Origin of the sequence: Nocardia sp. CA-120079 (genome assembly GCF_050955745.1) — a bacterium.
In the GTDB taxonomy this organism is placed as follows: domain Bacteria; phylum Actinomycetota; class Actinomycetes; order Mycobacteriales; family Mycobacteriaceae; genus Nocardia.
The window spans coordinates 573,159-629,254 of record NZ_CP192088.1; the positions used below are offsets into that span (position 1 = coordinate 573,159).

Consider the following 56,096-nt stretch of genomic DNA (forward strand, 5'->3'; position numbering starts at 1 on the left):
ACTAGTGGGCCGAGACGAGCAAACGATACAAGCAGGTGCGGAGACGCTCGTACAGATGATTCGGGCGTTGAAGAACTAGCCTTCGAATGTGCTACGACGGCAATCGAACTCGCGGTTCGGCGAGAATCCGCTTCCGCTCGGCGAGAAATAGGTCGGTAGCCGAATGCCCGCGCCCGGCACCTACCGGCACCGGGCGCGGGCACATCCGATGGATTCACGCCGAACCAGCGGCACCCGTTGATTGCGGTTTGACACCGTTCGTCGAACTCACCACGGCATCCACCTTCCCCTCGGATGGACTCGAGGTTTCGCCGCCCCCGGTCAACAACTCGGCGTGCTCGAGAACGTCGGATCCGTTCGCCACCGCGCCCTTGGCCGCCTCGATACCGCCGACCGTACGCAGCGGCACTTCCTTCCAGAACAGCACCAGGAGCAGCCCGAGCAGTGCCATGCCGGTCACCGACAGGAACACCGTGGACATCGATTCCGCGAAGCCGACCTTGAACGGCCGCGCCAGCTCCGGGCTGAGCTGCTGCACGATCGAGCTGTCCTTCAGCACCCCGCCGGCGGCCGAAGTATCCTGCGTGAGCAGACCTTTCGCGAGCGCGGCATCGGCCGGATTGCTGCTCTGCGCAGCCTCGACCACCGCATGCTGGAATGCCGGATCGGCGGCCGCGGACTTCATCTCGGTGGAGATATTCGGCGTCAACTGCGCGAAGAGGATCGAAAGGAATACCGCGACACCCATCGTGCCGCCGATCTGCCGGAAGAACGTCGCGGCGGCGGTGGAGACGCCCATATCCTTGGGCGGCAACGCATTCTGCACCGCTATGGTGAGCGGCTGCATGAGATTGCCGAGTCCGAATCCGGTGGCGGCCATGAAGATCATCGCGACCCACAGTGGGCTGTCGGCATTCACGAAGTGCAGCAGGAACAGGCCCAGCGTCAACGTGGTCGCGCCGATGAGCGGGAAGATCCGGTAACGACCGGTCCGCGAGATCAGCTGGCCGGATACGACCGAGCCGGTCATCATCCCGAGCACCATCGGCAGCATCTGCAGACCCGCCAGCGTCGGACTGGATCCGCGCACCACCTGCAGGTACTGCGGCAGCAGCGAAATACCGCCGAACATCGCCGAGCCGACCACGACCGAGATCACCACGCCGAGCGCGAAGGTCTTATTGGCGAACATCCGCAGCGGAATCAGCGCCTTATCCTTCATTGTCTTCTCGACCAGCACGAACCCGATGACACCGAGCACGCCGATCACATAGCAGAGGATGGATCGTCCACTGCCCCAACCCCATTCGCGCCCCTGCTCGGCAACGATCAGCAGCGGCACCAGTCCGATCGCCAGCACGAGCACACCCCACCAGTCGACCCGATCGGTGGAATGCGGGCGCTTCGGCAGCTTGAGCACCTTGGAGACGACGCCGAGCGCGATCAGGCCGATCGGCACGTTGACGAGGAAGACCCAGCGCCAGCCGCTGATCCCGAGGATGCTGTCCTGTCCGGCCAGCACACCGCCGAGCACCGGGCCGATCACGCTGGAGGTACCGAATACCGCGAGGAAGTAGCCCTGGTACTTGGCGCGTTCGCGCGGGCTGACGATATCGCCGAGGATGGTCAGCGCCAGCGACATCAGGCCGCCAGCGCCGAGTCCCTGGAATGCGCGGAATGCCGCGAGCTCGTACATCGACTGCGCCATCGTGCACAGCAGCGAACCGAGCACGAAGATCGAGATCGCCGCCATGAAGAAGGGCTTGCGGCCGAACATATCGGACAACTTGCCGTACAGCGGCGTCGCGAGCGTCGCGGTGATCAGGTAGGCGGTGGTCGCCCAGGCCTGCATCGAATAGCCGTCGAGATCGTCGGCGATGGTGCGGATCGCGGTGGAGACGATGGTCTGGTCCAGCGCCGCGAGCAGCATGCCGAGCAGCAGACCGCTCATGATGGTCAGGATCTGTCTGTGGGTGAAACCCGTGGGCTCCGCCACGGTGGCCGGTGCGGTCACGAATCTTTCTCCGTCCGAAGGTCGTCAAGGCTGTGGTCTTGGCGCATGGCCGCGATCATGGCGGGCTTGGCCTGCTCGTAGTCGTCGACGAACTTCCGCAGCAGCCCGGCGAAGGTGGCCCGGTCCTGCGGCGTCCAAGCCGCCATCACCCGGGCCAGGTTTTCGTGTCGACGCCTGCGGATCCGCTCGGCGACCTCCCGACCGTGCTCGGTGACGACCAGTACGGTGGCCCGGCCGTCATTTCGATCGGCCTGCCGCTCGACCAGCTTCCGTTCGACCAGATGGGCGATGTGCCGACTGACCGTCGACGCATCCGAATGCACCGCATCGGCGAGTGCACCCGACCGCATCGGCCCGTCACAGAGCAGCCGGAACAGAATCGCGAAGGCCGCGGGATCGACGCCGTCCCGGCTGCGCAGCTGCGCCGCGGTCCGATCGCGCATTCGCTGTAGCCGGGTGAGCTGCATCGCGATCGCCTCGACCGACAGCCCGTCCTCATCCACTCGACTCACCTTTACTTGCGTCAATCAATTAGTTGCGTGATACAAGTATGTGTGCGAGCCAACGGCTAGGGCAAGCGAATATGTGGCCTTTACCGGCCCTTGAACTCCGGAGCGCGCTTCTCGAACACCGACTGGATGGCCTCGGTCAGATCCTCGGACGGCAGGAATGCGGAGTTCCACGCGGAGACATAGCGCAACCCGGCGGCCACCTGATCCTTGGTGCGCTGCTCGAGCACATCTTTCGCACCCTGCACCACCAGCGGCGGATTCGCGGCGATCTCGCGCGCGATGGCGTGCGCCGCGTCCAGTACCGCCTCCTGATCGGCGAATACATCGTTGACCAGGCCGATCTTCTCGGCACGCGCCGCGTCGATGTCTTTACCGGTGTAGGCGAGTTCGCGCAGATGGCCCTCACCAATGATGCCGGGCAGCCGGTGCAGCGACCCGATATCGGCGACGATCGCGACCTTCGCCTCACGCAGGCTGAACTTCGCGTCCGCGCTCGCGTAGCGGATATCAGCGGCGGCGATCAGATCCAGCCCGCCGCCGATGCACCAGCCGGAAACCGCGGCGATGACCGGCTTGCGGCAATCGGCCACCGCGGTCACCGAGGCCTGCATGTTGCGCACCTCGTAGAGGAAGTCGGTGCGCGGGGCGGCCAGCGCCTTATCCGCCATCAGCGGACCGAATGTGCCTGCCATCGCGGGCAGGTCGAGTCCGTAGGAGAAATGCTTTCCGGAACCGGTGAGCACAATGGCGCGAACCTCGGGATCGGCGTCCAGCCCGCGGAAAATCTCCGGCAGTTCCCGCCAGAAGTCCGGACCCATGGCATTGCCCTTGCCGGGGCCGGTCAGCGTGACCTGCGCGATGTGGTCCTTGATTTCAACGGTGAAAGCCTGCCAATCAGTCATTCGTCCAGCGTAAAGCAGGTGCGAGCAAGCCAGCCGACCAGTCCGTGCCGCGCGCAAATGCTGCGCAAAGTTGGTGCGACGCATTGGTTCTCCGTCGAAACATCTCGACCACTGACCAGAACTCGACCCGCACACTGCCCGCAATCGCTCTACTCTGGATCCATGCGCAGGTCGCTTCCACCAGTCGCATGCCGGGTCGCGGATACCCTGATCGCGCGCGGCCACCATGGTGTCATCGTCACTCAGCCCGCTCCCACGCCCACCGCCGCCGATGCCGCACGGGCACTCGGCGTCGATGTGGGCGCCATCACGAAATCACTGGTGTTCCTCCTGGACGACGATCCGGTGCTGCTGCTGGTCTCCGGCGCACACCAGGTCGATCTCGGGCGCACCGGCGAACGGCTGGAAGGCAAGCTCACCCGCGCCCCCGCCGCGATGGTGCAGGAGGTGACCGGTCAGCCCATCGGCGGCATCGCGCCGGTCGGCCATCCCACCAACCTGCCGACCTGGGTGGACAACGTGCTGTCCACGCACCGGGAGGTCTGGGCCGCGGGCGGTCATCCGAATACCGTGTTCCGCACCTCATTTCGCGAACTGGTACGCATCACCGCCGGGCTCCCGATCGACGTGGACTGAGCGCCGTATAGACGCTCGGCGTAGTTTCGTGATGTGAGCGAGCGAACCATCAACACAGCACCAACGGTCGCAGCGGAGCCGAGCGCTAGCGAGGCGCAGACGTGAGCGAGCGAACCGTATACACAGCACCGGCGGTCGCAGCGGAGCCGAGCGCTAGTGAGGCGCAGACGTGAGCGAGCGAACCATATACACAGCACCAGCGGTCGCAGCGGAGCCGAGCGCTAGCGAGGCGAAGCTGTGACCGAGGCTCGACCTCCCGCCACGGACATCCAGATTCCCGATGATCTGAGCGGTATCACCGCCGAGTTGTACCGCGCCTCCATGCGGCACTATCCGGCGGGCGTAACCGTCGTCACCCTGGGCTCCGCGAACGGCCCGGTCGGCTTCACCGCGACATCCTTCGCATCGCTGTCCCTGGAGCCGCCGCTGGTCTCGTTCAATATCGCCCACACCTCGTCGAGCCTGACGGCATTGCAGGCGGCCGGCTCCGTGGTGGTCCATTTCCTCGGCGAACACCAGCATGATCTGGCCAAGCGATTCGCCCGCACCGCCGACCAACGCTTCAGCGACCGCTCCCTGTGGACCACCCTGGACACCGGTGAGCCCGTGCTGCACGGCACGCCCATCTGGATCCGCGCCACCATCCAGCAGTTGATCCCCATCGGCGACCACACCCTAGTCGTCGGCCTGGTCACCCGGGTCCACGACAACACCGACGAACAGCCGAGCGCCGCACCGCTGCTCTACTACCGCGGCCGCTACTACCGCCCGACCTCGCTCGAAGACTGAACGCCACTCGGCGGTGGTCACCGCCGATGTGACAGCGGGGCCGCCGCCGTGGCTGTTGGCTGGGTCGGGTTGCTGCCGGGCATCGATTCGCGTGCTGTGCATGTTTTCGGTTGGTGGTTTGGTGTGTGGCGTGAGAGTCGGTGTGTGGGGCTCACGGCCTTGTGCTCTGCGCGTGCTGTCTCGGTCGGGGTGGTGCCGCGTGCCGTGTTTGTTTGTTTGTTTGGGCTGCTGGTACGTGCCGATTGGCGTGCTGTGCATGTTTTCGGCTGGCGGTGCGGTGCGTGGCGTGCGAATCGCTGTGTGGGGGTGCGGTATTGGAGTGGAGGCCGCTGACCTGCAGGTTGATGCCGGATATTGTGATGGCGTCCTTGACTTTCCGGAAAACTGGCAAGGCCGTTGATGATCCGGAATTCAGGCACGAGCTACGCGAGGACTCGAGGATTGGTTCGCCCAGCATTGTTGGTGGGGTGACCGGGTGGGCACGGGTTCAGTGCTGGGTCGGGGTGTCGGGGTCGGCGCCGATCACCGGGGGGACGGTTTTGGGCGGCGAGTCCAGGCCGGTGAGCTGTTCGCCGTGCTCGGCGGTGATGAGGTAGTCGGGGACGCCCTTCTTGCGGTCGTCGTCGTTGCCCTTGCTCTGGCCGGGAGCACCCATACCCGACATGCCGGAGCGGCCCGATGTACCGGTGCTCTGGCGGGTGGTCGCGGCAGACGTGGTTGTCGCGGTCAGGGGCGTGCCTGCGATGCTGCGGCCGGGGCTGGGCTGCGTGGTGCCGGGGGTACCGGTGCCGGTGTTGGTCGGGCGGCCGATGGAGGTGCCGATGCCGGGGGTATTGAGGCTCGGGGTGGACGTGCTGGGTGTGGCGGTGGTGGGGGAAGCGGATTGCGTTGTCGCAGCCGTGCTTTGGGGGGTGGCGCCAGCGGCGGTGGTGGCATCCGATGATGTTGTCGACGGGGTCGTGTCAGTGCCCGTCGGCTGCCCCGAATCCTGGCCCTGGTTGCCCGAGCTGTCCGAACCGTCGCCACCGGAACCCGAGGAACCGTCATCGGAACCCGAAGGTCCGTGCGTGCCACCGGAATCGACCCCTGGTGTGACCGGGCCGGGGCTGTCGGTGATCGTCGGCGCGGTCGGCATATAGGGGACGCCGACATCGGTCTGCCCCGCGACCTGGCCGTAGACCGTGCGCAGGATTCTGCGCCCCTCCTGCTCGGCCTCGGTGCTGGAGTATTCGTCGGTCTTCATGACGCCGTCTTTGGGTAGCGTCTTTCCTCCGATATCCGGGCGTTCGGTCAGCCCCGGCATCAATGCCTGGGTTTGTTCCAGGCCGGTTTTCATCTCCGAGAGCTTGAGGCTGGTCAGGGTGGCTGCCTGCGCCAGCGGAACGGACTTGTCGTAGTAGTTGTTCACCGCGGTGGTGGCGGCCTGCGCTGCGGCACCGGTCCATCCGGCGTGGCCGTTCTGGCCGGTGATGGTGCGTTCGAATTCGCGCTTGAAGACCTCGAAGGTGCCGGTCAGGTCCGCGCCGATGTTTGCCCACATGGTGACCGCGTCATCAACGAGCTTCGGTTTCATCGCCGAGACGGCGGTCTGCATTTGTTCGAGGGTGAGATGGTCGTAGCTGTCCGGAGTTGCGATGTGCGGCGGTTGCGTTTCGCCGTCGAAACCGTTGTAGCCCGACTCGGTTTTGTAGATCCAGTCGCGATCTCGGTTCCACTGCTCCTGCGCCTCGATAACTCGGCGCTGGTAGTCCTCGTAAGTCATTCCGGAGTCACCTGCGCAAACTGACCGGCGTGGTACTGGTCTTGGGCGACGAAGTTCGCAATCGCTTTGGCCACAACCTGTTTCAGGTTCTTGACGGCATCGATATGCTGCTCGATCACTGTGCTCAGAGATCGATCGGTTCCGGAGGCGGTTTCGGAGAACTTCTTCTCCAGGATCTTGCCCGAGTTGAAGGTGCCGAACCCGGTTATGTTGCCAATTCTGTCGATTCTTTCGAGCACCGAGTTCAGCCTGTCGATCTGGTCGTCGCAGACCTTGTCCAAGCCGTTCCCAACCTCCGGATTCAGCGATAGCTCACCAGCATTCGCTCGGTCGAGCAATCGTGTCCATTCGCCGGGATCGATGCCGTCGATCATCCGTCCCCCTCAACGTCCAGGTAAATACTCGGCCAAGGCTTCGCTGAGACGATGCGCCTCGGCACATGGCTCGCCGGCCCCGTCGACTCCGTAGCGATTGATCACATTGAATTCGACAATCCCATGCGGCAGTTCAACGGCAAGCCAGCAGGTCAGGTCGTGCCTAGTCCCAGGCTGGCGGAACTGAAGTGCCGGACGGGAACCGACGGTCGTTGAAGTGTGTTCTACATAGTCGGTCCGTTGCCTGATCTCCTCGAGCGTGTGGTCCGACGACAGGACTCCGAAGTTGTAGGTCTTCGCCTGAGATAGCCAACTGCACACCTTCCAGCCCGTGGGGTCGACTCCGGCGACGGTGGTGTCCTTGCTGGCGGTGTTCAGCCCGAGTGCGGATATCGCGGAATCGGGTATGCCGCAGGGATTCCAGATCGCTGCTTCGGGGTCTTTCGACGTAGTGGCACCTGCCGTCGTTGCCGATGCTTTCGTGCTGCTCGGCGTCGGAGCGCTATCCCCTGAGTTGTCATTGCATCCGACAAGCGCCAGCGTTGCGCCGAGGATCAGGGCCGCAGCGCACGGCATCTTCGCTGTACCGACCATCCGCGAACCCCTTCGCTGCCCACCGTCCCAAGGGGCCCTCATGCAATCCCCCATTGCTCCGCAACCCTACCGTCTCGCGCGGAAGACCGGCAACGAGACGAGGCAATGATCAGGCATCGATAGCCTCCCGCACTCACATCGTGCGAGAGGCTTCGTATCGCTCACTCAGAACCGGTTGAACTTCCCATCGGCGACGGCGGTGGTGAAGGCATCCCACTGATCGGGGGTGAACACCAGTGCCGGTCCGCTTGGGTTCTTCGAATCCCGCACACCGACAAAGTCGCTGGACAGGAACGCGACCTCGACGCAATCCCTGCTGGCCGAGCTGCGATTGCTTTTGAACCAGCGGGCTCCGGAGAGATCGAGATCATGTTCGACGGTCACGTTGCGTACTCCCTAGCTAGCTGTCGAAGCAGACTCCTACTTGCCACCTCATCCAGTGCGGCGCGCTGAAGTGTTTCGTGCCCCTCATGGTAGCGCCGAATATCAGGCTGCGACTCCAAGTACAAACTGCCGGTGAAATTTTCGAGGTAGACGACCGACGGTTCGAGCGGCTCACCCTTCTTGTCCAGCGGGAAGTCGACGAGAGTAAAGAGTCCGATCGGGTCGCCTAACGGGATACCGGCCGAGTATGGGAGCACCCGCAGCGTGATATTCGGCAGTGTCGACATGTCGGCTAGATGTCGCATCTGCGCGCACATGACCCGGTTGCTACCGACCACCCGGCGCAGCGCGCTCTCGAGGAGTACGACATTCAATTCGACTGGCTGCCGCTTCCTCGTGAGGATCTTCTGACGGCGCTGTTTCATCTCGACCCGCCGCTCGATTTCCGCACTGGAACTCCCGGGAAATGCCGAACGCAGGAGTGCGCGGGTGTAGTCCGGCGCTTGCAGCAACCCCAGCACGACGTCGGGCGCATACGAAGTCAACCGCAGCGCCCCAGCCTCCAACCCCACGTAGACATCGAAGTCTTCAGGGATCAACTTCCCGTACTCATGCCACCAACACTTCCCAGACGCCTGCTGCGCCAACCCGAGCAACCCTTCCGTCACCATCTCTTCCGCGTCATACACCGCACACAACTCTCGAATATCCAGCAGCCGAATCCGATTCGTCTGCCCGGTCTCCAACCGCTGCAAGGTCGTCTGACCGCGTTCGATCAACCGTGCCGCCTCCGGCATCGTCATCCCCGCCTGTAAGCGCAGGTCACGCAGATGACGCCCCAGTTGTCGTCGCGGCACCGTACTTCCTGAATCCGTCATGGCCCCCTACCTCAGTTTTCGGAAACGAGTGTGATGTGTTCGCGGACGTACCGATCCGCGGACACGGAACTTGTCCTCGCCTTTCGGCGCGATTGGAATGCAGACCCCATGTAGACGCTGACTCCTCCGTCTGTCGCGTGCTGTGCTGTTGCCGCGCCCGGTCGGAGAGCCGTAGGAAACTCGAGAAACCTATTGGATCACAACGGATTGCCGCTTATCCGCAGTTTCGGCCGGGCGCACCGAATTCACTGACAAGAATCGAGGCAATCGGAATGGATCACCGGGGATGGCGGTGCGTGCCGAGGTTCGGCGGGACGCATCTGAAGGCACCGAGGCGAATCGAGAATCCCATGGACTACATCGCGGTTGCCGAGGCGACCCGGCCGCCCGCGCGAGCGTGCTGATCGAACCGTTGCCGACGAAGGGTGAGGTGCTGCGAGCCTGCCGTGGCGTCGAGCATGCCGCGCACCCGCTGCTACGCGCCGCGAATGAACTCGCTTGCCTGCACGAGCGTCGGCTCGCCGACGGCTGCCGAACCGCTGATATAGACAGCCGGAGAGCGAAATTGGTGCGCGAGATCAATCATTGGGCCCATGGGCACCTGCCGCCCGCACACGGCAGCGCCTCGGTGCACACCGAAACGCTGGGCGCGGTGCTCGACCGGCTCGCCCGATACACCGCCACCGCCTACGCTGCCCTGGCAAGCGCCACGGACTACGACCTCGGCGACGCCTGGGAGGCGCTGGCCGAATTGGCAATCGGCTACGAGGATTTGGTGCACGAGCTCGCCGCGGGCCGTCGCCGCCTCCCCGGCGGTCCCTGAACCAGCCCCGCTACTCCGGTCCCCGCGCCTTGAAAGACTTCGGCGGTCGACCAGCATGCCCCCCTCCCGAACGTCCTAATGGAGTCCGCCTGTCCAGGTTCGCATCCCGATCATCAGCTACCCGGTCATGCCCGATCTGCGGCTCCGCACGACCACGCGAACTCTTCAAGATCACCATGTGCTGGTGGCGGCAAAGGTCGAGAGTGGTTCTCCAAGAACACATTCTCGGCGATTTGGCTGTTGCTTTGGTGAGAGTTGTTCGGGCGCAGGGGGAATGGTCGGGGGGTGGGGTAGGTGGTGTTGCCCGAGGGGGTGGTTGTTCGAGCCCTAGGGGTGGGTGTTCGGGGCGCGAATCGTCCTTAACGTAAGTGGGGTAAGCAATCAACCTCGCTTTCAGGAGCAGTGAAATGCGAATCAAGTCCTTCATCGCGGCCGGTCTTCTCGCCACCGCCGCCGTCGCCGGGGTGTCGACGGCAGCGACCGCGTCGGCAGCCTCGGGCTACTACTACGGCACCTATGCCACGTCCGCGGCGTGTGCGGCGGATGGCGCATCGCCCGCCACCGGCGGCTACTACTACGAGTGCGTCGAAACCTACAGCGGCTGGGATCTTTACATCTACTACTGATCCGCAGTAGAAAAGCGGGAAGTCCGACCTGATCGGACTTCCCGCTTTTGTATTTGGGCCGACACCTCGAATCAGCCATCGGCCCAATGGAACTCAGCGGCAGAGCAGCCGAGTGCCGTGCTTCTGGCCAGCGTGAAAATCGGCGTGCTGCGGACCGACTCGTCACGGCAGAATGGAACGATGTCGGAGAGTCGGGGTGTGTGGGAGCTGCGAGTCGGTATTTTCGCGACCAGGCAACAGGCCGAAGAGGTCATGGCACGCATCACTATGCTGCTGTGCCCTGACCCCGAACACGCACCTCCGTGCCCGATTCCATGGTCGACCGGCGGCATCATCAACGTGTCGGAATCCGACGACCCCACCAGCTACCGCGAGCTGGTTGCGCAGGCCGAGATAGAGAAGCACCTCTGTCCAGGCGACACGTCGCGCACCTGACGATCGCTGGACCAGAGCCGAACTGCTCGACGGCGTTCCCATCTCGGCCAGCTGGTCTCTGATCCATATGCCGCACCCGGCTTTTCGATGCGCGGAAACCGTCAGTCCTCGACACGATCAGAATTTGATGCGCTCCAGCCAGCTCGTGAGTACGGGGCGGTCTCCGGATGCTTCCAGGCGTGGGCTGTCGGCGGGGATTCGGCGTACCAGCAGTAGGAACAGATCTACTGCGGTGCCCTGAACCGTCAACGATGCCGGTCCCTGACTGTCACTCCAGGTGATCGTGTCCCCGGATCGCAGAATGGTCCAGGTGTCCTCGGTGTCGATCGCGCGCAGTTGCAGACTGGTGCCTTCATCGAGCGGTGTCTCGAAGCGCGGTCCCCGCTCCACGATTTCGAGAAACTCCGACAGCCCATCGGCGCCGAGCTCGGGGGCGATGTTCACCTCGCGGTGGAGGGCGAGCAGGGCGTCGGCGCGGTGCACGGTCGCCTCGTAAAGGCGTCGGCGCACCCACCATTCGGCCGGGCGTGCGGAGCCGAACGGCGTCCAGACCGGGACGTCCGAACCCACCATGTCGATGTTGTCGATCACCGCTCGGGCACCGGCACGCAGCCACCGGTCGGCCTCATCGGGGTCACGTGGCCGACGGACATCGGGAACCCGCTGGAATTCGAGGAATTCGGTGGCCCGGTCGGCGATCATCGCCGCGGCCCAACGGTTTCCGCCGCCGACGTGCGCGATCAGGTTCGCCAGGGTCCAGTCCGGGCAAGTCGGTATCGGTGTCTTCGGATCGGCGGACCGGTACAGGTCAGCGAGCAGATCGGTCTCGCTCAGCAATGCTTTGCGCAACGCCGACGTGTCGAGAGTTATCACGAATTCGACGCTAACCGGAGTTGATCAGATGGGCATCGCAATTCAGGCCAACCATGATGGCGGTCACCGCCGCGGCCTCCCGAAGTCCCTCGAACGGTCATCCAGGATCGAGGGGAGTGGAAGTGGCCATGAATCGGCAGCCCGGCTCCCGAAGAAGTAGGCGCATTCCGTGGTTATTTGCTCGCGCTCTCTGAAAAGTGTGTGCGGTGGCGACAAGGAGTGCTAAGAAGTTCTGTCGCCGCAGGTTCGCAGGGTGGAGAAGGTGGAATTGCCCCAGGTGGCGGTTGTTCGAACCCTAAGGTGGGCTGTGCTGAAGGTTTGCTGTTCCTACCGTTGGTGGGGTAATCAATCAACCCTCGCTTCAGGAGCAGTGGAATGCGAATCAAATCTTTCATCGCGGCCGGTCTTCTCACCACCGCCGCCGTCGCCGGGGTGTCGGCGGCAGCAACCGCGTCGGCCTCTTCTGGCTACTACTACGGCACCTACGCGACATATGCCGGGTGTGCCGCCGACGGCAAGTCACCCAAGACGGGCGGCAACTACTGGAAGTGCGTCCAAACCTACAACGGCTGGGATCTCTACCTCTACAACTGATCCGCCGCGGCGGTGAGCAATAGAAAGCGGGAAGTCCGAACGCACCGGACTTCCCGCTTTCGTTGCGGGCAAGGCGAATCATCCACCGGCCCAGCAAGTCTCAGTGGCCGCCGTTCTCCTGCAGCCGCTTGATCGAGGCCTCCACCTCGGCCTCGGCCTCGGCGCGACCGACCCACTCCGAGCCCTTGACGAACTTGCCCGGCTCCAGATCCTTGTAGCGCTCGAAGAAGTGCTTGATCGCGGCCAGTTCGAACTCCGGCACATCGGCCAGGTCCTGGATGTGATCCCAGCGCTGGTCGCCCGCGGGCACGCACAGGACCTTGTCGTCGCCGCCCTTCTCGTCGACCATCTTGTACATCGCGACCGGACGCACCTCGATCAGACAGCCCGGAAACACCGGCTCCGGCAGCAGGACCAGCGCGTCCAGCGGGTCGCCGTCCTCGCCGAGGGTGTTCTCGATGTAGCCGTAGTCGGCCGGGTAGACCATGGACGTGTAGAGGAAGCGGTCGAGCCGGACCCGACCGGTCTCGTGATCGACCTCGTACTTGTTCCGAGAGCCCTTGGGGATCTCGATGGTGACGTCGAACTCCACGCCATCTCCTTACTGATGCTTCTGGGTGACTGTCGTCGGAACGCCGACTCGACAGGTGTTCGGGGGAACGGTGCCGGAACGAGGATAGTGTGGTCCGCGGGCACTTGGGTGCGGTAGGTGGGTGGACCCGGCGACGGTGCGACGGTCGGGCGATACGAGACGGAGAGACGGCGGGCACGTGGTGGGTGGCAGCAACAGGAATATCGGTGGCTTGGCCACCAAGCGACGCCGCAATATCTGGATCGGCGTCGCGTTCACGCTGGCCTTGCTGCTCGGTGCCGGGGCGGGCGTGGTGATCGCGGTCAAGCCGTGGACCGAGGAATTCCGGCACGGCGGGCTCACCATCGCCGCGCCGCCCGAACCGGTCAAACCGGTTCCGCAGGTCGCGCCCGCGCCCTCGAATGCGCCCGCGCCGACTGCGTCCGGTGTCGCCGCCGCGCTCGCGCAGGTGGTCGCCAATCCGGACCTCGGTGCGTTCGCCGGCGAGGTCACCGATGCCGACTCCGCGACAGTGCTGTGGAGCGGCGAATCCGATAAGCCGATGATTCCGTCGTCCACCGCCAAGGTCCTCACCACCGCGGCCGCCCTGCTCACCCTCCCGGCGGATCATCGGGTGACCACCCGTGTCGTCACCGGATCCGCGCCCAATGAACTTGTGCTCGTCGGTGGTGGCGATCCGACACTGACCGCGCAGCCCGACGGCAAAGGGTATTACCCGAACGGCCCGCGGCTGTCGGATCTGGTGTCGCAGATCAAAGATTCCGGCCATCCCGTCGACACCATCGTGGTCGACACCTCCGCGTATTCCGGCCCGCCCATGGCCCCCGGCTGGGATCCGGTCGATATCGGCGAGGGTTCGATCGCACCGATGGATCCAGTGATGCTCGACGGCGGCCGCCTCGACCCGCTGGTGGAGTATTCGCCGCGCACCCCGACTCCGGCCCTGGCCACCGGACAGCGTCTGGCCACCGAACTCGGACTCGATCCCGCCAAGGTGCGGATCGGCAACGCCGCCGCCGATGCGACCGAGGTGGCGAGCGTGCAATCCGCGCCGCTGCGGGACCGGCTGCGCGACACCATGGTCCATTCCGACAACGTGCTCGCCGAGGCCATCGGCCGCGAGATCGCGGTCGCGTCCGGTAACGAGGCATCGTTCACCGGGGCTGTCGCCGCCCTCGAAACCGCGCTCGGCAAGGGCGGATTCGATCTCAACGGACTTTCGATGCGCGATAGCAGCGGCCTGTCGACCGAGGACCGGGTGCCTCCCCGGCTGCTCGACAAGATCATCTCGACCGCCGCGAAGCCGAGCGGGGCCAATGCCGTGCAACCGAGCAATACCAAGGCCAGGCCGGAAACCGACCGCACCGCGACCACCCTGGCGCCGCTGCTCGACGATCTGCCCATCGCGGGTGCGACGGGGTCGCTGAGCAGCCGTTATGTCACGCAGAACCGGGGCGGCGCGGGCTGGGTGCGGGCCAAGACCGGAACTCTCTCGGTGGCGAGCACGTTGGTCGGGTATGTGCTGGACAGCGACGGGCGGGTACTGACCTTCGCGTTGATGTCGAACGATCGGCCACCGGAGCTGAGCCGGCCCGCATTGGACGCCATCGCCGGCACGCTGCGTAACTGTGGATGCTCGTGACGGGTGGTTGACCATGTTCGAAGGCACTGAAAAATCGGGCGCCGCGCCCGCCGTGAATTCGGGTGCGGACGCTCCGGCCGAGCGCAGACGCTCCGGATTTTCCGGTGCCGTCGATTGGCGTCTTGCCGCGCGCACCGGCGCCGCACTGGTGCCGTCCGGCCCGCGCACCTCGCGGTATTCGGCCGAGCAGGTAGTGAGCGAGCTGGCCGAGGCATCGGTGCGGGCAGAGGGGCCGGTTCGTGAGGTGAGCGGTCTGCTCGACGACCAGCCGGTGCCCTCGGCCCTGATCGTGGACCGACCCGGCTGGATCAATGCGGCCGCCGATTCGATGGCCCAGTTGACCGGCACCGGGCAGGCATCGGACAAGGGCCTGCTCGCAGGCAAACCCGCCGGTGTGCAGGCCGGCGCGATGCTGGCCTTCCTGTCGACCGCGATCCTCGGCCAGTACGACCCGTTCACCGGACCCGATGGGACGCTGCTGCTCGTCGCGCCGAACATCATGGCCGTCGAGCGTGCACTCGGCGTCTCGCCGACCGACTTCCGCTTCTGGGTCTGCCTGCACGAGGTGACCCACCGGGTGCAGTTCTCCTCCGCGCCATGGCTGGCCGATTACATGCGCGCCAATGTCGACATCCTCGGCGAAGTCGGCGAAGAACCGCTCGCCGATATGCTCGGTCGCCTCGTCGAAGAGGTGCGCGACCGTCGCCGCGGCACCGGGCCGGAAGACCCGAATTCCCGCGGTGTCGTCGGCCTGCTCCGCGCGACCCAGGCCCCGCCGCAGCGCGAAGCCCTGGACCGCCTGCTGATGCTCGGCACCCTGCTGGAAGGCCACGCCGACCACGTCATGGATGCCGTCGGCCCCGCCGTCATCCCCACCGTCGAGCAAATCCGCGCCGCCTTCGACAAGCGCCGCAAACGCCCCACCAACCCCCTCCAACGCCTCCTGCGCGCCCTGCTCGGCGTGGACGCCAAGGTCGCTCAATACGTCCGCGGTAAGAAATTCGTCGACGCGGTGGTGGCCCAAGTCGGCATGGCCCAGTTCAACGCCGTCTGGACCAACTCCGAAACCCTTCCGCTGGCAACGGAAATCGAGGCTCCTGAGCGCTGGGTGGCGCGCGTCCTCGGGTAGTTCTCTATTGCTTTGTGCCCGAACGTGTTTCGGTTCGTGACGGGAATCGACGATGCCTCAGCCGGGCGGCCCCGATGAGTCCGTCACGCAGAAAGCGACACCGATTCGCCCGCATGCCCTCCCATCTCGGGGCGCGGAGGGCGAGCGGTCGCATCACACGGCTGCGCCGGGGCCTGGCAGCGGGTCGATGTCGTTTGCGTGCATCGACTCGCCGCAGTGGGCGCAGCGCAGGTCGACGCTGCTGATCTCACCGCATGCGTGGTGGCGGTAGAGCACCGGCGGACCGGCGTCGCCCGCGAGCCATTTGTCTCCCCAGCCGGTCATGACCATGAGCAGATCGACCAGCTCGGTGCCCTTCTCGGTCAGGACGTACTCGTAGCGCGGTCGCTGGTCGTAGGGGCGTCGGTCGAGCACGCCCTGGTCGACCATTGGGCACTGATCATCGGTAGTCTCCGGATATGAGCCGGAGGGCGGGAGCGATGCCCGGGAATTCGCGGCGGCTGCCCGAGACCGAGGCGGTGCTCGAAGTGCGGCGGGCAGTGCGGGGGTGGCTGGCCGATTTTGCGACCGGTGATGTGGCCGTCGCGTTGTCCGGTGGTGCGGATTCGCTGGCGTTGACGGCGGCTGCGGTGATGGAGGCAGCGCAGGTCGACGCACTGGTTGTGGATCATCAGTTGCAGGCGGGATCGGAAAAGGTAGCGGCTGAGGCGGCGGCCGCGGCGTTGGCGCTGGGGTGTCGGTCGGCACATGTGCTGACGGTCGAGGTCGGTGCGGACGGGGGATTGGAGGCGGCGGCGCGGGCGGCTCGGTATGCGGCGCTCGACGGGGCGCGGGGTGGGTTGCCGGTGCTGCTCGGGCACACGCTCGATGATCAGGCCGAGACCGTATTGCTGGGGTTGGGGCGGGGATCGGGTGGGCGGTCGATTCAGGGGATGGCGGCATTCGTTGATCCGTGGGGGCGGCCGCTTTTGGCGGTCCGCCGGGCGGTGACCAGGCAGTTGTGTGTCGATATCGGACTGACGCCGTTCGAGGATCCGCACAATTCGGCGGCGGAGTTCACCAGGGTGCGGTTGCGGAATGAGGTTCTGCCGCTGCTGGAGGAGGTGCTCGGAGGTGGGGTCGCCGGGGCGTTGGCGCGGACGGCTGAGCAGTTGCGTGATGACGGTGCCGTATTGGATGCGCTAGCCGATGAGCTGTTGCGGGCCGCGAGTACCGGTTCGGCGAGTAATGGGCCGACTCTCTCGATCGAGACCCTCGCCACTGCCCCCGCGGCCTTGCGCCGACGCGCAATCCGTGCCTGGTTGCTGGCCGGTGGCGCTAAAGCCCTGACCAACAAGCATTTACAGGCGGTTGACGAATTGATTGCCGCATGGCGCGGGCAGGGCGGCGTCGCGGTGGGCGGCGGGCAGCCGGGACGCAGGTTGGTCGCGGCGCGCGAACATGGCAGGCTGACTTTGCGTCTGCAAGGAGCCGATGACACATAATGGATCGGCCGGGGAGGCACCCGCGGCGCGAGCGACCGGCCCGGAGGCGGTAGCGAAGCGTGACCACGAAGGGCCCCGGGAGCGCCGCAGATACAACACCGGAAGGGAAACCAACTGACGTGTACGAGGGCGATATCGCGTCGGTGCTGATCACCGAGGAACAGATCGCGGCCAAGACCCAGGAGTTGGCTGAGCTGATTGCCAAGCGTTATCCGGCCGACGCCCCCGAGGGGGATCTGTTGCTGGTCGGCGTGCTCAAGGGCGCCATCTTCTTCATGACCGATCTCGCCAAGGCGCTGCCGATTCCCACCCAGATGGAATTCATGGCCGTCTCCTCCTATGGCTCGTCCACCTCGTCCTCCGGTGTCGTGCGCATCATGAAGGACCTGGACAAGGACATCGCGGGCCGCAATGTGCTGATCGTCGAGGACATCATCGACTCCGGTCTCACGCTGTCCTGGCTCAAGCGTAATCTGTCCACCCGCAATCCGGCCTCGCTCGAGGTCGTCACTCTGCTACGCAAGCCGGACGCGTTACGCACCCACGTGGAAGTCGCGCACGTCGGCTTCGATATTCCGAACGAATTCGTCGTCGGCTACGGCCTCGACTATGCCGAGCGCTACCGCGACCTGCCGTATATCGGCACCCTCGACCCGAAGGTCTACGGCGGCGCGTAATCAGGGCATGAGCGAACGCGGTGAGTGAACAGAAAACACAGCCGCCCAGCGGTTATGCCGGAGCCGAGCGTTAGCGAGGCGCAGGCATAACCGCGAATATCGTTGCGGGCGAACCGGACCCGCCGCTGTAGAGCGCACCGCCGACCAATATCCAGGCACCGGTGATGGGTAGTTCGGCGAGATTCGCCAGACATTCCAAGCTGATCCGATGTTCGCGATACAGCAGCTTCGACACCGCATAGGTGTCGTCGGTCCCCAGATCGGGTCCGAACGTATCGATGCCGAGCGCGCCACGCCGCCCCAGCCGCCCGGTCCGCAATAGCCATTTGACCGTCTCGACCGCGAATCCCGGTTGGTGATCGGCACTTTCACCGGTTCCGATGAATTCCGGCGTCCCCCATTTCTCGTCCCACCCGGTCCAGGCCACCAACGCCGACCCGTCGGGTATCCGCCCGTGCCGACCCTCCCATTCCCGCAGATCAGCGATGTCGATCGCGTAATCCCGATCGTTCGCACATTGGTCCCGCACATCGATTTTCACCGCGGGCAACACGAGATCGTCGAGATCCAATTCGTCGGCGGCCAGTCCGTCGGCATGGAAGTGGATCGGTGCGCCCCAATGGGTTCCGGTGTGCTCGCCCTGCTGGATATAGCGCAGGTAATAACCGTCGTTCGCGACCGTCGCGACAATATCGGTCCGGAATTCGGGATCACCGGGAAACAGCGGCGCCGTCGCCGGATCGTGGACATGGGAAAGGCTGACCAGCCGTCCGAACGGCCGCGGGCCGGTCATCGCTTCCGCTGCGGAATCGCACGTGCCAAGGCCAGCAGATCGGCCTCGAGCATCCGGAACAACCGATAGGTGAGCACGAATGCCAGGATGCCACCCACGCTGAGCACCCGCACCGAAACGATCACCAAATCCAGATCGGCGGGCTCGACGAAGGTCGCACTCGCCACGCCGAGCAGCGGAACCGATGCGGCGACGCCCAGATAGAAGTTTCCGCGCTTGGCGAGTTTGCGCAGCTGCTGCTCGTCCTCGGCGCCGATACCACCGCGCACAAGCAGCTGTGGATAAATCGAACGTACCGCGTAAACCATGATCGGGAAGAACGGATACGCCAGCGCGATCGCGGCGCACACCACCTGTGCGGCGAAGAAATGCAGAAAGGTCGCGCGCGGTAGCTCGACCCCGAAGAAGACCGGCGCCAAAGGCCACACCAGCCCGGCGAGCAGCCAGAACCCGAACGGCACCCAGACCGCCCAGTCACCCATCTGCAGGGTGTCACGCCGGGCCGCGGCCAGCGTGCGCGGGGAGTATTCGCGACCGCGCGCCAGCCGGAATCCGATGGTCAGCGGGCGGCGGGTGAGGAAAAGCAGCAGCAATCCGGCGATCGGAAAGGCGATGAGATTTGTGATCAGGCCGCCCGTGGCGAACCGTTCCTGGTCGGCCGCCGTCATCCGATCGATGATCAGTGAGTTGTTCAGGTTGATGTTGTAGACGCTGGCGAGGAAATTCGGCACGCCGACGCAGAGCGTGAGGATCGGTATGAGCCAGCCTCGCGACCGGTACGCCAGGCTGGACGGTGCCGGATCTACCAGTTCCCTGGCGCGCTCGTCGAGGCACAGATCCAGTTGCGCGGCTAGTTCGGCGCCATTGCGCCAGCGGCGCTGCGGATCGGCCCGCAGACATTCCAGCAGCACCCGCCGCAGCGCATTCGGGGTGTCCGGGGGTAGTTGCTCCAGCGTCTCCGCGGTGACGCCGCGCTCGCGCAGGGCGACCATGGTCGCGATGGTTTCGGGGCGGGCGTCCGGATCGGCGGGCATCGGCGGATCGTCGAACGGCATCGCGCCGGTGAGCATTTCCCACAGCAGCGCGCCGAGGGAGTAGATATCGCTGCTCGAGCCGGGCGGCGGTGCGGCCGGATCGAGGAGTTCGGCGAGTTGTTCAGGGGAGCGGTACGGCAGCGAATCCGGTTCGGCGGCCAGCGGATTCGCCGCCGTGCGAGGTGCCGCCGTGCGCGCGGCGAAATCGGCGAACTTGGGAATACCCTCCGCGGTGAACAGCACATTCGCCGGTTTGACATCGCGATGCAGTACGCCGTGCTGCTCGGCGTAATGGAGCGCGTCGGCCAGTCGTCTGCCGACCCAGGCCACCGTCTCCGGCCAGCTGAGTGCGGCGATTTCGGCGCGCACACTCGAATCCGACGGCCGGATCTCGCCCCTTGCCTCCATGGCGGCATCGACGGCGCGCAGCAGCAGGGCGCCGCCCTCGGATTCCGGGCCGCGCCGCCGCTCGGCGAGCACTCCGGCCGCGGTGCCGCCGGGCAGGTACTGCATGTAGACCAGCCGGGTCGATGTGGGCGGTGTCGCGGCAGTGACCAGGCGCTGATCGAAAACCCGCACCAGATGCGGATGATCCAGTTGCGCCATGCTGTGCCCGCCGGCCGCACGGCCCGCCGAAAGCCGCACGGCGACAAGACGTTGCATGGAACGCTGCCTGGCGAGAAAGACCCTGCCGAGGGTGCCGGTGCCCAGATCGGTGAGCAGATCGAAATCATCGATCCGATGACCCGGTCCCAGACCGGCGACCAGTGCGGCGGCTCGTTCGGTATCGGCCGCGATATCGTCGTCGTCGGCGTAAACGGCCAGCCGCGCGCGCACATCCTTGGCCAGCTCCGGATATTCGGCGAGGAAATCCGCCAGTTCCAGCGAGCCGTACCGGCGTCGGGCCAGGAACTCCTCGCAGAGCAGATCGACCAATTCCGCACTGTGCTCGACCTCGGGAAATTCCTTGCGGTACTCGGCGATGCGTTTGCCGAGGCCCTCCCGATCCCAGCGGTGGCGCAGATCGATGCGAACCAGATCGGTGAGTACCGCCAGCCGCACCTGGGTGCCGTCGGGGACGTACTCCGCGATCGGAGGCGGTTCGGTCCGCTCGCCACGCAGGCAGTGCTGCCAATCTTCGGTGAATCTGGTTATGGGGTCGGTCTCGCCTCGATCCGCGAAATCGGCAGCTGTCACGATCGCGGCTCCGGCACGGCCGGCCTGCCGCGCTCCCGGTCCGCCGAAACATGATCGCGGTCAAGGGAATCCGCTGGCGCGACGACCCGCTCGAGCGCACGCAGATCGGCCTCCAATGCCCGGAAGAGCAGGTAGGAGCCGATGAACGCGATGATGCCGCCCACACAGAGCACGCGCACCGCGGCGATCACCATCGGAATATCGCCGGGCGGCAGGAAGGTCACGCCCGCCACCGCGAGCAGCGGCACCGAGGCCGCGACCGCCAGATATCCGTTGGCGCGGCGATCCAGGCCGCGCAGCCACACCGCGTCCTCGGTACTGATCTCCCCGTGCCGCAGGAAGATCGGATAGATGCAGCGGACCATGAAGAAGCACACCAGGAAGAACGGGTAGGCCATCGCGATCGCACCGCACACCACGATCGAGGTGAGGAAATGCACCACCGCGCGGGCGGGCACGTGCCCGGCCGCCAATTGCAGCGCGATCGGGAAGGTGAATCCGGCGAGCACCCACAGCGAGAAGACCACCCACACCGCCCGGTCGCCGAACAGCAGGGAATCCGCCCTGGCCAGTCGCAGCGTCTCGGCATCGTAGCGGCGGTGGCGGCGCAGCCCGTGCGGCACCGTGAGCATTCTTCGGGACATATAGAGGATCAGCGTCGCCCCGAGCGGGAAGAAGATTCCGTTCACCACGGTGGTGATGATCATGAAGGTACGTCCGGCGTCCTCGGGCAGCCGGTCCACGATCAGATGCTGGTTGTGCTGGATGTTGTATGCCGAGGCGAGGATATTCGGGATGCCGATGGCCAGCGACACGATCACCAGCCGCCACGCGCGCAACTTCAGCCGCCAACTGCCGGGCGGCGGGTCGACCAGATCCCGGGCTCTCGGGTCCATGCACAGGTCGAACTGCTTGGCCAGCATCCCGCCATTGGCCCAGCGCCGCGTCCGATCCGATTCCAGACAGGTCAGCAGCACCCGCCGCAGCGCCGCCGGGCAATTCGCCGGAACGCGTTGCAGCGCAATGTCGTCCACTCCGGCGGTGCGGCGTTCGAGCATGCCTTCCAGCGCCGTATCGTCGCCTTGTTCGGTCGCGGTGGCATCGTCGAACGGTTTCGCGCCGGTGAGCAATTCCCACAGCACCACGCCGAGGGAGTAGATATCGGAGCGGGTGTCCAGATCCTCGGCCGTGCGTTCGCGACCGGGATGGCAGGCCTCCAATTGTTCGGGCGACATGTACGCCAGTGAACCGCCGAAATACGCCACCGGACTGGTGCCCGCCACATTGCGGCTGAAGCTGATATTGAAATCGGCCAGCTTCGGCACCGCCTCCGCCGTGAGCAGGATATTGGCCGGTTTCACATCCCGGTGCAGTACGCCGTGCGCGGAGGCGTATTCCAGCGCCTCGGCCAATCTGCGGCCCAGCCAGGCCACGGTTTCCGGCCAGCTCAGCCCGGCGATCTCGGCGCGCACGCTGGAATCGGTCGGGCGGATTTCGCCCTTCTCCTCCATGGCCGCGTCGACCGCGTCGAGCAGGAGTTGTCCACTGCGTTCGGCCGGTGCGGTGGCGCGTACCCAGCGCAGCACGCCGAGCAGGGTGCCGCCGGGCAGGAACTGCATGTACAGCAGTCGCAGTCGGCGCATGGCCGGATCGCGCGAGTCATCGGAGCCGAGCAGCCGCTGATCGAAGACGCGCACGATGTAGTCGTGGTCGAGCTGGGCCAGGGTCTGCGGTTCGGTCCCGTGGTCGGCGGAGATCTTCACCGCGACCAAGCGCTGCAATGATCGCTGCCTGGCCAGGAACACTCGGGCGAAGGCGCCGCTGCCGAGTCCGGTGAGCAGGTCGAAATCATCGATGGACTGACCGATCTCGATCCGGTCGAGGGCGTCGAATTTCCCCGGACCGGTTCCGATCGTGGTCGGAATGGCGGTCGCCGTCTCGGTCGGATCGACGGTCGTGCGCGTCACGTCAGTATTACGAACGGACTGCTGGGTTCGGTTCAGTCCGACGGTTTGATCGGCTTGGACGGTTCGGCTCAGTTCGGCCGCGGCGCGGGTATTGGCGAACTCGGTCAGCACCGAATCCTCGAGCGCCGCCCGGCGGGTGCTCTGGTCGATGTCGTCGGCATTGAGCAGCGCGCGCAATTCCGCCGCTTGTCCCGGATATTCCCGCAGATAATCCTTCGGATCGACACGTTCACCGCTGTGTCTGCGGATGACGAACTCTTCGTACACCAAACCGGCCGGAATCTCGCCCGGTTCGAGTTCCGGAAACTCGGCGCAGTAGTCGAAAAGGCGTTTGCGCGGCGTCGGCGCAGTATTGGATTGGCGGCGCTCGCGGGGCGCTCCGTGGTCACGCTCCGCTACCGCCTCCGCGCCCGTCGCTCCCGCCGCGGTGGGCAGCCGGATCCAGCGATGTCGCAGGTCGACGCGGATCAATTCGATCAGCGCGGCCCGGCGCAGGGATTCGGCATCGGGCAGAAAGTCGGCGATCTCCGGTGGCCGGCGCGCCGATTCCCATGCGGTCGAGAAGGCCTCGACCACATCGTTCTCGGTATGCGACGGCGACTCGCCCCAGTCTCTGGTCGGCTCGGTGTCGAGATCGGTTCGGTGCGTATTTTCGGGATCAGCACTCATTTTCGGACCTACCTGCTGAGCGGATGTCGAGTATCCGCAGTGGCCGTTCGGTGGATGTGCCGCTGAATTTCCGCCACACCCGACGACATCGTCCCCCGAGCAGTAATCGAAATGATAACTTGCGCCACAACAGTGGATCACCCGATTTCGACAACGATGCGACGGGGAAGAACCAGCACATGAACAACACTGCGGCGCGAGCGACGGGCGCGGAGGCGGTAGCGGAGCGTGACGGCGGAATAACCCGGGAACAGCGCTGTAAATCGAATACCGTGACGGCCGCGGCGGGCGGCGTCGCGGCGGCGAATCCGACAGCGACGGATTCGGCCGCTCCGGAGGCTGCTGAAGCCCCGGAGGTGCAGGCCGCCCGTGGGGTCGCGGTGGGCGGGACCGACGCGGTACATGCTTCGATGGATTCCAGCATGCCACGCGAAACCGGCCTGTCACGAGGTCCGGCGGCGGCAATCGCGGCGAGTGTGCGTGACGGCTCGCTGACGCCGACCGAAACCGTCGATACCGCCCTGGATCTGATCGCCGCCGAGAACCGAAAGACGAATGCGTTCACGGTCGTTCGCTCCGCTAAGGCACGGGCCGAGGCACTCGCGCTGGAACAGCGTTCCGATCTGGATCTGCTGCCGCTGGCGGGGGTGCCCATCGCGATAAAACACAACATCGCGGTCGAGGGTGAATCGATCCTCGCCGGTTCCACCGCGACCGATACCCGCCCGGCAACCACCGACCATCCGGTGGTGTGCAGGCTGCGGGCCGCGGGCGCGGTGGTGGTCGGGCTGACCGCGGTCCCCGAACTGGGCCTGTGGGCTACGACCGAGAGCGAGGGCCGCATCGGTCGGAACCCGTGGAACGCCGCACGCAGCTCCGGTGGCTCCTCCGGCGGTTCGGCCGCGGCCGTAGCGGCCGGGTTGGTGCCGGTGGCACACGGCAACGACGGGCTCGGTTCGGTGCGCATTCCCGCGGCCTGCTGCGGGGTGTTCGGGATCAAACCGGGGCGGCATACCGTACCGGCCGAGGTAGGCGTCGACTCCTGGTCCGGGATGGTCGAAAACGGTGTGCTCGCAACGACAGTCGGCGATGCCGCGCTCATGCTGTCCGTGCTGGCCGCGCGCCCGGACCTAGCCGAGTTGGAGCCGCCGGGCCGACTACGCATCGGGCTGGCCGTGGCGCCACCGTCCCGGATGTTCCGGGTCGATCGGCACTGGACCGCGGCGGCCCGCACCGCTGCTTCGGCCGCCGCCGCGGCCGGGCACCTGGTGGAAGCGGTGACACTGCCCTACGGCGAATCGCTCGTTTCGGTCGGCCTGCGCTGGTTGGCATTCGGCGCGCGCGAGGCCGTGAATCTCATCCGCCCCGAACGGCTGCAGCGGCGCACCCGCCGCCACATCGCACTCGGTCGGCTCGTCCAGCGGCTGCGGCTGGTGCGACCGGCGCAGGTGGACCGGGTCGAGGCGCAACTGCTGGATTTCTTCGAGCGCTACCACGTGGTGATCACCCCGACGCTCGCCGCGCCGCCACCGCGGGCCAGGGCCTGGCACACTCTCGGTTGGCTCGCGAATGTTGTTGTCAGCGCTCGGTATTCACCGTTCACACCGCTTTGGAATTTGGTCGGCTGGCCCGCCGCGTCGATCCCGATGGGAATGCATCCGAGATCCAAAACGCCCGTCGCCGCCCAACTCACGGCACCGCCCGGCAGTGAATCGATCCTGCTGCGCCTCGCGGCTCAACTCGAGTCGATCCACCCCTGGAAGCGAACGGTGAACGACTGTGTTTGATGGCAGCGCCTTCGGCGCTGCGTGTTCGCGGCCCCCTGGTGTCTCGCGTCCGAGCCGTCGAGACTCGCGACTGCGTCGCATGCGCTTCGACGGCTCGGACGCGAGACGGGCCGCGAACGGGTCGCTCGTAAGACTCGCTCCGTCGGGGCTGGGAGAGGTTTGAAAGGGTCGGGCGACTAACCCGCGATCGCGGGCTGATGCTGCACTGCGAAACCGCCGTCCACCGCGCGTGCGGCGAATTCGAGAATGGTGGGCCGATTGTCGTCGGCGCGCCAGGCCACCGCCAGTTCGCACGGGGCGAGTCCGGCGAGCGGTCGGGCGGTCAGACCCGGCCAGCGGTACATCGGCACATTGTTCTCGGCCAGTAAGCAGACGCCGAGGCCGAGGCTCACGGCCTCCAGCTTGTCCTCGGCGGTCGCCGCCTCGGCGCCGATCTTGGGCTGACGGCCGTTGCGGGCATCGTTGCCGAGCCAGAAGTCGCGCACCGCACCGGCCTCGGTGGGCAGTGCGATGAACGGTTCGTCCAACAGGTCGGCGAAGTCGATGGTGTCGTTCTCGGCCAGCGGATGGTTCTCCGGCAGCAGCACCCAGCGCGGCTCGGTGCGTAGCACCTGCCAGCGGTATCGGTTCGAATCGGGTAGCGGAAGCCAGACCAGGGCGAGGTCGGCCTGTCGACCGGCCAGACCACTGGACGGGTCGGTCCAGGAGGCGGCGTGCAGCGCCAAGCGGTGCCCGCTCGCGCTCTCCAGATCGTTGAGCAGCCCGCGGCCGAGCGCCGATTGGATGCCGACGCGCAGCACCTCACCCGCCTCCTGCAGGGAGACGTTGGTGACCTCCCACAGCTCCAGGATCTTGCGGGCGCCTTCGAGCAGCTCCTTACCCGCGACGGTCAGCGCGACGCTGCGCTGGTTGCGGTCGAACAGGACCACGTCGAGCTGACGTTCCAGCTGACGAATCTGACGCGACAGGGTGGGTTGAGCGATGTGCAGCCGCTGAGCGGCGTTGGTGAAGTGCAGTTCCTCAGCGACGGCGACGAAATACCGCAGGTCGCGCAAATGCGGGTCCATAGCCCCTTGCTATCAGAATCGGTCCTGAATTTCCAGCCTATTAAGGCCGGAAAGTCTGGATATGGCAGCCGAAACAGTCGGCAGGTTTGTTAGACACAGCATATGGCTTGTCATGGTCATTTGCATCATCGACTCCGCGAATCTCCAGCACTCGCGGCCCGTGCTGCCGCGCGCAAGTTAATTGGGCATATGACCAGCAACGATGCGGCCACGAGTGGGTCTGCGGACCGCGCCGGGGAGGTGCTGAAGTGTGGCCGGTCACAGTCGGGAAACCGGCCCGCAACGAGGGTGATGCCGTTAGGGGGCGGTCGAGTGATGTTAGTCACAATTGTGTTTGCAGTCTCGTTCGAACGGTCTGGGGACGGCAGTCGCGGGGGCGTTCGAACGCGCGAAGGCGCCGCGGTCGATAACCCGACCACGGCGCCTTCGTCGACCGCTCAGAGGCTGCGTGCCCGATCCTCGTAGGCCTTGCGCTCGGCCACGTCCACATCGTCGAGGAAGGCATTGCTCGACCCCAGCGCCCTGGCCAGTCCATCGGCCACCGGCTCGGGCAGCAGATTCACCAGCTGCGAGAGGAACCCGGCCACCGCCGTGACCCGGACCTTGGACTTCGGCTCGGCGATCAGCGACACGATGGCATCGGCGATCTCCTCCGGTTCGGCCGGGCGCAGCAGCTTCGGGCCACTCACACCGGAGCCGAGTTCGGTATTCGTCAGCGTCGGCAGCACCGAGGAGAACGCGACGCCCGAACCCCGGTACTCCTCGCGCAGGGTGTCGGTGAAACCGAGCACCGCATGCTTGCTGGCGTTATAGGTCGCCAGTCCCGGGATATGCGTCTCGCCGGCGAGCGAGGCGATATTGATGATGTGTCCGCGCTTGCGCGCCAGCATGCGGGCCAGGCCGAGCTTAGAGCCGAGGATCACGCCGTAGACATTGATATCCAGAATGCGACGGGTGATCTGATCCGGCTCATCGGCGAATCTGCCGGTCGGCATGATGCCCGCATTGTTGATCAGCACGTCGATCGGGCCGACGGTGCGCTCGACCTCGTCGAGGAAGCTCTCGAACGAAGTGGGATCGGTGACATCGAGCCGCCCGTACAGCTCGAATTCGCGGGCGGTGCCGGCCTCTTCGACCGTGGTCTCGTCGATATCGCCGATCGCGATCTTGGCCCCGAGCGCCTGCAGTGCGGTCGCCGTCGCCAGTCCGATGCCGCGCGCGCCACCGGTGATGACGACGACCTTGCCGCGAACCTTCGCCGCGTATGTCACTTGTTGTCTCCCTGGAGTTTCAGAATTGCCGCAATGTCGATGCGCCGCAGTCCGCGAGCTCCCGCGGCACGCATCGCGCCGAGCCCGAACAGCACCTTCGGCATCCGGTACGGGAACCAGAGCAGTTCCTTCTGCTGGGTCGGCAGGATCGGCGTGGTGATCGCCTTCTGCCTGCAGTACTTGCGAACTCCGTTCGGACCACCCCAGCGCGCGCCGACGCCGGACTGTCCCCAGCCGCCCATCGGCAACGCGAAGCTGAACAGGTTGACGAAGACGTCGTTGATATTCACCGCGCCGGCTTCGAGGGCACGGGCCACGCGTTCGCCGCGCTCCTTATCGCCGGTCCACACCGAGGCCGAGAGGCCGTAGATCGAATCATTGGCCAGCCGAACGGCTTCGGCCTCGTCGGCGACCTTGATCACCGGCAGGGTCGGGCCGAAGGTCTCCTCGGTAATGCAGGACATGGTGTGGTCGACATCGACGAGCACGGTCGGCTCGAACAGGGTGCCGACGCCGGTGCGCTTGCCGCCGGTGGTCACCTTGGCGCCCGCGGCGACGGCCTCGTCGACGTGCCGCTGCACGATCTGGACCTGGTTCTCGTTGGCCAGCGCGCCCACGTCGTATTTGGACTCGCGACCGTCGAGACCCTGGCGCAGATTCTCGACCGCATCGGTCAGCTTGGCGACGAATTCGTCGTAAACCGGAACCTCGACATATACCCGCTCCACCGAAATGCAGACCTGGCCCGAGTTGAACATGCCGCCGAAGGCGATGCCGTGCGCGGCCCGATCCAGATCCGCGTCGGCCAGCACAATGGCCGGATCCTTACCGCCCAATTCCAGGCTGTAGGGAATCAACCGCTCGACACAGGCGGCGGCGATCTTGCGCCCGGTCGCCGTCGAACCGGTGAACTGGATGTAGTCGGCATTCTCGACCACCGCGGCACCGGTCGCACCGGCCCCGGTGACCACGGCGAAGACCGGCGGCGCACCGATTTCGGCCCAGCCCCTTGCCAATTCGATCGCCGAAAGCGGGGTCACCTCCGACGGCTTGAGGATCACCGCGGCGCCGGCGGCCAGCGCCGGGATCACATCGATGACCGGCATGGCCAGCGGGAAGTTCCACGGTGTGATCACGCCGACCACCGGATACGGCTTGTACACCGTGGTCAACTTCTTGACCCGGGCCAGCGGGCTGTGCGGCGAGGGATGGTCGTCGGCGAGGAACTTGCCCGCTCGGCGCGCGTAGTAGCCGATGAGATCGGTCGAGAAGGCCGGGTCGATCAGCGCGTCCACCCGGGGTTTGCCCGCCTCGGCCTGCAGCACATCGGCCAGATGCTCGGTGTTGTCGATGATCCAGTCCTGCAGCTTCAGCAGCCATTCCTTGCGCCCGTCGGGGCCGATGGCCTCCCATTCCGGCTGGTACAGACGCAATTCGCGGATCTTGGCCGCGACCGCGTCGGCACTCTCGTCCGGCACGGACCCCACCACCGCCCCGGTGCCCGGATTGCGTACCTCGATCAGTGCCGCAGCGGTGTCCGATTCGCGGCGCTCCCGGGGCGCTCCGTGGTCACGCTCGGCTACCGCCCCCGTCGCTCGCGCCGCGTCTTCTTCCGCCGTTGTCTTACGCGCAGTTTTCTTCTCGGCCGCGCCGGGCACCGTATCGGTCACGCTGTTCTCCCACTAACGTTGTGCTGAACACTGTGAATCAGTTCACTGACCTATGATCGTGACACAAGGTTCCCGGACTTTCTTGGCCCGATTTGTCAACGAATGAGGCTATTTTTGTTCTCTGAGCACAATATGGAGATTTCGTGACCACCGGCCGCCCGGCGGCGATCAGCCCGAATAGCGCGGTGGTCCGCGATTGGCTGGCCGAATACGTCTACGAGACCATGCGCACCCGGGCTCTCGAACAGGTCGTCGACCGCCTCGACAACGCGATCATCGCGCATATCCCGGAGCTCGCCGATCGCGATATGCGCCGCGACCTGGCCGCGAGCACCCGCGCACACGCGCGGGTAGTGCTGGCCAATCTCACCAGCGACACCATCGAATTCGCGCTGCCGGAGGAGGCGCACGCCTTCGCCCGAACCCTCGCCCGACGCGGTTACGACCTGCGGCTGCTGCTGCGGACCTATCACGTCGGGCAGGAGGCGGTGCTCGACTACATGACCGACGCAGTCGACGAACGGCAGCCGCCGCCCGAGATCGAGCGGGCGGTAATGCTGCGGCTGTTCGAGCGTTCCACCAGATGGGTCAGCATTTCGGTGGAGACGCTAACCGACACCTACATGGAGGAACGCGAGCGCGTCATGCGCGCCGCGCTCAACCGGCGCACCGAAATCGTGCGCGCCCTGCTCGCCGGCGACGAACTCGATATCGACCAGGCCTCGGTCCGGCTCGGCTACCGACTTGCCAAGCAGCACTTGGCATTTGTGCTGTGGACCGATGAGACCACGGGTGAGCCGGACAGCGAGTCGAGCGGACTGCTGGACCGGGTCGCGACGCGACTGGGCGCGGCGCTCGGCAGTGGCCACGTGCTCACCGTGGCCTCCGGCGCGAGCGGCATGTGGGCCTGGGCGGGTTTGGACGATGACGCGCATGCCGCCGAACTGGCGGTGCCCGGGGAGATCGAGCGGATCGTGCTCGGTCAGGTCGAGCCGCCGGTGCGGGCCGCGTTCGGGGTGCCTGCGCCGCAGGCCGCCGGGTTCCGGCAGAGCCATCACGAGGCCGTCGCGGCCAGGCACGTCGCCGAGCGCGGTCCGGCGGATCGAGCGCGGGTCATCGCATATCGCGAGGTGGAGATCGCCTATCTGGCGGGCGCCGACGACGCGGCCATGCGCGGTCTGATCGGGCGCGAATTACGCGCGCTGGCGGGCCGTGATGTCAATGCCACACGACTGCGCGAAACACTGCACGCATATCTGAAAAGCCATCGCAGCCCGGAGGCCACGGCGAAATTACTCGGTGTGCACAAGAACACGGTCCGCTATCGGATCCAGCGGATCGAGGAACTGCTCGGCCATCCGATCGAAGCGCGCAGCCTGCCGCTGGAGATCGCACTGGCCTGCGTCGCCACCTACGGCGCAGACGCCCTACCTTGAAACGCTACGAACTATTCCGCCTCCGCGCCCTGGCGTAGTGGCGGTTCGGTGACCGGTGCGACCCGCACATCCGGCAAATCCGCGAGCAATTGCGTGGTCGCCGCCGCAATGGCGTTCACCGCCTTGTCGACGGCTGCCTTGGTGGTGGTGCTCAGGCCGGACACGCCACCGACCGTACGCACATACTGCAGTGCGGCAGCATAGATTTCCTGCTCGGTAGGCGCAGGATCCAGGCCACGAAGGAGGGTGATGTTGCTACTCATGGGAGCACACTACTGCCCAATGTCGGGCTAAGGCAGGCCAAGAAACAGATCCGATAAAGCCGAGCGATTACACAGGTCCATCCAAGATCAATGGGGAACAATCGAGGTATGCCTGCCCGCGGTGTACCCACCTTGACAACATTCCCCTACGACGAGCTCGACAAGCGGGAAGAGGACCACTGGTCCGGCGCGGCGGTATCGGATGACGAGCTGCGTGCGCTCGCACTCGGTGGCTTCTATTCGGCGCGCTGGGATGCCTTCCACGACGCGCTGCTACTCGGTCCCGAGCGCGACCATCCGCTCGGTGACCGGCGTGAACTCGCCATCGATACGCTTACCGGCGCATGGGGCATCACCGACAGCACCGAGGCGCAGGCCTCCATGGAGCAGCTGCTCGAAGGTATGCACGCGCCGCTGTACGCGATGGTGCATCCGCTGGTGATGACATCGATCAATGCCAGTGAACGCGACAGGTTCGGTGAGCGGGCCGATCGGCACCGCGCCTTCCTGCGGCAGGTGGGCTCGTTCCGGGGGATGGACAATCCGGAGGCGCTGGTCCGCGATTACGACATCTGGTCGCAGGCGATCAAAATCGGTTTCACCGATCATCTGGCCCGTCCGCTGCCGAGCGATATCCATGCCTGGGATCTGGCCCGGGTGGTCGCGGTGGCCCGAATGGCCTTTACCGCGGGTTATCTCGACGCCGAGGTGGCCTGGGATTATCTGATGCGGGCACTGCCGCTGGCTCAGCGCAAATACCAGAATTGGCGCCAATTCGGCGATGCCTACCTGACCGGCTGGACCTACTGGCAGGCCTGCGAGGATCTGGCCGAACTCAAGAACGGCGGCGTGGATCGGCGCATGGAACTGCTGCGCCTGTGGTTGCGTCCGACCAGCCCGTGGCGGCGGATCACGCTGCAATCAGTGCCCGTCGGGGAGTGAGCGCAGAATCCCGCGGCCGTAGCGCTGGAACTGTCCGTCATCGACCATACCGAGGGAATGCCGCTCCACCAGCAATTCCCATTCGGAATAGAGCTGGGCGACGCCAGGATCGGCCGGACCGGCCGCGCCGTCGGCCGAATCGCGCCGGACGGCGAAATTCACCGCGCAGGTGACGCGCTCGGTATCGGCCCGATCGGTGCCGGTGAAATGCAACGTGACGTTTCCGTCGTGCACATCGATACCGGTCTCCCCGCGCACCGAGCCGATCTCACCGGGTGTCGTCACGGCGCCGTCGGTGGTGCGCGCCCACATGACGACCGGAATGGGTAGCTCGTGGGCGTACCTGTCGCCGGGGCCGATCGAGATGAACAGCAGCCGTCCGGTGGTCGCGGCCAGCAGGCCGGGACCGGTGCCTGCGGGCGGATGTGCCACGACGATGGCGGTCTCCAGCACGTATTCGTCGATGGTGACGTAGCGATGCAGAGCGGCTATCGCAGCCTTGGCTTCGCGTTTGGGGGCCATCCGCCGCACGGCTCGATCGACATCGGCTCTGGTCGGCCCGCTCTTACCCCACTGCGGGGCGGGCGGCTGTAGATCGGGTGCGGCCACATCGATGCGCTGGCTGGCCAGGATCTGACCGTTGATGCGCTCGACGATCTCGGCGGCCGCGGGGAAATCGTGTTCGGCTATCAATACCGGTAGCGGGGTGCGGTCGGCGGGCACGCCGGTGAGCACGGGCGTGGGATAACGCAGATAGATCTCGATGACGACGGCATCGTCGGCGCGGCGGTTCAGGCGAACCTTGAGCAGATCGGTGACCGGCACATCGAGGACGCGCTCACCCTCGCTGCCCGGGCGTAGCACGATCAGTCGTCCACGGCCGTGCCGCAGTATCGCTGTGGGTGTCCGTAGCTCAACTATGTCCATACCCCCTGCGCTCTATCTGATTTGCGGTGCTCCCGGGGCCCTACGTGGTTACGCAAGCTACCGCCTTCGGGCCCGTCGCTCGCACCGCGGCTATGTGTCGTCGCTCACGATAGGCCGAACATGACATGATTGTGACCACTTGGCGTAACCCGACCGGAGACTTCGGGAACCACGGACGTTCCCCGACCGTTTACCTGTCGAACTACACCAGCTGCCGAACTGCGCGATGTATCGACTAGACCGTACGCGGTAACGTGGCATGTCCGCATCCGAACCACCGGACGGGACGCGCCCGACGCCACGCTAGGCATGCACCGGAGACACCCGGAAAGGACTGGCCGCCCGGCCTAAGCTCTATGAACCGCAAGACTGTGTTTCGCACCCTGGCCATAGTCTCGGGCATTTTGCTCGTGATCTATGCGTTCAGCTATTTCGGCAACGACACGCGCGGCTGGAAGAGCGTCGATACCTCGGTGGCGTTGAGTCAGCTGAACGACAAGAGCAACGTCAAGAACGTACAGATCGACGATCGCGAGCAGCAGCTGCGCATCGAGCTGAACAACGGGAACGACGCGACTTCCGGCTCCAAGAAGATCATTGCCAAGTTTCCGGGCGGCAGTGAGACCTCCAACCAGGTCTTCGACACCGTGCAGAAGTCCGGCGCACCATTCAACACCGTAGTGAAGCAGGACAGCTGGTTCACCCAGATCCTGCTGTTCGTGCTGCCGATGGTGATCTTGTTGGGCCTGTTCATCTTTGTGATGTCGCGCATGCAGGGCGGTGGTCGCGGCGGCATGATGGGCTTCGGCAAGTCCAAGGCCAAACAGCTGTCCAAGGACATGCCCAAGACCACCTTCGCGGATGTGGCCGGCGCCGACGAGGCCGTAGAAGAGCTCTACGAAATCAAGGACTTCCTGCAGAACCCGGTCCGCTACCAGGCACTGGGCGCGAAGATCCCGAAGGGCGTGCTGCTCTATGGCCCGCCCGGTACCGGTAAGACCCTGCTGGCGCGCGCCGTCGCGGGTGAGGCCGGGGTGCCGTTCTTCACCATCTCCGGTTCGGACTTCGTCGAAATGTTCGTCGGTGTCGGCGCCTCCCGCGTGCGCGACCTGTTCGAACAGGCCAAGCAGAACAGCCCGTGCATCATCTTCGTCGACGAGATCGACGCGGTCGGCCGCCAGCGCGGCGCCGGCCTCGGCGGCGGCCACGACGAGCGCGAGCAGACCCTGAACCAGTTGCTCGTCGAGATGGACGGCTTCGGCGATCGCACCGGCATCATCCTGATCGCCGCGACCAACCGCCCCGACATCCTCGATCCGGCGCTGCTGCGGCCGGGCCGCTTCGACCGGCAGATCCCGGTCAGCAATCCGGATCTGGCCGGACGGCGCGCCATCCTGCGGGTGCATTCGCAGGGCAAGCCGATCTCGCCCGAGGCCGATCTCGACGGTCTGGCCAAGCGCACCGTCGGCATGTCCGGCGCTGATCTGGCCAATGTCGTCAACGAGGCCGCCCTGCTCACCGCACGTGAGAACGGCGCGGTGATCAGCGGCGAGCAGCTAGAGGAATCGGTGGACCGCGTCATCGGTGGTCCGCGCCGCAAGAGCCGCATCATCAGCGAGCACGAGAAGAAGATCACCGCCTACCACGAGGGCGGCCACACCCTGGCCGCCTGGGCGATGCCGGATATCGAGCCGGTCTACAAGGTCACCATCCTGGCCCGCGGCCGCACCGGCGGTCACGCCATGACGGTGCCCGAGGACGACAAGGGCCTGATGACCCGCTCGGAGATGATCGCCCGCCTGGTCATGGCGATGGGCGGCCGCGCGGCCGAGGAACTGGTGTTCCACGAGCCGACCACCGGGGCGTCCTCGGATATCGACCAGGCCACCAAGATCGCGCGCGCGATGGTCACCGAATACGGCATGAGCGCGCGGCTGGGCGCGGTGCGCTACGGCCAGGAGCAGGGCGACCCGTTCCTCGGACGTTCGATGGGCATGGGTTCGGATTACTCGCACGAAGTTGCCGGCGCCATCGACGAGGAGGTGCGCAACCTCATCGAAGCCGCGCACACCGAGGCGTGGGCCATCCTCAACGAATACCGCGATGTGCTCGATGTGCTCGCCACGGCGCTACTGGAGCGGGAGACCTTGCACCGCAAGGATCTCGAGGAGATCCTCGCCGCGGTGGACAAGCGTCCACGCATCACCGCGTTCAACGATTTCGGCGAGCGCGTGCCGTCGGATAAGCCGCCGGTGAAGACCCCGGGTGAACTGGCCGCCGAACGCGGCGAGCCGTGGCCCCCGCAGGCGCCGGGCCTGCCGAAGCTGCCACAGCGCGAACCCGCCGCGGCCAATGGCTATCCGGACGGCGGCTATCAGGAACCGCGCTACGGCGGCGGTCACCCCCAGCAGCCCGCGTCCGGCTACCCGTTGCCGCAGGCGCCCTCCCCGGCCTATCCGCGACAGGGCGCTACGCACGGCTCGCGGCCGGATTACGGTGCTCCGGCCGGTTGGTCCGCCCCGGGCTGGCCGCCGCGCGACGAGCCGCAGCAGCAGTCGGGTCAGCCGGGCTACGGCGGCTGGCAGGGTGAGCCGCAGCCGCGGCACGGCTACCCGCAGCCGCAGCAGCCATGGGGTCAGCCGGGCCGCGGCAACGACGGCTATGACGAGCCCGCCAACGGCACCGGGAATAACGAGGGCGAGAACCACGATTGGGATGGACCGAACGGTCGGCACTGATGCGTGCCGATTAGGCTCGACCATCTGGGTGCGAGGAGATTGCTCGCGCCCGAGATTTTGGAGGTGTCCTCGATTGTCGGCCAACAATCACGTCGGTGGGCCAGGGCATGTGAGCGGCGGTGCCGTTGCGAATGCCCAGGCTTTCGACGAATTCGACGAACCGGTCAAGTACAACGGTGCCGGCCCGGCCGAGCCGGATCTGATCGCACTGGAGACCGGCAGCCCGTTCGATCAGCCCCGCGCCGAGGCCGCGATCCGAGAGTTGCTGATCGCGGTCGGTGAGAATCCGGACCGGCCCGGCCTGATCGATACGCCCGCGCGGGTCGCCCGCGCCTATCGGGAGATGTTCGCCGGGCTCTTCACCGAGCCGGATGCGGTGCTGAACACCACCTTCGACGAGGGGCACCAGGAACTGGTGCTGGTTCGCGATATTCCGCTGTATTCGACCTGTGAGCACCATCTGGTGTCGTTCCACGGCGTCGCGCACGTCGGCTACATTCCGGGCCCGCACGGCCGGGTGACCGGGCTGTCCAAACTGGCCAGGCTGGTCGATCTGTACGCCAAGCGTCCGCAGGTGCAGGAGCGGCTGACCAGCCAGATCGCAGATGCCGTCATGCGCAAGCTGGATCCGCGCGGCGCAATCGTCGTGATCGAGGCCGAGCACCTGTGCATGGCCATGCGCGGTATCCGCAAGCCCGGCGCCAGCACCACCACCTCCGCTGTGCGCGGTCTGCTGCAGTCCAACGCCGCCTCGCGAGCCGAGGCCCTCGATCTGATCCTGCGGAAGTGAGGCACCGCGCGGTGTCGACCCATGCCCCCGATCTCCTCCGGAGCAGTGTCGCGCCGCGCGATAGCCGCTCCTGTGTGGTGATGGGCGTCGTGAACGTCACCAGCGATTCGTTCTCCGATGGCGGCCGCTATCTCGATCCGAGCCTGGCCATCGCACATGGCATCGAACTGTACGAGGCGGGCGCCGACATCATCGATATCGGTGGCGAGTCGACCCGGCCCGGTGCGGTGCGGATCGACCCGGAAACCGAGGCCGCGCGGGTGGTTCCGGTCATTCGCGGCTTGGTAGCTGCCGGTGTGCCGACCAGTGTGGACACCATGCGGGCCGGTGTCGCCGAGGCGGCGATCGCGGCCGGAGTTTCGGTCGTCAACGATGTCTCCGGTGGCCGCGCCGATCCGGATATGGTGAAAGTCGTTGCGGCAGCTGAGGTTCCGTGGATCCTCATGCACTGGCGGGCGGACGCGGACTATCGGCACACCGGTCCGGCCGACCACTACGACGATGTGGTCGCCGAGGTGCTCGCCGAGTTGACCACACAGGTGGATCTGGCCGTAGCGGCCGGTGTGGATCGGTCCCGGCTGGTACTCGATCCCGGCCTCGGTTTCGCCAAGAATGCCGAACACAATTGGGCGCTGCTCGGGGCACTGCCCGAATTGGTCGGCCACGGGCTACCGATTCTCATCGGCGCCTCCCGTAAACGATTCCTCGGCGCCCTGCTCGCCGATGCCGAGGGGCCGCGCCCGCCCGACGGCCGGGAGACCGCCACCGCGACGGTGTCGGCGCTGGCCGCCCTGCACGGCGCCTGGGGTGTCCGCGTCCACGATGTGCGCGCCTCGCTGGATGCTATTGCCGTGACCGACGCCTGGCTGCGTGCCGCCCGAAACAGCACCCGAGGAGCCGATCTATGACCGCAGCATCGCGCAGCGATTCGATGAGGGGTGGTGGCCGGGAGGCGAGTCGGCCCGAGCATCTGGACCGGATCGAGCTGCGCGGCCTGCGCGCCTATGGCTATCACGGCTGCTTCGACTACGAACGCCGCGACGGCCAGGAGTTCCTGGTCGATCTGACGGTATGGACCGATTTCGCGGCCGCCGCGGCCACCGACGACCTCGCGAACACCATCGACTACGGCGCCCTCGCCGAGCGCGCCGTGCAGATCATCCAGGGCCCGCCACGCAATCTCATCGAAAAGGTGGTCGCCGAGATCGCCGACGATGTGATGGCCGATCCCCGCATCGAGTCGGTCGAGGTCGTCGTGCACAAACCGTCCGCGCCGATTCCGCATGCCTTCGCCGATGTCCGCGTGGTCACCTCGCGGCAGCGGGAAGTGCAGCCATGAGCGAGCGGAGCGAGGGAATCAATAACACTGCGCCCGCGGCGATGGCGGAACCGAGTGCCGGCGAGGTGGAGCCATGAGCGAGCGGAGCGAGGGAATCAATAACACTGCGCCCGCGGCGATGGCGGAACCGAGTGCCGGCGAGGTGCAGCCATGAGCGAGCGGAGCGAGGGAATCAATAACACTGCGCCCGCGGCGATGGCGGAACCGAGCGCCAGCGAGGTGCAGCCATGAGCCGCGCCGTCTTGTCGATCGGCTCGAATCTGGGCGATCGGCTCGCACATCTGCGCAGTGTCGTCGAGGGGTTGGGGGATCGGGTGGTCGCGGTTTCGCCGGTGTACTCGACTGCGCCGTGGGGCGGGGTCGAACAGGACGACTATCTCAATGCCGTTGTGCTGGCCGATGATCCGGAGTTCGGCGCGCACGATTGGCTGCGCCTCGGGCAACAGTTGGAGCAGGCCGCCGGGCGGGTGCGCGAGGTGCGTTGGGGGGCGCGCACTCTCGATGTCGACGTGGTGTGGTGTGCCGAGGACGGTGCGGTCTGCCGCAGCGACGATCCGGAATTGACCCTGCCGCATCCACAGGCACACAACCGGGCCTTTGTGCTCATTCCCTGGCTGGATGTGCAGCCGGACGCGGAACTCGATGTCGATGGAACCGTGCGACCGGTGCGCGGCCGGCTCGCCGAACTCGACGCGGCCGAACGTGCCGGGGTCCGACCGACCGAATTCGTGTTGTCGGCTGCCGCGGAGGGATCGGCGTCGTGAAACTGAAGCCGACCCGGATACTCGATCTCATCGCCAATGTCGTTGTCGCGGCGCTCATCGCTTGGGTGCTCACGCGGATGGCCTATGGCAGTTTCCCGCCGATCTCGATTTACGCGGGCGCATCGCTTTATCCGGTCGCCGCGATCGAAGTTGCGCTCGGCTTCGTAATTCGCGGACGGGTCAGTGAACATCAGATCGGCGACGGCAGTCACCAGTTGCATCCGATCACCGCGGCCCGCGCGGTCGCGTTGGCGAAGGCGTCCGCGCAGGTCGGCTCGCTTGCCGCCGGTGTCTGGCTGGGTTTCCTTTTCTGGGTGTATCCACAGCGCGACACCTTGAATGCGGCGGGTGCGGATAGTCCCGGCGCCATTGTCGGGATGCTGGCGGGGGTGGCTTTGGTAGCTGCGGCGCTGTGGCTGGAGTATTGCTGTCGGGCTCCCGAGGACCCTTCGGATGATCCGGCAACTACATAGCGAATAAACCCGTCGGAATCACCGCGCGGGAATCTGGGCGCAGCTGGCTGATCAAGCTACCCTGGCGTGCATGGTTTCACCCTCCCGTAGCAGCACCTCTCGTCGACGGCGGGACGACGCGGGAAAATTGTTCATCGGCGTATTGATTCTGCTCGGTCTGGTTGCCAGCGTTTTCCTGGTTTTCAGTGACCGGCTGCAGTTTGTTCGGATCGGCTTGGTGGCGGCGCTGTGGGCGGCCGTCATCGGCGCTTTGGCCGCGACGCGGTACCGCAAGGAAGCCACGATCGATAAGGCCAAGGTCCGTGACCTGCAGACGGTGTACGAACTCCAGTTGGAACGCGAGGTGACCGCCCGGCGCGAATACGAACTCGGCGTCGAGGCGCGGGTGCGCGCGGAAGTGGGTGCCGATGCGGCCGAAATGGCCGCGCTGCGCGCCGAACTGACCGTGCTCCGCGAGAGTCTGCAGCGGCTCTTCGACGGTGATCTGCCGATGGATCGACCCGCATTGCGCGCCGATGCAACCCGGATTCAAGAGTTGCCGAGCGCATTCGGAAATTCGGCCAACAATAGCTCGGCGAATGCCGACACCTGGTTGGACATGGCGTTCCAGCAATCTCCCAGCAGCTTTACCCCGGTCTTCGAATCGGATCATCCGGAGCCGCCGCGGTTCGCCAGCCCCTTCGACGATCCGGTGACCGCGGAGACCGCGATCGTCTCCCTCGACGATCTCGATGATGCGGAAATCGCCGACGCCGAGGTCGACAACGACCCGCTCACCACGGGCGGCTGGGCCGACGCGTTCACCGAGGATCCGGAAAAGACCGGAGTCCCGCCGCGGCTGCAGCCGTTGGAGTACACCGTGCCGCCGCGTCTGTCGGAGCCGGAGCCGTCCGAACCCGAGTCGCATGACCGCTCGACACCGGAGCCGTCCACCCCGACGCCACACCCGGAGCCCACCCCGCATCCGACGACCGCTGTCCCGCCCCTCGGCGCCAGCTCCCGCCGCCGTCGCCGAGTAGATCCGGATGCCGACTCCGGCAACTCGTCACGCCGACTTTCGGTCGCCGAGATCATGGCCAACCTGCAGTCCGAAGAGAAGGGCCGTACGGGGCGCTGATCCGCGCCGAGCAGTGAGGGTTCCGCACCAGCGGCTGGCCCGTCTCGCGTCCGAGTTGTCGAAGCGCATGTGTCGTACGCATGGACTCGATCGGGCGCGTGTGTATCGGTGGCCGAACGATCCACGATCACCGACCACCACGGAGCGAGTCTTACGAGCGACCCGTTCGCGGCCCGTCTCGCGTCCGAGCCGTCGAAGCGCATGTCTTGGACGCGTGGAACTCGACTGGCGTGTGTATCGGTGGCCGAACGATCCACGATCACCGACCACCACGGAGCGAGTCTTACGAGCGACCCGTTCGCGGCCCGTCTCGCGTCCGAGCCGTCGAAGCGCATGTCTTGGACGCGTGGAACTCGACTGGCGTGTGTATCGGTGGCCGAACGATCCACGATCACCGACCACCACGGAGCGAGTCTTACGAGCGACCCGTTCGCGGCCCGTCTCGCGTCCGAGCCGTCGAAGCGCATGTCTTGGACGCGTGGAACTCGACTGGCGTGTGTATCGGTGGCCGAACGATCCACGATCACCGACCACCACGGAGCGAGTCTTACGAGCGACCCGTTCGCGGCCCGTCTCGCGTCCGAGCCGTCGAAGCGCATGTCTTGGACGCGTGGAACTCGACTGGCGTGTGTATCGGTGGCCGAACGATCCACGATCACCGACCACCACGGAGCGAGTCTTACGAGCGACCCGTTCGCGGCCCGTCTCGCGTCCGAGCCGTCGAAGCGCATGTCTTGGACGCGTGGAACTCGACTGGCGTGTGTATCGGTGGCCGAACGATCCACGATCACCGACCACCACGGAGCGAGTCTTACGAGCGACCCGTTCGCGGCCCGTCTCGCGTCCGAGCCGTCGAAGCGCATGTCTTGGACGCGTGGAACTCGACTGGCGTGTGTATCGGTGGCCGAACGATCCACGATCACCGACCACCACGGAGCGAGTCTTACGAGCGACCCGTTCGCGGCCCGTCTCGCGTCCGAGCCGTCGAAGCGCATGCGCCGCAGGCGCGAGTCTCGACGGCTCGGACGCGAGACACCCGGGGGCCGCGAACACGCAGCGCCGCAGGCGCTGCAAATCAAACACAGCACTGCGTTGTAAATCACGTGGTGCCCCGTGGCATCGGCGAGGCATGGGCCGATATTCTCGGTGCGGAACGTCTGGTACCCGGCTGTCCGGGACTGGAACGACATCGAGAGGACAACGTTGACCTCGAGAAGCGTCAACCCTGACAACGCTGCTTCGGGTGACCCCGCGCCTGCACGCTTGACGGTGGGAATCGTCTCGGCGGGACGCGTCGGCTCAGCACTCGGCGCGGCGCTCGAGCGCGCTGGACACGTGGTGTTCGGCGTGGCCGCCATTTCGGATGCCTCGGTGCATCGGGCCCGCACTCGACTACCCGAATCCGAGATCCTGCCGGTCGAGGAGGTGGCTGCACGCAGCGAACTGCTGCTGCTGGCCGTACCCGACGCCGAACTGGCCGGGCTGGTGCGCGGACTCGCATCCGCGGGTGTGGTCCGGGCAGGCACCATCGTCGCGCACACCTCCGGCGCCAATGGCGTCGGCGTGCTTGCTCCGCTGACCGAGCGCGGCGCACTGCCGCTGGCCATCCATCCGGCCATGACCTTTACCGGACACGACGAGGACGTCGCCAGGCTCGGTAATGCCTGCTTCGGCATTACCGCCGCCGACGAAATCGGCTTCGCCATCGCACAATCGCTGGTGATCGAAATGGGCGGCGAGCCGGTTCGGGTGCAGGAAGAAAATCGCCAGCTCTATCACGCCGCGCTCGCACACGGCAGTAATCACCTGGTCACGGTCATCCTGGACGCGGTCGACGCACTGCGCGCCGCCTTGGCGGGCCCCGGCCTGCTCGGCCAGCAGATCGTCGACGATCAACCCAACGGTCTGGCCGAACGCCTGCTCGCCCCCTTGGCTTCTGCCGCGCTCGACAATGCCCTGCGCCGCGGTCAGTCCGCACTGACCGGCCCGGTGGCGCGTGGCGACGCGGATGCCGTTGCCGCCCATCTGACCGCGCTGGAAGCGGTCGATATCCGGCTGGCCGCGGGTTATCGCGCCATGTCGCTGCGCACCGCCGAACGCGCCAAGACCAATCCGGCTCTGATCGAGCTGTTGGAGGGAGGCCGATGATGGACCCCGAACTGCGCGCCGCATACCGGCGCGGCGAGCTGACCGTGCACCACGATCCCGAGGTGATCGCGGCGGTCTCCAAGGCCCTGCGCGGCGTCGGCCGTACCGTCGGCCTGGTGCCGACCATGGGCGCACTGCACGAGGGGCATCTCGAGATCGTGCGTCGGGCCAAGCGGACCAATCAGGTGGTCATCGTCTCGATTTTCGTGAATCCCCTGCAGTTCGGTGCGAACGAGGATCTGGACAAATATCCGCGGACCCTCGACGTCGACGTCGAGTTGCTGCGCAACGAGGGGGTAGAGCTGGTATTCGCGCCGAGCGCGTCGGATATGTATCCGGACGGGCCGCGCACAACTGTGCATCCGGGCCCGATCGGCGCCGAGCTCGAAGGAGCCAGCCGCCCGACACATTTCGCAGGCATGCTGACCGTGGTCGCGAAGCTGCTGAATATCGCGCGCCCGACCGAGGCGTTCTTCGGCGAGAAGGACTATCAGCAGCTCACGCTGATCCGGCAGATGGTGCGCGATCTGAATATGGACGTCAAGATCGTGCCGCTGCCGACGGTTCGCGAACCCGACGGCCTCGCACTGTCCTCCCGCAATCGGTATCTCGATGCGGCACAGCGCGAATCGGCGCTGGCCCTGTCGGCGGCGCTGGCCGCGGGTCGGCATGCTGGCGCGCTCGGCGCCGATGCCGTGCTGGCGGCCGCCCGCGCGGCGCTCGACGCGACCCAAGGTGTCGACGTCGACTATCTCGAATTGCGGTCGTCCACGCTCGGCCCCACCCCCGCGAACGGCAATGCGCGACTGCTCATCGCCGCCAGGGTCGGCTCGACCCGCCTGATCGACAACACGGCCGTCGCGCTCGGCGCCCCGGTCGATGGCGGCCACCCCACACTTCCCGATTCGCGCACCACCGCGACCGACTCCCAGCCTGCCCAGGCCAATATTTAGGAAGGGCGACAGCGATGTTGCGCACCATGATGAAGTCGAAGATCCACCGCGCCACGGTGACCCACGCCGATCTGCACTATGTCGGCTCGGTGACCGTCGACCAGGATCTGCTCGACGCCGCAGATCTGCTCGAAGGTGAGCAGGTCTGCATTGTCGATATCGATAACGGCGCCCGGCTGGAGACCTATGTGATCGCCGGTGAGCGCGGTTCGGGTGTCATCGGGATCAATGGCGCGGCCGCCCATCTCGTGCATCCCGGCGATCTGGTCATTCTGATCGCCTACGGCATGATGGACGAGGCGGAGCTGAAGGAATACGCCCCGAAGGTCGTTTTCGTCGACGAACACAATCGTGCGACCGATCTCGGTTCCGATCCGGCGCACGCTCCGGCGGGTTCCGGTCTGGTCACCCCGCGCTCACTGACCACCGTCTGATGCTGCTGGCCATCGATGTCCGAAATACGAGCATCGAGCTCGGATTGTTCTCGGGCAGTGGTAATCACGCGAAGTTGGTGCGGCACTGGCGGATGCATACCAATCCGCTGCTGACCGCGGACGAATTCGCCATGCAGGTGCGCGGATTGGTCGGTGATCAGGTCGAGGAGATCATCGGAGTTTCGGCGTTGTCCACCGTGCCGCCGGTACTGCGCGAGATCAGATCGATGCTCACTCGCTATTGGGATCATGTGCCGCATGTGGTGGTGGAACCCGGTGTGCGAACCGGTATTCCGCTGCTCGTCGACAATCCGAAGGAAATCGGCGCGGATCGCATCGTGAACACCCTTGCCGCACATCATCGTTTCGGCACGGCCGCGATTGTCGTGGATTTCGGTACCGCCACCACCGTTGATCTGGTATCGGCCAAGGGCGAGTTTCTCGGCGGTGTGCTCGCACCTGGCGTGGAGATCTCCAGCGAGGCGCTCATCGAGCGTGCCGCATTGCGCCGGGTGGAGTTGGCTCGGCCGCGCTCGGTGGTCGGCAAGAACACCGTCGAGGCCATCCAATCCGGCGCGATATTCGGCTTCGCCGGTTTGGTGGACGGTCTGATCGATCGGATTCGCGATGAATTCGACGCATTCGCCGGTGATGATGTCGCGGTGGTCGCGACCGGCGCCACCGCACCGTTGATCGTGCCGGAATCGGAGACCATCGACCACCACGAGCCGCATCTCACATTGACCGGATTGCGCCTGGTCTACGAGCGCAATCAGCGCCGTAAGGGCAGTTGATATGCCCACTCGGAGTGCTCACCCATGACCAGGCGCTTTGCCACCGGTTTTCGCGCTGCTACACTCGCACCCGTGTATTCCCGCGTGAGCACCCAGGAGTGTTGTCGAGGCTGACCTGCCTCGACCGTTCGAGGCTGACCAAGTCCCTCGACCGTTGACACACTCCTGGAGATTCGCTGATGCGTTCTTCTGTTCTCTCCCTCGATTCCGCACGGAATGCCCTTTCGGCCACCCCGCCGCTGGATCGTGCCGTCTCCTCCGCATTGCCCACCCGCCTGCGTCCCGCCGATCTGCTCCGGCTGACCGACGAGGGCGCCGAGGACGTACTCGCGGGACGCTACGACCATCTGTTGCCGGCCAATGGAATTTGGCCGACCGATGAGCGCTGGGCCACCCGGCTGCTTTCCGACGACGAGGTCGATGTCTGGCTGATCAGCTGGACTCCAGGCAAATCCACCGAATTGCACGACCATGCCGGTTCGCTCGGCGCCTTGACCGTGCTCAGCGGCGCGCTCTCGGAATTCCGCTGGAACGGAACGGAACTGCGCAGGCGCATTCTGACCGCGGGAGACCAGGCCTCGTTCCAGATCGGCTGGGTGCACGATGTGATGCGCGCGCCGGCCGCTGGCGACGGCTTGCAGGTCGCTCGAAACGGCACTGCCGTGGAATCTGTCGGGCCGCTCGATCCGACGCTCAGCGTGCACGCTTATTCACCGCCGCTCACCGCCATGTCCTATTACGAGGTGACCGGCCACGGCACCCTGCGGCGCTCCCGAACCGTCCTCACCGACCAGCCCGAAGGTGACATGTGATGACCCGTTTGACCATCGATCAGATGCTCGAGAACGCGCGGGCCCGCCTGAATCGGATCTATGCCTTCGAAACGCCGCAGGCGCTCGAACGGGGCGCGATTCTGGTCGATATCCGCCCGCAGGCGCAGCGCGCACGTGAGGGCGCACTGCCGGGCGCGCTGGTGATCGAACGGAATGTCCTGGAATGGCGTTTGGATCCGTCAAGTTCTGCCCGGCTGGCACTGGCCACCGATCACGATGTGGAATGGATCGTCGTCTGCTCGGAGGGCTTTACCTCCAGTCTCGCCGCGGCCGCGCTGCAGGAACTCGGTCTGCATCGGGCCACCGATGTGATCGGTGGCTATCAGGCATTGAAGGCGGCCGGTCTGCTCAGTGTGGGGGTCCGGGCGCCGCACTTCGCCCGCGAGGTCGAGGCGCTGGCAACGCTGTAAATTCGGGCCGAACCACTTCCATCTCGAAACATACGGGCGCGCAATGGCTTTCGGATGATTGCCGGAGCGCGCCCGCTATTCGGCGTGCCGGAGAAGGTCGCGAAACAGGACATGACGGACTGTTCCGGGCACGGCTGATTCGTTAGCGATCGGTCGTGCCCGGGCGGCCCGCAAATCGATTTCCGGTGCCCGCTAGTGTTGTTGAACGTGAGCAACCCGAACACGCCTTCATCCGGTCGCTCCGCGGGTTCGGTTCCTGCGGGGCAAGCCAACCGTCCCGCGCCCGCCGCGGACGATGTTCCGGAGCAGATGCGGATTCGGCGCGAGAAGCGCGAGCGGTTGATCGCCGATGGCGGTGATGCCTATCCGGTGGTGGTGCCGCGCACACATACTCTCGGCGAAATTCGGGCCGCCTATCCGGAGCTCGAGCCGGACACCCGGACCGGTCTGCAGGCGGGTGTTGTCGGGCGTGTCATTTTCCTGCGTAATACCGGCAAGCTGTGTTTCGCGACGCTGCAGGAGGGTGACGGCACCAAACTGCAGGCGATGGTCAGCCTCAACGGTGTCGGAGCCGACGCACTGGCGGCCTGGAAGGCCGATGTAGACCTCGGAGACTTCGTATTCGTGCACGGCGAGGTGATCTCCTCACGAACCGGTGAATTGAGCGTTATGGCCGATTCCTGGGCCATGTCGGCCAAGGCCCTGCGGCCGCTGCCGGTGGCGCACAAGGAGATGAACGAGGAGTCGCGGGTTCGGCAGCGCTATGTCGATCTGATCGTGCGCCCAGAGGCCAGGGAAATGGCCAGGACCAGGGTCGCGGTGGTGCGCGCGATGCGCAACGCGCTCGAGCGGCGCGGCTTCCTCGAGGTGGAGACGCCGATGCTGCAGACGCTGCACGGCGGTGCGGCGGCGCGACCGTTCGTCACCCACTCCAATGCCCTCGATATAGATCTCTACCTGCGAATTGCGCCCGAACTGTTCCTCAAGCGCTGTGTGGTGGGCGGCCTGGAACAGGTCTTCGAGATCAACAGGAACTTCCGTAACGAGGGGTCGGACTCCACGCATTCCCCGGAGTTCGCAATGTTGGAAACCTATGAGGCATACGGCACCTACGACGACTCCGCACGGATGATTCGAGAATTGGTGCAGGAAGTTGCCGAGGAGGTCTTCGGCACGCAGGTGGTAACCCTTGCAGATGGCACCGAATACGATCTCCGCGGCGAGTGGGCGACGGTCGAGATGTACCCTTCGCTGTCGGATGCACTGGGTGTATCGGTGACTCCGGAAACGTCGATCGAGGAATTACTTGCACTCGCTGATCGGGTCGGACTCGAAATTCCCGAGGACAAGGGCTATGGCCACGGCAAACTTGTCGAAGAACTGTGGGAGCACCAGTACGGTGACAAGCTCTACGCCCCAACTTTCGTGCGTGACTTCCCGGTCGAGACATCACCGCTGACCAGACAGCATCGCAGCAAGCCCGGAGTTACCGAGAAGTGGGACCTCTATGTGCGCGGCTTCGAGTTGGCAACTGGCTATTCGGAGTTGGTCGATCCGGTGATCCAGCGCGAGCGGTTCGTGGATCAAGCGCGGCTTGCCGCACAAGGTGATGACGAGGCGATGGCACTCGACGAGGACTTCCTCGCAGCGATGGAGCACGGCATGCCTCCGACAACGGGTACGGGTATGGGAATCGATCGCTTGTTGATGGCACTCACGGGATTGGGAATCCGGGAAACGATACTGTTCCCAATTGTGCGTCCAGTCACTCGCTGACGATCGGATTGCATAGCTCGGCCCTCGTCTTGGAATTTTTCGAATTCGGGGTATTCTTGCCTCGGGTAATCGGCCTAGTATGCGGGTCGCACGATTTCGAGAGGACGTTCATCTCATGGCAAAGAAGGTCACCGTTAGCCTGATCGACGATGTCGATGGTGAGTCCATCGCGGACGAGACCATTGAGTTTGCGATCGACGGTGTGTCGTACGAGATCGACCTGTCGTCGGCAAATGCGGCGAAGCTGCGCGACGGCTTGGAAGAGTGGGTTTCGAGTGCTCGGCGGGTGAGTGGTCGGCGGCGGGTCAAGGCTGCGGTCGCTGCTCCCGGAGCTGCAAAGAGCCGGGTCTCGATCGATCGTGAACAAAGCGCTGCAATTCGCGAGTGGGCGCGCCGGAATGGACACAAGGTGTCCGCGCGGGGTCGTATCTCGGCTGACATCACCGATGCGTACAACAAGGCCGCGAAGGGCTGAGTTCTTATTTAATTGGGCTGCCGCCCGGGCGAATCGTGCGACGCCCGGGCGGCGGCGCGTTTGTGATAGGCCTTCGATATGAGGAAGGTTCGGAGTCGACTCGATCTTGCTCGCGGTACCAGGACGCGGCACCATGGAACTGTGCGAAGAGCGTCACTGGCGGTATGGAGAGATGAGGTATCGGCGCAGTGACTGGTTTCGTCGGATCGCTATTGCGATTCACTGATGACTCGGGTCGGCAGCAGGAGTTCATGCTCACCCCGGACCAGCAGCGCGTCACCATCGGGCGTTCCCCGCAGGCCGATCTGGCGCTGCGCTGGGACGCGGAGGTCTCGCGCCTGCATGCGGCGGTCGAATATCTCGGCGCGCACTGGACGATCGTCGATGACGGCCTGTCCCGCAACGGCACCTTTGTCAACGGCGAGCGCCTCGTCGGGCGGCGGCGGCTGATGGCGGGCGATCGGATCCGGGTCGGTACCTCGCTGGTCTCGTTCCACGACTTCGGCGGCGTTGTCGATGATGCGACGCGGACCTCGACCGGCACTATTCCCACGCTGCGCTCACTGACCGATACCCAGCGCGCAGTACTGGTCGCGCTGTGCCGTCCATATAAGAACGGTGCGGGTTTTGCGACCCCGGCTTCGAATCAACAGATCGCCGAGGAATTGTTCCTCAGCGTCGATGCGATCAAGACACATCTGCGGGCGCTGTTCGCCAAGTTCGGTGTGGAAAATCTGCCGCAGAATCAGAAAAGAGTCCGACTGGCCGGTTTGGCCATGCAAAGTGGGTTGATCTCCGACCGAGACTTGTGACGCCGGCAGGCGTGGACTCTCGCTTAGGTGCCCGAGCGCTTGAACCATGGATGGTCGCGCCGGTTACCCGTGTACTTGAAACATCGCCGGACCGAGCAAATCGGATCAGGTCCGGGTTCGGAGGCAGGAGAAATTCATGTTCGCGCTACGACTCGCCGCGCTGGTGGCGGCCACCCTCGCAACCGGCTTGATCGCGGGCGTTTTCTACGCTTACGCGATATCGGTGATGCCCGCGCTGAACCGCACCGATGACCGCACGATCATCGATGTGATGCAGAAGATCAATGTGGTCATCATCAACCCGTGGTTCATGCTCGGGTTCCTCGGCACCGTCGGTTTCACCTTGCTCGCGGCGGCGCTGCACCTGGGCAAGGAACACCGCACCACCTTGATCTGGCTCGGTGTGGCCCTGGCACTCAATGTGATCGCCTTCGCGGTCACCTCCGGATTGAATGTTCCACTCAACGACCAACTCGCGGCGGCAGGCGACCCGGCCCAGATCGGTGACCTGGCAAAGGTACGCGCCGATTTCGAATCCGCTTGGGTCCGTTGGAATATCCTCCGCGCTATCCTGCACACACTGGCCTTTTTGGTGCTGACCGGTGCGCTGTTCGCGGCCGGTATCCAGCACGGGCGCACGCAGGCCGCGGGTGCGGTTGGTACGCAACAGGTTCGGCAAGCCCAGCCGGTGCCGCAGACCGCCGGTCAGCCGTACCGCGCGCCGATCATGGCTCAGCAGTACGGATTCGGACAGACCGGCTCGCAGCCGATGGGTGCGCATTCCCTGGCGTAGAGTCTCGCGACTGCTGGTTTTCTCCGCCGTCGGCGGGTCGATCATTGATCGGCCCGCCGACGGCGGTTTCGGCGATCATGGGGACTGGCTGGTGGCCGATCTGCGAGATGCGGTGCGCCGCAATGGCTTGGGTGCGGCGATAAGTTGCGCTACGTTCTGGAACACGTTCCAGATTTTGGAGGTCTCCATGCGGCGTGTTTCCGGGTCCGCAATCGTCGTTGCCGTGCTGGCCGTGCTGTGGATTGGTGCGGGTGGTAGTGCGCAGGCCGAATATCCGGTCGACTACAACTTCTTCGCCGGAATCCCGAATGAGCTGGTGAATCACGGTGGCTCGCTGCCAGGTTCGAATGATTGGGGGTGTCGCCCCAGTGCGGCGCATCCGAATCCGGTGGTGCTCGCACACGGTACGGGTGGTGGGGCGCAGACGAATTGGGGGCTGTACGCGCCGCTGCTCGCGAACGAAGGTTACTGCGTCTTCTCGCTGACCTATGGCGCCTACGATCTGCCGTGGCCGATCTCCGCGGTCGGCGGGATGCTGCCGATCGAGCAGAGCGCGGTGCAGTTCGCGGCCTTCGTGGATCGGGTGCTCGCGGCGACCGGGGCGAGCAAGGTCGACGTGGTCTGGCATTCGCAGGGCACTGTGCTGCCGAACTACTACGCCAAGCGGCTCGGCGGCGCGGACAAGATCGATAAATATGTATCGATCGCACCGGCCTGGCGCGGTACCAATGCGGGCGGCGGGGCTGATGTGGCCGCATTCGCCGACCGGCTCGGCGCCGGGCCGTACTTCCAGGCCGCGACGGGTTCGCTGTGCCAGGCCTGCGCCGAGTTGTTACGCGATTCAACCTTCCTGCGGGATCTCAACAGCGACGGAGTCTACGTTCCCGGCATCACCTACACCAACATCATGGGCAGCCTGGACGAGATCGTCGTCCCGTACGACTCGGGCTTCGTGCCAGGGCCGAACGCGACGAATATCGTGGTCCAGGACGGTTGCGCGATCGACTACTCCGAACATCTGGCGATCGCGGGCAGTCCGCGCAGCGCCCGCTTCGTGCTCAACGCCCTCGATCCGGCGCATGCGCGCGAGGTGCCGTGCGAGTTCGTCCCGCCGTTCACCGGGTGACACCCACGGCGGGGAAGCGGCGAGGCAGCGATTTCGCTGAGGGCAAAACCTGAGCGGAAACGTATCCCGCAACTAGCACGTTATGAGTGAATGACCGTGTTGTCGCCGGTCCCCAATAGGGTGGACTGGAGGCGGCGTAATCCCCTGCCAACTAGAGTGGAGGCCGGGGCCGCAACCCCCGGGCTTCATGGCAGGCTGACGCCACGGAAGCGTCGGATGCCAGAATTTCGGAGCAGGAGAGTGAGGGAGCGATGTTCGAGAGGTTCACCGACCGCGCGAGGCGCGTCGTTGTCTTGGCCCAAGAAGAGGCCCGGATGCTCAACCACAACTACATCGGCACCGAGCACATCCTGCTTGGGTTGATCCACGAGGGCGAGGGCGTAGCGGCGAAGTCGCTGGAATCCCTTGGTATTTCGCTGGAGGGTGTGCGCAGCCAGGTGGAGGAGATCATCGGCCAGGGCCAGCAGGCTCCGTCCGGTCACATCCCGTTCACCCCGCGTGCCAAGAAGGTGCTGGAACTGAGCTTGCGCGAGGCGCTGCAGCTCGGCCACAACTACATCGGCACCGAGCACATTCTGCTCGGCCTGATCCGTGAAGGTGAGGGTGTCGCGGCGCAGGTGCTGGTAAAGCTGGGTGCGGATCTCAACCGGGTGCGCCAGCAGGTCATCCAGCTGCTGTCCGGATACCAGGGCAAGGAGCCGGTGGAATCCGGTTCGCGCGGCGAGGCTGGTACCCCGTCCACCTCGCTGGTGCTCGACCAGTTCGGCCGCAACCTGACCCAGGCCGCCCTCGAGGGCAAGCTCGACCCGGTCATCGGCCGCTCGAAGGAAATCGAGCGCGTCATGCAGGTGCTGAGCCGCCGCACCAAGAACAACCCGGTTCTGATCGGCGAGCCCGGTGTCGGTAAGACCGCCGTGGTCGAGGGTCTTGCGCAGGCCATCGTCAACGGTGAGGTCCCGGAGACGCTGAAGGACAAGCAGCTCTACACCCTCGACCTGGGTTCCCTGGTCGCGGGCAGCCGCTACCGCGGTGACTTCGAAGAGCGCCTGAAGAAGGTGCTCAAGGAGATCAACACCCGCGGCGACATCATCCTGTTCATCGACGAGCTGCACACGCTCGTCGGCGCGGGTGCCGCCGAGGGCGCGATCGACGCCGCTTCGATCCTGAAGCCGAAGCTGGCCCGCGGTGAGCTGCAGACCATCGGTGCGACCACCCTCGACGAGTACCGCAAGTACATCGAGAAGGACGCCGCACTCGAGCGCCGGTTCCAGCCGGTCCAGGTCGGCGAGCCGACGGTCGAGCACACCATCAACATCCTCAAGGGTCTGCGCGACCGCTACGAGGCGCACCACCGGGTGTCCATCACCGACGGCGCGCTGGTGGCCGCGGCCACCCTGGCCGACCGCTACATCAACGACCGGTTCCTGCCGGACAAGGCGATCGACCTGATCGACGAGGCCGGTGCGCGCATGCGCATCCGTCGCATGACCGCCCCGCCGGACCTGCGCGAATTCGACGACAAGATCGCCGATGCGCGCCGGGAGAAGGAAAGCGCCATCGACGCGCAGGACTTCGAGAAGGCGGCGCGGCTGCGCGATAAGGAAAAGCAACTGGTCGCCAAGCGCGCCGAGCGCGAAAAGCAGTGGCGCTCCGGTGATCTGGATGTCGTGGCCGAGGTCGACGACGAGCAGATCGCAGAGGTGCTGGCCAACTGGACCGGTATCCCGGTGTTCAAGCTCACCGAGGAGGAGACCACCCGTCTGCTCCGCATGGAGGACGAGCTGCACAAGCGGATCATCGGCCAGGAGGACGCGGTCAAGGCCGTGTCGAAGGCGATCCGCCGTACCCGCGCCGGTCTGAAGGATCCGAAGCGTCCCTCGGGTTCGTTCATCTTCGCCGGTCCGTCCGGTGTCGGTAAGACCGAGCTGTCCAAGGCGCTGGCGAACTTCCTGTTCGGCGACGACGACGCGCTCATCCAGATCGATATGGGCGAGTTCCACGACCGCTTCACCGCATCGCGGCTCTTCGGTGCCCCGCCCGGGTACGTGGGCTACGAAGAGGGCGGCCAGCTCACCGAAAAGGTGCGCCGCAAGCCGTTCTCGGTCGTTTTGTTCGACGAGATCGAAAAGGCACATCAGGAGATCTACAACACCCTGTTGCAGGTCCTCGAGGACGGTCGTCTCACCGACGGCCAGGGACGTACGGTCGACTTCAAGAACACCGTGCTGATCTTCACCTCGAACCTGGGTACCTCGGACATCTCCAAGGCGGTCGGCCTGGGCTTCACCCAGTCCAACGCCGAGGGTTCGAACTACGAGCGGATGAAGCTCAAGGTCAACGACGAGCTGAAGAAGCACTTCCGGCCCGAGTTCCTCAACCGCATCGACGACGTGATCGTCTTCCACCAGCTCACCACGGATCAGATCGTGATGATGGTGGATCTGATGATCGGCCGCGTCGCCACGCAGCTGAAGAACAAGGACATGGAGATCGAGCTGTCCCCGCAGGGCAAGGCACTGCTTGCCAAGCGCGGCTTCGATCCGGTGCTCGGCGCCCGGCCGCTGCGCCGGACCATCCAGCGCGAGATCGAGGACCAGCTGTCGGAGAAGATCCTCTTCGGCGAGATCGGTCCGGGTCAGACCATCGTGGTCGACGTCGAGGGCTGGGACGGCGAGGGCTCCGGCGAGAACGCCAAGTTCACCTTCACCGGCAAGGCGAAGCTGACCAAGGCGGCAGCCACCGAGGAGAAGCCGGAGGTCGTGCTCACGGGTGCGGGCGAAGGCACCACCACGGCCGAGGCCGCCGGCGAGTAAGTCGAACGGCTAGCAGATGCCGCCCACCGGATTTCCGGTGGGCGGCATTTTTTTCTGGAATTCGCACGCTCGAGCGGCGGCGTACCGTGGGGAGCGGTCATTCCGACAACTATCACGGGGGTGCTAGGTGACAAATTCAGATCTGACATCGGTCGCGGTTCTGCTGGATCGGTCGGGTTCCATGCAGGCGATCAAAACCGATACCGAGGGCGGCTTCGATGCCTACATCGAAGAACAGCGCAAGGTGCCGAAGACGACGCTGGTGACGCTCGCGCAGTTCGATACCGAATACGAACTGGTCTATGCGAATCGGCCGATCGCCGACGTGCCGCCGCTGAACCTGCAGCCGCGCGGCGGAACCGCACTGTACGACGCGGTGGGGCGGCTGGTCACCGATATCGGCCGGGAACTCTCGGCTCGACCAGAGCACGAGCGGCCGGGCACGGTGATCGTCGTTGTACTCACCGACGGGCACGAGAATTCCAGCCGAGAATGGACGCATGCCGCGGTGCGGGCGCTGATTACGCAGCAGCAAGAGGTGTACTCCTGGGATTTCGTATTCCTCGGCGCGAATATGGATGCGGTGGCGGTGGGGTCCGAATTGGGATTCGATCCGCGGCGCTCGCTCACCTATGGTGCGACTCCGGCGGGTGCCGCTGGTGTGTTCGCCTCGGCGGCGGCGTATTCGGCGCGGCGCAGTATGGCGGCGCCCGGACAGGTTGTGGAAGGTTTCACCGATGCCGAACGGCGGGCCGCGAATCCGGACGGGCAGTAGTTCGGCAGGCAGCGCTGGTGTGGGTGCGGGCTGATCGAGGACGCGCAGACCACCACCGCAACGCCGCGGTCGCGAGGATTGCGACTGCGGCGTTGCGACGAGTGCCGGCTGTTGTGATCCGAGACCTGCGGTTGCGGGCCGCGGGTGCGCCGTGCGGCCTGTGGCCTGCGGGTGCGGGGCACCCCGCCGGGTGCGGCTGCGTGTTGCAGGGCAGCCGCGTGGGCGGTCAAGCGGAGGGATTCGTGAATCGGGCGAGGGTCGGGGCGAAGGCTTGGGCCAGCTCGCCTGGGACGATCAGTTCATCGATTCCGTACTTCTCCCTGCGGTATTCGAGCACCTCGGCGACGGTCGCTGGATCTTCATCCAGCACCCCCGCCGATCCGGCTGCGCGCAGTCCGGCCGCGGTGAGTCCGAGGCGCTTGCTCAACCAAAACGGCAGTTCGTCACCGATGCCGACCAGCTGATGGGTGAAGCGCACATCGCGATCGGTGTTGTCCCGCACCACTCGCACCATTTCGGCGAGATCGGCCTCCGTGGCCTGCGGTCCCGCGGCCAGGAGCACTCGATCGGCCAAACCTGCTGCGACAGTGAGCATTCGAGGTCCGTTCGCGGCAACGACGATCGGTGGGGCCGGATCGATCTGTGCACGAACGGCATCCACGGTGGCGATGAGTTGCTCGCGCCGCCGGGCCGCCGAGCCCCACGGCATACCGAGCCGTTCGGCCTCACCGCTCGCATCAGGACGTCCCGACCCGATGCCGAGTTCGAATCGTCGGTCTGAAAGCAATTGCAGCGCAGTGGTTTCCCGCACCGTGACGGCGGGGTTGCGCAGCGGAGCGGCCAGTACGTTCGGGCGCAGCCGCACCGTGGTGGTCACCGCTGCGGCGGCCGCGAGCGTCGGGAACGGCGATGGGGTGTTCAGTGTGTCCGGAAGCAGGATCGTCCGGTAGCCCTGCTGCTCGGCGCTCTGTACCGCGCGGGCCCATTCAGCACCCGAGCGCGGTGTGATGACGATTCCGAAGGTCAGGCTCATGATGTGGTCTTCCGGTGTGTCCAGAACCGCCGCCGCGCGAATACGAAGACGACGATTATGGTTGCCCAGAACAGCGCTGGGAAGATCCAGAAGAACGGCCAGGGATGCCACCCGCCGTCATAGTGATCGGCCAAGAAGGTCATGGCCTCGGGTTGGGTGAAAATGTTCATGCCCCAACCCTGCGCCCGACACCCCCACCCGGACATCGGCCTACCGACGACATTCGCCCTACGCCTGTGCGCGTACGCGGCGCTCGCATAACCACTGGGCTCCTCGCACAGGCGGTGCGAGGAGCCGGGAAGTCAGGCGAGGGCGGCGTCGAGGGTGATGTTGTCCACCCCGGCGAGGGCCTTGCTGACCGGGCAGCCCGCCTTGGCGGCGGCCGCCGCGGCGGCGAAGCCGTCGGCGTCCAGGCCGGAGACCCGGCCGCGGACGGTGAGTTTGATGGCGCTGATGCGGAAGCCGCCGTCCGGATCCGGGCCGAGGGTGACATCGGCGGTGACGTCCAGGCTCTCGGGTGTGCCACCAGCATTGCCGATCTGGGCCGAGAGGGCCATGGCGAAGCAGGAGGAGTGCGCCGCCGCGATCAGTTCCTCGGGGCTGGTGGTGCCGTCGGCGTCGTCGGCTGCACGCTTGGGGAAGGAGACGTCGTACTTGCCGACACCGGAACTGGCCAGCTCGACCTGGCCGGAGCCGTCCTGGAGGCCGCCGGTCCAAGCGGTGCGCGCGGTACGTGTGGGCATCACGGTCCTTTCGAAGATGTGTGAATCACAATTCGCAGTCGAACCTACCCCCGCCGCCGCCGCGACGCGTGCGAAGGCGGCAGTCCGAATCGAGTGCACCGGCAGGTGATGGTCGGGCGGGCTCGGCCGTGCGCTGATCGAGCTGTCCGAAGTACCGACGGCCAGGCCCGCGAATGCCGGTCGCGGGCCGCTTTATCGGCAAATCCCGCGTGCG

General features: G+C 65.6%; 56 protein-coding genes (1 of these 56 only partly in view). 34 read left to right on the plus strand and 22 right to left on the minus strand.

The window, feature by feature from the left end:
• Positions 1 to 79, plus strand: partial view of a hypothetical protein gene (locus ACQPYR_RS02650; RefSeq protein ID WP_433627181.1) — the end only. The gene continues 356 nt to the left of window position 1, outside the view; only the last 79 of its 435 coding nucleotides appear in the window; the start codon falls outside the window, past its left edge; the stop codon is at positions 77 to 79.
• 135 nt (positions 80 to 214) lie between these two features.
• Here the strand turns inward: ACQPYR_RS02650 and ACQPYR_RS02655 are convergent, their stop codons facing one another.
• The 3 genes from ACQPYR_RS02655 to ACQPYR_RS02665 all read right to left on the minus strand — a co-directional run bounded on the left by ACQPYR_RS02655 (position 215) and on the right by ACQPYR_RS02665 (position 3,428).
• Positions 215 to 1,951, minus strand: coding sequence for an MDR family MFS transporter (locus ACQPYR_RS02655; RefSeq protein WP_433634986.1), 1,737 nt, complete (start codon positions 1,949 to 1,951; stop codon positions 215 to 217).
• Between the two features lie 59 nt (positions 1,952 to 2,010).
• Positions 2,011 to 2,517, minus strand: a complete 507-nt coding sequence (locus tag ACQPYR_RS02660) for a MarR family winged helix-turn-helix transcriptional regulator (RefSeq protein WP_433627183.1) — start codon at positions 2,515 to 2,517, stop codon at positions 2,011 to 2,013.
• An 89-nt stretch (positions 2,518 to 2,606) separates the two neighbouring features.
• Positions 2,607 to 3,428, minus strand: a complete 822-nt coding sequence (locus ACQPYR_RS02665) for a crotonase/enoyl-CoA hydratase family protein (protein ID WP_433627185.1) — start codon at positions 3,426 to 3,428, stop codon at positions 2,607 to 2,609.
• A gap of 162 nt (positions 3,429 to 3,590) precedes the next feature.
• Between ACQPYR_RS02665 and ACQPYR_RS02670 the strand changes: the two genes are divergently transcribed.
• Together ACQPYR_RS02670 and ACQPYR_RS02675 are read left to right on the plus strand one after the other, a co-directional pair.
• On the plus strand, positions 3,591 to 4,064 hold the full coding sequence (locus ACQPYR_RS02670; RefSeq protein WP_040686103.1) for a YbaK/EbsC family protein: 474 nt from the start codon (positions 3,591 to 3,593) through the stop codon (positions 4,062 to 4,064).
• 237 nt (positions 4,065 to 4,301) lie between these two features.
• Positions 4,302 to 4,853: a flavin reductase family protein gene (locus tag ACQPYR_RS02675; RefSeq protein WP_433627187.1), complete on the plus strand. Its 552-nt coding sequence runs from the start codon at positions 4,302 to 4,304 to the stop codon at positions 4,851 to 4,853.
• Positions 4,854 to 5,340: 487 nt separating this feature from the next.
• Here the strand turns inward: ACQPYR_RS02675 and ACQPYR_RS02680 are convergent, their stop codons facing one another.
• The 5 genes from ACQPYR_RS02680 to ACQPYR_RS02700 form a co-directional block, all read right to left on the minus strand.
• Entirely contained in the window at positions 5,341 to 6,615 is a 1,275-nt protein-coding gene (locus ACQPYR_RS02680; RefSeq protein ID WP_433627189.1) for a hypothetical protein, read from the minus strand.
• Positions 6,612 to 6,989, minus strand: coding sequence for a hypothetical protein (locus ACQPYR_RS02685; RefSeq protein WP_433627191.1), 378 nt, complete (start codon positions 6,987 to 6,989; stop codon positions 6,612 to 6,614). Before ACQPYR_RS02685 ends, ACQPYR_RS02680 begins: the two co-directional genes overlap by 4 nt.
• A 9-nt stretch (positions 6,990 to 6,998) precedes the next feature.
• The gene (locus ACQPYR_RS02690; protein WP_433627193.1) at positions 6,999 to 7,583 is read right to left on the minus strand and encodes a DUF3558 domain-containing protein; all 585 of its coding nucleotides are present in this window, start codon (positions 7,581 to 7,583) and stop codon (positions 6,999 to 7,001) included.
• 165 nt (positions 7,584 to 7,748) lie between these two features.
• Positions 7,749 to 7,967 (minus strand): DUF397 domain-containing protein, encoded by a 219-nt coding sequence (locus tag ACQPYR_RS02695; protein WP_433627195.1) that lies wholly within the window; start codon positions 7,965 to 7,967, stop codon positions 7,749 to 7,751.
• Complete coding sequence (locus ACQPYR_RS02700) at positions 7,964 to 8,845, minus strand: helix-turn-helix domain-containing protein (protein WP_433627197.1); 882 nt, start codon at positions 8,843 to 8,845, stop codon at positions 7,964 to 7,966. Before ACQPYR_RS02700 ends, ACQPYR_RS02695 begins: the two co-directional genes overlap by 4 nt.
• A 286-nt stretch (positions 8,846 to 9,131) precedes the next feature.
• On the opposite strand from ACQPYR_RS02700, the gene ACQPYR_RS02705 reads away from it, so the two are divergent.
• The 3 genes from ACQPYR_RS02705 to ACQPYR_RS02715 all read left to right on the plus strand — a co-directional run bounded on the left by ACQPYR_RS02705 (position 9,132) and on the right by ACQPYR_RS02715 (position 10,729).
• Positions 9,132 to 9,668 (plus strand): DUF4254 domain-containing protein, encoded by a 537-nt coding sequence (locus ACQPYR_RS02705; RefSeq protein ID WP_433627199.1) that lies wholly within the window; start codon positions 9,132 to 9,134, stop codon positions 9,666 to 9,668.
• 407 nt (positions 9,669 to 10,075) lie between these two features.
• Positions 10,076 to 10,294 carry a hypothetical protein gene (locus ACQPYR_RS02710; protein ID WP_364479506.1) on the plus strand — a complete coding sequence of 73 codons (219 nt, stop codon included), beginning with the start codon at positions 10,076 to 10,078 and terminating at the stop codon, positions 10,292 to 10,294.
• A 180-nt stretch (positions 10,295 to 10,474) separates the two neighbouring features.
• On the plus strand, positions 10,475 to 10,729 hold the full coding sequence (locus ACQPYR_RS02715; RefSeq protein WP_433627201.1) for a hypothetical protein: 255 nt from the start codon (positions 10,475 to 10,477) through the stop codon (positions 10,727 to 10,729).
• 117 nt (positions 10,730 to 10,846) lie between these two features.
• On the opposite strand, the gene ACQPYR_RS02720 is transcribed toward ACQPYR_RS02715, so the two are convergent.
• On the minus strand, positions 10,847 to 11,602 hold the full coding sequence (locus ACQPYR_RS02720; RefSeq protein WP_433627204.1) for a maleylpyruvate isomerase family mycothiol-dependent enzyme: 756 nt from the start codon (positions 11,600 to 11,602) through the stop codon (positions 10,847 to 10,849).
• A 375-nt stretch (positions 11,603 to 11,977) separates the two neighbouring features.
• Here ACQPYR_RS02720 and ACQPYR_RS02725 point away from each other — a divergent pair, with 375 nt between their 5' ends.
• Positions 11,978 to 12,196 carry a hypothetical protein gene (locus ACQPYR_RS02725; RefSeq protein ID WP_433627207.1) on the plus strand — a complete coding sequence of 73 codons (219 nt, stop codon included), beginning with the start codon at positions 11,978 to 11,980 and terminating at the stop codon, positions 12,194 to 12,196.
• 100 nt (positions 12,197 to 12,296) lie between these two features.
• On the opposite strand, the gene ACQPYR_RS02730 is transcribed toward ACQPYR_RS02725, so the two are convergent.
• A complete protein-coding gene (locus ACQPYR_RS02730; RefSeq protein ID WP_433600805.1) occupies positions 12,297 to 12,788 on the minus strand; it encodes an inorganic diphosphatase in 492 nt (163 codons plus the stop codon).
• A 202-nt stretch (positions 12,789 to 12,990) separates the two neighbouring features.
• Between ACQPYR_RS02730 and dacB the strand changes: the two genes are divergently transcribed.
• Complete coding sequence (gene dacB, locus ACQPYR_RS02735; RefSeq protein ID WP_433634987.1) at positions 12,991 to 14,430, plus strand: D-alanyl-D-alanine carboxypeptidase/D-alanyl-D-alanine endopeptidase; 1,440 nt, start codon at positions 12,991 to 12,993, stop codon at positions 14,428 to 14,430.
• 13 nt (positions 14,431 to 14,443) lie between these two features.
• Complete coding sequence (locus ACQPYR_RS02740) at positions 14,444 to 15,559, plus strand: zinc-dependent metalloprotease (RefSeq protein ID WP_433627210.1); 1,116 nt, start codon at positions 14,444 to 14,446, stop codon at positions 15,557 to 15,559.
• 153 nt (positions 15,560 to 15,712) lie between these two features.
• Here ACQPYR_RS02740 and ACQPYR_RS02745 read toward each other — a convergent pair whose 3' ends face one another.
• Positions 15,713 to 15,988, minus strand: coding sequence for a winged helix-turn-helix transcriptional regulator (locus ACQPYR_RS02745; RefSeq protein ID WP_433627212.1), 276 nt, complete (start codon positions 15,986 to 15,988; stop codon positions 15,713 to 15,715).
• Between the two features lie 29 nt (positions 15,989 to 16,017).
• Between ACQPYR_RS02745 and tilS the strand changes: the two genes are divergently transcribed.
• Both tilS and hpt read left to right on the plus strand, forming a co-directional pair.
• Positions 16,018 to 17,043, plus strand: a complete 1,026-nt coding sequence (gene tilS / locus ACQPYR_RS02750) for a tRNA lysidine(34) synthetase TilS (protein ID WP_433627215.1) — start codon at positions 16,018 to 16,020, stop codon at positions 17,041 to 17,043.
• Between the two features lie 119 nt (positions 17,044 to 17,162).
• The gene (gene hpt / locus ACQPYR_RS02755; protein WP_063042806.1) at positions 17,163 to 17,720 is read left to right on the plus strand and encodes a hypoxanthine phosphoribosyltransferase; all 558 of its coding nucleotides are present in this window, start codon (positions 17,163 to 17,165) and stop codon (positions 17,718 to 17,720) included.
• Between the two features lie 70 nt (positions 17,721 to 17,790).
• Here hpt and ACQPYR_RS02760 read toward each other — a convergent pair whose 3' ends face one another.
• The 3 genes from ACQPYR_RS02760 to ACQPYR_RS02770 are packed head-to-tail and all read right to left on the minus strand — an operon-like array spanning position 17,791 to position 23,380.
• Positions 17,791 to 18,513, minus strand: a complete 723-nt coding sequence (locus tag ACQPYR_RS02760; RefSeq protein ID WP_433627217.1) for a cyclase family protein — start codon at positions 18,511 to 18,513, stop codon at positions 17,791 to 17,793.
• Complete coding sequence (locus tag ACQPYR_RS02765; RefSeq protein WP_433627220.1) at positions 18,510 to 20,744, minus strand: protein kinase domain-containing protein; 2,235 nt, start codon at positions 20,742 to 20,744, stop codon at positions 18,510 to 18,512. Before ACQPYR_RS02765 ends, ACQPYR_RS02760 begins: the two co-directional genes overlap by 4 nt.
• Entirely contained in the window at positions 20,741 to 23,380 is a 2,640-nt protein-coding gene (locus ACQPYR_RS02770) for a serine/threonine-protein kinase (protein ID WP_433627223.1), read from the minus strand. The genes ACQPYR_RS02765 and ACQPYR_RS02770 overlap by 4 nt, the downstream gene beginning before the upstream one ends.
• Before the next feature lie 410 nt (positions 23,381 to 23,790).
• Here ACQPYR_RS02770 and ACQPYR_RS02775 point away from each other — a divergent pair, with 410 nt between their 5' ends.
• Entirely contained in the window at positions 23,791 to 25,167 is a 1,377-nt protein-coding gene (locus tag ACQPYR_RS02775; RefSeq protein WP_433634988.1) for an amidase, read from the plus strand.
• A 176-nt stretch (positions 25,168 to 25,343) separates the two neighbouring features.
• Here the strand turns inward: ACQPYR_RS02775 and ACQPYR_RS02780 are convergent, their stop codons facing one another.
• The 3 genes from ACQPYR_RS02780 to ACQPYR_RS02790 all read right to left on the minus strand — a co-directional run bounded on the left by ACQPYR_RS02780 (position 25,344) and on the right by ACQPYR_RS02790 (position 29,175).
• Positions 25,344 to 26,234, minus strand: coding sequence for a LysR family transcriptional regulator (locus ACQPYR_RS02780; RefSeq protein ID WP_433627225.1), 891 nt, complete (start codon positions 26,232 to 26,234; stop codon positions 25,344 to 25,346).
• Between the two features lie 437 nt (positions 26,235 to 26,671).
• A complete protein-coding gene (locus ACQPYR_RS02785) occupies positions 26,672 to 27,505 on the minus strand; it encodes an SDR family oxidoreductase (RefSeq protein ID WP_433627228.1) in 834 nt (277 codons plus the stop codon).
• Positions 27,502 to 29,175 carry an aldehyde dehydrogenase family protein gene (locus ACQPYR_RS02790; protein WP_433627231.1) on the minus strand — a complete coding sequence of 558 codons (1,674 nt, stop codon included), beginning with the start codon at positions 29,173 to 29,175 and terminating at the stop codon, positions 27,502 to 27,504. Before ACQPYR_RS02790 ends, ACQPYR_RS02785 begins: the two co-directional genes overlap by 4 nt.
• Positions 29,176 to 29,318: 143 nt before the next feature.
• Between ACQPYR_RS02790 and ACQPYR_RS02795 the strand changes: the two genes are divergently transcribed.
• Positions 29,319 to 30,611, plus strand: coding sequence for a PucR family transcriptional regulator (locus ACQPYR_RS02795; protein WP_433627233.1), 1,293 nt, complete (start codon positions 29,319 to 29,321; stop codon positions 30,609 to 30,611).
• 11 nt (positions 30,612 to 30,622) lie between these two features.
• On the opposite strand, the gene ACQPYR_RS02800 is transcribed toward ACQPYR_RS02795, so the two are convergent.
• Positions 30,623 to 30,874: a DUF2277 domain-containing protein gene (locus tag ACQPYR_RS02800; protein ID WP_387294233.1), complete on the minus strand. Its 252-nt coding sequence runs from the start codon at positions 30,872 to 30,874 to the stop codon at positions 30,623 to 30,625.
• Between the two features lie 132 nt (positions 30,875 to 31,006).
• On the opposite strand from ACQPYR_RS02800, the gene ACQPYR_RS02805 reads away from it, so the two are divergent.
• Positions 31,007 to 31,816 (plus strand): DUF1266 domain-containing protein, encoded by an 810-nt coding sequence (locus ACQPYR_RS02805; protein ID WP_433627236.1) that lies wholly within the window; start codon positions 31,007 to 31,009, stop codon positions 31,814 to 31,816.
• On the opposite strand, the gene ACQPYR_RS02810 is transcribed toward ACQPYR_RS02805, so the two are convergent.
• Positions 31,796 to 32,743, minus strand: a complete 948-nt coding sequence (locus ACQPYR_RS02810) for a hypothetical protein (protein WP_433627238.1) — start codon at positions 32,741 to 32,743, stop codon at positions 31,796 to 31,798. The two genes, ACQPYR_RS02805 and ACQPYR_RS02810, sit on opposite strands and share 21 nt — an antisense overlap.
• Before the next feature lie 356 nt (positions 32,744 to 33,099).
• On the opposite strand from ACQPYR_RS02810, the gene ftsH reads away from it, so the two are divergent.
• From ftsH to ACQPYR_RS02910, 20 genes are all read left to right on the plus strand, one after another.
• The gene (ftsH, locus tag ACQPYR_RS02815; protein ID WP_433627241.1) at positions 33,100 to 35,481 is read left to right on the plus strand and encodes an ATP-dependent zinc metalloprotease FtsH; all 2,382 of its coding nucleotides are present in this window, start codon (positions 33,100 to 33,102) and stop codon (positions 35,479 to 35,481) included.
• 199 nt (positions 35,482 to 35,680) lie between these two features.
• Positions 35,681 to 36,271, plus strand: a complete 591-nt coding sequence (gene folE / locus ACQPYR_RS02820; protein WP_040686186.1) for a GTP cyclohydrolase I FolE — start codon at positions 35,681 to 35,683, stop codon at positions 36,269 to 36,271.
• A gap of 80 nt (positions 36,272 to 36,351) precedes the next feature.
• Positions 36,352 to 37,179 (plus strand): dihydropteroate synthase, encoded by an 828-nt coding sequence (gene folP / locus ACQPYR_RS02825; RefSeq protein WP_433627244.1) that lies wholly within the window; start codon positions 36,352 to 36,354, stop codon positions 37,177 to 37,179.
• A 23-nt stretch (positions 37,180 to 37,202) separates the two neighbouring features.
• Entirely contained in the window at positions 37,203 to 37,610 is a 408-nt protein-coding gene (gene folB, locus ACQPYR_RS02830; protein WP_433634989.1) for a dihydroneopterin aldolase, read from the plus strand.
• A 227-nt stretch (positions 37,611 to 37,837) separates the two neighbouring features.
• Positions 37,838 to 38,374, plus strand: a complete 537-nt coding sequence (gene folK, locus ACQPYR_RS02835) for a 2-amino-4-hydroxy-6-hydroxymethyldihydropteridine diphosphokinase (protein ID WP_433627246.1) — start codon at positions 37,838 to 37,840, stop codon at positions 38,372 to 38,374.
• A gap of 2 nt (positions 38,375 to 38,376) precedes the next feature.
• On the plus strand, positions 38,377 to 38,847 hold the full coding sequence (locus tag ACQPYR_RS02840; RefSeq protein ID WP_433634990.1) for a DUF3180 domain-containing protein: 471 nt from the start codon (positions 38,377 to 38,379) through the stop codon (positions 38,845 to 38,847).
• A gap of 70 nt (positions 38,848 to 38,917) precedes the next feature.
• A complete protein-coding gene (locus tag ACQPYR_RS02845; RefSeq protein ID WP_433627248.1) occupies positions 38,918 to 39,964 on the plus strand; it encodes a DUF6779 domain-containing protein in 1,047 nt (348 codons plus the stop codon).
• A 1,203-nt stretch (positions 39,965 to 41,167) separates the two neighbouring features.
• On the plus strand, positions 41,168 to 42,112 hold the full coding sequence (locus ACQPYR_RS02850) for a Rossmann-like and DUF2520 domain-containing protein (RefSeq protein ID WP_433627250.1): 945 nt from the start codon (positions 41,168 to 41,170) through the stop codon (positions 42,110 to 42,112).
• Complete coding sequence (gene panC, locus ACQPYR_RS02855) at positions 42,109 to 43,065, plus strand: pantoate--beta-alanine ligase (protein ID WP_433627253.1); 957 nt, start codon at positions 42,109 to 42,111, stop codon at positions 43,063 to 43,065. Before ACQPYR_RS02850 ends, panC begins: the two co-directional genes overlap by 4 nt.
• A 14-nt stretch (positions 43,066 to 43,079) precedes the next feature.
• On the plus strand, positions 43,080 to 43,499 hold the full coding sequence (panD, locus tag ACQPYR_RS02860) for an aspartate 1-decarboxylase (protein ID WP_040686161.1): 420 nt from the start codon (positions 43,080 to 43,082) through the stop codon (positions 43,497 to 43,499).
• The gene (locus ACQPYR_RS02865) at positions 43,499 to 44,293 is read left to right on the plus strand and encodes a type III pantothenate kinase (protein ID WP_433627255.1); all 795 of its coding nucleotides are present in this window, start codon (positions 43,499 to 43,501) and stop codon (positions 44,291 to 44,293) included. The genes panD and ACQPYR_RS02865 overlap by 1 nt, the downstream gene beginning before the upstream one ends.
• Before the next feature lie 179 nt (positions 44,294 to 44,472).
• Entirely contained in the window at positions 44,473 to 45,105 is a 633-nt protein-coding gene (locus tag ACQPYR_RS02870; protein WP_433627258.1) for a cysteine dioxygenase, read from the plus strand.
• An 8-nt stretch (positions 45,106 to 45,113) separates the two neighbouring features.
• Positions 45,114 to 45,536, plus strand: a complete 423-nt coding sequence (locus tag ACQPYR_RS02875) for a rhodanese-like domain-containing protein (protein ID WP_433634991.1) — start codon at positions 45,114 to 45,116, stop codon at positions 45,534 to 45,536.
• A gap of 309 nt (positions 45,537 to 45,845) precedes the next feature.
• Positions 45,846 to 47,312, plus strand: a complete 1,467-nt coding sequence (gene lysS / locus ACQPYR_RS02880) for a lysine--tRNA ligase (RefSeq protein ID WP_433634992.1) — start codon at positions 45,846 to 45,848, stop codon at positions 47,310 to 47,312.
• Positions 47,313 to 47,427: 115 nt separating this feature from the next.
• Positions 47,428 to 47,787, plus strand: coding sequence for a histone-like nucleoid-structuring protein Lsr2 (locus ACQPYR_RS02885; RefSeq protein ID WP_040686163.1), 360 nt, complete (start codon positions 47,428 to 47,430; stop codon positions 47,785 to 47,787).
• 251 nt (positions 47,788 to 48,038) lie between these two features.
• Positions 48,039 to 48,599 (plus strand): FHA domain-containing protein, encoded by a 561-nt coding sequence (locus ACQPYR_RS02890; RefSeq protein WP_245672443.1) that lies wholly within the window; start codon positions 48,039 to 48,041, stop codon positions 48,597 to 48,599.
• A gap of 136 nt (positions 48,600 to 48,735) precedes the next feature.
• Positions 48,736 to 49,392 (plus strand): DUF1772 domain-containing protein, encoded by a 657-nt coding sequence (locus ACQPYR_RS02895; RefSeq protein WP_433627261.1) that lies wholly within the window; start codon positions 48,736 to 48,738, stop codon positions 49,390 to 49,392.
• Positions 49,393 to 49,579: 187 nt separating this feature from the next.
• A complete protein-coding gene (locus ACQPYR_RS02900; protein ID WP_433634993.1) occupies positions 49,580 to 50,518 on the plus strand; it encodes an esterase/lipase family protein in 939 nt (312 codons plus the stop codon).
• 251 nt (positions 50,519 to 50,769) lie between these two features.
• A complete protein-coding gene (locus ACQPYR_RS02905) occupies positions 50,770 to 53,331 on the plus strand; it encodes an ATP-dependent Clp protease ATP-binding subunit (RefSeq protein WP_063042776.1) in 2,562 nt (853 codons plus the stop codon).
• A 127-nt stretch (positions 53,332 to 53,458) separates the two neighbouring features.
• A complete protein-coding gene (locus ACQPYR_RS02910; protein WP_433627263.1) occupies positions 53,459 to 54,106 on the plus strand; it encodes a vWA domain-containing protein in 648 nt (215 codons plus the stop codon).
• A gap of 226 nt (positions 54,107 to 54,332) precedes the next feature.
• Here ACQPYR_RS02910 and ACQPYR_RS02915 read toward each other — a convergent pair whose 3' ends face one another.
• From ACQPYR_RS02915 to ACQPYR_RS02925, 3 genes are all read right to left on the minus strand, one after another.
• Positions 54,333 to 55,139, minus strand: a complete 807-nt coding sequence (locus ACQPYR_RS02915; protein ID WP_433627266.1) for an LLM class flavin-dependent oxidoreductase — start codon at positions 55,137 to 55,139, stop codon at positions 54,333 to 54,335.
• Positions 55,136 to 55,309: a hypothetical protein gene (locus ACQPYR_RS02920; protein WP_433627269.1), complete on the minus strand. Its 174-nt coding sequence runs from the start codon at positions 55,307 to 55,309 to the stop codon at positions 55,136 to 55,138. Before ACQPYR_RS02920 ends, ACQPYR_RS02915 begins: the two co-directional genes overlap by 4 nt.
• Before the next feature lie 132 nt (positions 55,310 to 55,441).
• Positions 55,442 to 55,882: an OsmC family peroxiredoxin gene (locus ACQPYR_RS02925; RefSeq protein WP_040686169.1), complete on the minus strand. Its 441-nt coding sequence runs from the start codon at positions 55,880 to 55,882 to the stop codon at positions 55,442 to 55,444.
• Between the last annotated feature and the right edge of the window lie 214 nt (positions 55,883 to 56,096).

Bases quoted from the DNA above. Each gene is read 5' to 3' on its own strand.
- ACQPYR_RS02655 (WP_433634986.1), bottom strand. From the start codon at position 1,951: ATGAGCGGTCTGCTGCTCGGCATGCTGCTCGCGGCGCTGGACCAGACC.
- ACQPYR_RS02665 (WP_433627185.1), bottom strand. From the start codon at position 3,428: ATGACTGATTGGCAGGCTTTCACCGTTGAAATCAAGGACCACATCGCG.
- ACQPYR_RS02670 (WP_040686103.1), top strand. From the start codon at position 3,591: ATGCGCAGGTCGCTTCCACCAGTCGCATGCCGGGTCGCGGATACCCTG.
- ACQPYR_RS02680 (WP_433627189.1), bottom strand. From the start codon at position 6,615: ATGACTTACGAGGACTACCAGCGCCGAGTTATCGAGGCGCAGGAGCAG.
- ACQPYR_RS02685 (WP_433627191.1), bottom strand. From the start codon at position 6,989: ATGATCGACGGCATCGATCCCGGCGAATGGACACGATTGCTCGACCGA.
- ACQPYR_RS02690 (WP_433627193.1), bottom strand. From the start codon at position 7,583: ATGGTCGGTACAGCGAAGATGCCGTGCGCTGCGGCCCTGATCCTCGGC.
- ACQPYR_RS02700 (WP_433627197.1), bottom strand. From the start codon at position 8,845: ATGACGGATTCAGGAAGTACGGTGCCGCGACGACAACTGGGGCGTCAT.
- ACQPYR_RS02705 (WP_433627199.1), top strand. From the start codon at position 9,132: ATGGCGGTGCGTGCCGAGGTTCGGCGGGACGCATCTGAAGGCACCGAG.
- ACQPYR_RS02710 (WP_364479506.1), top strand. From the start codon at position 10,076: ATGCGAATCAAGTCCTTCATCGCGGCCGGTCTTCTCGCCACCGCCGCC.
- ACQPYR_RS02715 (WP_433627201.1), top strand. From the start codon at position 10,475: ATGTCGGAGAGTCGGGGTGTGTGGGAGCTGCGAGTCGGTATTTTCGCG.
- ACQPYR_RS02725 (WP_433627207.1), top strand. From the start codon at position 11,978: ATGCGAATCAAATCTTTCATCGCGGCCGGTCTTCTCACCACCGCCGCC.
- ACQPYR_RS02740 (WP_433627210.1), top strand. From the start codon at position 14,444: ATGTTCGAAGGCACTGAAAAATCGGGCGCCGCGCCCGCCGTGAATTCG.
- ACQPYR_RS02745 (WP_433627212.1), bottom strand. From the start codon at position 15,988: ATGGTCGACCAGGGCGTGCTCGACCGACGCCCCTACGACCAGCGACCG.
- tilS (WP_433627215.1), top strand. From the start codon at position 16,018: ATGAGCCGGAGGGCGGGAGCGATGCCCGGGAATTCGCGGCGGCTGCCC.
- ACQPYR_RS02760 (WP_433627217.1), bottom strand. From the start codon at position 18,513: ATGACCGGCCCGCGGCCGTTCGGACGGCTGGTCAGCCTTTCCCATGTC.
- ACQPYR_RS02770 (WP_433627223.1), bottom strand. From the start codon at position 23,380: ATGAGTGCTGATCCCGAAAATACGCACCGAACCGATCTCGACACCGAG.
- ACQPYR_RS02775 (WP_433634988.1), top strand. From the start codon at position 23,791: ATGGATTCCAGCATGCCACGCGAAACCGGCCTGTCACGAGGTCCGGCG.
- ACQPYR_RS02780 (WP_433627225.1), bottom strand. From the start codon at position 26,234: ATGGACCCGCATTTGCGCGACCTGCGGTATTTCGTCGCCGTCGCTGAG.
- ACQPYR_RS02800 (WP_387294233.1), bottom strand. From the start codon at position 30,874: ATGAGTAGCAACATCACCCTCCTTCGTGGCCTGGATCCTGCGCCTACC.
- ACQPYR_RS02810 (WP_433627238.1), bottom strand. From the start codon at position 32,743: ATGGACATAGTTGAGCTACGGACACCCACAGCGATACTGCGGCACGGC.
- ftsH (WP_433627241.1), top strand. From the start codon at position 33,100: ATGAACCGCAAGACTGTGTTTCGCACCCTGGCCATAGTCTCGGGCATT.
- folP (WP_433627244.1), top strand. From the start codon at position 36,352: ATGGGCGTCGTGAACGTCACCAGCGATTCGTTCTCCGATGGCGGCCGC.
- folB (WP_433634989.1), top strand. From the start codon at position 37,203: ATGAGGGGTGGTGGCCGGGAGGCGAGTCGGCCCGAGCATCTGGACCGG.
- folK (WP_433627246.1), top strand. From the start codon at position 37,838: ATGAGCCGCGCCGTCTTGTCGATCGGCTCGAATCTGGGCGATCGGCTC.
- ACQPYR_RS02845 (WP_433627248.1), top strand. From the start codon at position 38,918: ATGGTTTCACCCTCCCGTAGCAGCACCTCTCGTCGACGGCGGGACGAC.
- panC (WP_433627253.1), top strand. From the start codon at position 42,109: ATGATGGACCCCGAACTGCGCGCCGCATACCGGCGCGGCGAGCTGACC.
- panD (WP_040686161.1), top strand. From the start codon at position 43,080: ATGTTGCGCACCATGATGAAGTCGAAGATCCACCGCGCCACGGTGACC.
- ACQPYR_RS02865 (WP_433627255.1), top strand. From the start codon at position 43,499: ATGCTGCTGGCCATCGATGTCCGAAATACGAGCATCGAGCTCGGATTG.
- ACQPYR_RS02870 (WP_433627258.1), top strand. From the start codon at position 44,473: ATGCGTTCTTCTGTTCTCTCCCTCGATTCCGCACGGAATGCCCTTTCG.
- lysS (WP_433634992.1), top strand. From the start codon at position 45,846: ATGCGGATTCGGCGCGAGAAGCGCGAGCGGTTGATCGCCGATGGCGGT.
- ACQPYR_RS02885 (WP_040686163.1), top strand. From the start codon at position 47,428: ATGGCAAAGAAGGTCACCGTTAGCCTGATCGACGATGTCGATGGTGAG.
- ACQPYR_RS02890 (WP_245672443.1), top strand. From the start codon at position 48,039: ATGCTCACCCCGGACCAGCAGCGCGTCACCATCGGGCGTTCCCCGCAG.
- ACQPYR_RS02895 (WP_433627261.1), top strand. From the start codon at position 48,736: ATGTTCGCGCTACGACTCGCCGCGCTGGTGGCGGCCACCCTCGCAACC.
- ACQPYR_RS02900 (WP_433634993.1), top strand. From the start codon at position 49,580: ATGCGGCGTGTTTCCGGGTCCGCAATCGTCGTTGCCGTGCTGGCCGTG.
- ACQPYR_RS02905 (WP_063042776.1), top strand. From the start codon at position 50,770: ATGTTCGAGAGGTTCACCGACCGCGCGAGGCGCGTCGTTGTCTTGGCC.
- ACQPYR_RS02915 (WP_433627266.1), bottom strand. From the start codon at position 55,139: ATGAGCCTGACCTTCGGAATCGTCATCACACCGCGCTCGGGTGCTGAA.
- ACQPYR_RS02920 (WP_433627269.1), bottom strand. From the start codon at position 55,309: ATGAACATTTTCACCCAACCCGAGGCCATGACCTTCTTGGCCGATCAC.
- ACQPYR_RS02925 (WP_040686169.1), bottom strand. From the start codon at position 55,882: ATGCCCACACGTACCGCGCGCACCGCTTGGACCGGCGGCCTCCAGGAC.